Here is a 57,671-nt window from a genome sequence, read left to right on the forward strand (position 1 = left end):
CAGGCCAAGGTGATCAACTTCGGGGTGATCTACGGGCAGGGGGCCTTCAGCCTGGCGAAGGAACTGGGGGTGACCCCCAAGCTCGCCAAGGCCTTCATCGACCACTACTTCGAGCGCCACAGCGGGGCGCGCGCCTTCCTGGACGGCTGCGTGCGCGAGGCGGAGATCGCCGGGTTCGTGCGCACCATCCTGGGGCGCCGGCTCCCGATCCCCGATATCTCGAGCAAAAACGGGAATATCCGGGCCTTCGCCCAGCGCAACGCGGTGAACTACCCGATCCAGGGTTCGGCTGCCGACATCATCAAGGAGGCGATGATCAAGGTGACCCGGCGCATGCAGGCGGAAGGGGTCAAGAGCCGGCTCATCATGCAGGTGCACGACGAACTGGTCTTCGAGGTGCCCGCCGGGGAGCGTGACCTGATGGCCGAACTGGTGCGCTGCGAGATGGAGGGGGCGCTGCCGCTGCGCGTGCCGCTCAAGGTGGATCTCAACTTCGGAACCAACTGGAGCGAGGCGCACTGACCGTCGTTTAGTTAAGTCTTTGCCGTTACTCGCCGATACGTAGGGTAAGGCCGACCGGACCCTTTGGACCAGGGGCGTTTTCGGGAGGCCACCCCCGGCAGCCGGTCAGGCCGGGATCATGCCGGACGCCGGAAGCGGCGGGCGGCGGAGGGGACATGGCAGGGGACTTCACTGAATATGCCGACTGCTTCCCGGTCGGGGCGCGGGTCAGCATCGCCATCCCGATCGCGGGTGGGGGGCAGTTCCAGGACTGGGCGCTGGTGAACTCGCTGGAGCGCGACCTCCTGGAGGTGGCGCTCTCCCGCGACGCTCTCCCGGACGGGGCCAACCTCGCGCGTGGCAGCATGCTCCAGGTGCGCCGCCCGGAGAAGGACGGCATGGGGCGCTGCTGCCGTGGCATCGTGGTGGGCGACGGCACCCAAGGTGCCCTGGAGCTGCGCCTGGTGGACGGCGTGGTCCCCTTTGAGCCGCGTGAGTACTACCGGCAGGACGTCTACCTCCCGGTGGAGTACCGGCTCCCCCCCAGCCAGCACCTTGTCGAGGTGCGCGAGCGCTGGCGTACCAGGTTGAGGGAGCAGGAACTCGCCGCCCAGCAGCCCGAACTGGGCGAACCGGAGGAGGTCGCCCACCAGCGCGAGGAGCTGCGCCGGCGCCTGGCCCAGCGGGCCGAACTGCCGCCGGCGGCCGCCAACATGAGCGGCGGCGGGATACGCATCGACATCCCGGAGCGCTTCATCCCGGGGCAGCTCGTCGAGCTCACCTTCTACATCCCGGAACCGCACCGGGTCCTTGAACTGGTGGGGGAGGTAGTGTCGGTGCAGCCTTCACCGGTCTCCGACTCGCACCGGACCGCGCTGCGTTACCGTTTCATCGAGGAGGCAGACCGGGACCGCATCGTGGGGTACGTCTCGCGGGAACAGCTGGCCCAACTGGCACGGCTGGGGCGCGGCGAGGCGCGCGAGAGTCGGGAACTGACGGGAAAGAGGTTCCCACGCTGGCTGCGCCTGGCCCTGGGACTGTTGCTCCTGGTCGGCCTGGTGACCAACCTGGCGCTCTCCATCGTGGCCAAGCGGGAGCGGGGGGAGAAACACGAGATCGAGAGGATCTTCGAGGAAGGGATCGCACGCTACGTCAAGCAGCGGCGCTGACCATCACCATGGCGTCTTCGATCATGATTTCCAGCTCGGCCAAGGTGATCTCCTTGATACCCAGCCCCTGGGCCTCGAAGCTCGCCGCCAGCATCAGGTTCGGTTCGGCCGGGGCCCCGGCGAGCCCGAGTTTCCGGCAGGTGTCGTCCACCAGGCGCACGATGCTCAACAGCACGTTGGAGGTGTCGCGCTGCTCCTGGTGGTGATCGCGCACGATCACGCAGTAAAGCTCCGGCAGGTTCCACTTCAAGAGCATTTCATGCCCGGTCTGGGTATGCATCGCCACCATGATCTCGTTGATCAGGTCCCGGGACAGGGACTTGGTGCCGTGATCCCCCAAGAGTATCCCCTCCAGCACTTTCAGGATCAAAAGACTCCCGATGTCGTGCAACAGTCCGGCAATGAAGGCCTCCTGGGCTATCTGCTTGTAGCCGGTCCGCTCGCAGAGCCACCTGCTGCCGATGGCGCTCCCGATGGCGTGCTTCCAGAGTGTGAGCGCGTGTACCTTCAATTCCGGGATACTGAAGCTGTTGTAGCTGTTTTGCTGGCTGGCCAGCATGGCGACGTTGGCGATCTCCTTGGCCCCCAGCCGTACCACCGCCTCGGTGATGGTGGTCACCTTGGAGAGGCCGCTGAAAAAGGCCGAGTTGGCGAGCCTTAAGATCTGGCTGGTGAGCGCCTGGTCCTTGATGATGAGCGCCACCACCTGCTCGATGGTGAAGTCCTTGCCGGCCAAAAGGGCCTGCAGCTTGAGTGCGATGGGGTGGAACATGGGGAGGTTCAGGGTCTCGGAGGCGAGCTGCTCCTTGATGATCTCGACGAAGGGCCTGGTTGGCATGGCTTATTCCCCCAGTAGGTGCCGGATCTCCTGGATCGGGCGTGGTTTGCCGATGCGCGGCAACAGGCGCACGGTGTCCTGCAGCGAAACGAGCCCCTGGGCCGCTTTGCACAGGCCGGACTCCAAAAGGGTGACCATCCCGGTGGTCTCGGTGGAGATCTTCCTGATCTCGTAGGAGGTCTTCTTGCTCAGGATGGCGTCCTTCACCAGTTCGTTCAGGAGGAGCATCTCGAAGACCCCGATGCGCCCGCGGTACCCGGAGTAGCGGCACTTGGGGCAGCCGCGCCCCACCGAGAACTCCGCCCCCCGCAACTCGTGGTTCGAGTACCCGATGCGCCTGAGCTCAGTGGGGGTGGGGAGGTAGGGCTCCCGGCAGTCCGGGCAGATGCGGCGCAACAGGCGCTGGGCCACCACGCAGACCACGGTGGAGGCGATCAGAAAGGCCTCGATGTTCATGTTCATCAGGCGCAAGAGCCCCCCCACGCTGTCCTCGGTGTGGAAGGTGGTGAGCACCTTGTGGCCGGTGAGGGCGGCCTGGATGGCGGTTTCGGCCGAGAAGGAATCGCGGATCTCCCCAAGGACGATGATGTCCGGGTCCTGGCGCACGATGTGGCGCAGGGTCTCGTCGAAGGTGACCCCGATCTTCTGGTTGATGGAGCACTGGGCCACCCCCTCGATCACGTACTCCACCGGTTCCTCGACGGTGACGATGCAGCTCGAGGGGTCGTTGAGGTACCTGACGCAGCTGTACAGGGTGCTGGTCTTGCCGCTGCCGGTGGGGCCGGTGACGATGAGGACGCCGCTTGGGGTGTCCAGCGCGTCGTCGGTGAAGCGCTCCAGCATGCGCGCGGGCATCCCGATGTCCTTGAGGTCGAGGAGATCCCCCTTCTTGCTCAAGAGCCTCAGGACCGTCTTCTCGCCATAGATGGTCACGTAGAAGGAGACCCTCAGGTCGAGCACCTGGCCGCTTTTGGCGCTCTCGTAGCAGATCCTGCCGTCCTGGTGGCGCCGTCTCTCGGCGATGTCGGCCTCGGCCATGATCTTGATGCGGCTCGACACCGGCATGGCGAGTTCCTTGGGGAAGTCCTTGTAGAGGGTGAGCATGCCGTCGCGCCTGAAGCGGACCCGCAAGGCCGCGCGCATCGGCTCGATGTGGATGTCGCTCACCCCCTCCTTCAGGGCCTCCTCGAAGATCGAGTTGACGATGCCGGTCACGGTGTGCTCGTCGGTGGCGGTACCGTCCCCCTGCAGGACGCCGCGCTTTAAGGTGCTCACCGTCTCCCGGATCCCCTTCAAGGTGGTGATGGCGAAGGTCGTGGTGGCTCCGAAGAGCTTCTCGGCGGTGCGGCGTGCCTCGGCGTTGAGCGGGTCGGCGATCGCCACCAGAATCCGCCCCTTCTCCTCCCGGACCGGGATGAAGCTGTGCTGGGCGATCCAGTGCTGGGGCATCCGGGACAAGAGGGTGCGGTCCACCTGGTCCGGCTCGAGTTCCAGGTAGGGGTAGCCGAGCTGGAAGGCGATCACCTCGGCCAGGGTGTACTCCTCGATGAAACGCTGCTCCACCAACACCTCACCGAGCATCTTGGTGTGGCCGCCGTCGCGCTGGATCCCCAGTGCGGCCTGGAGTTCGGCGGGCTTTAAGTAGCCAAGCTCCACCAAGAGCGCCCCGAGCTTCACCGAGACGATGTTGTGGCGCAGGGTCTCGCGCAACTGGTCCCGGGTAAAGAAGTTGAGCTCCAGCATGACCGCGATCAGGGTGCGCGGGGTGAGTAGCTTGTCCTTGACGCGCTGGGCATAGCTCAACTGCTCCGGGGCGAGGTGGCCCGACTTGATGAGCATCGAGGCGATCTCGAGCCCGGAATCGATCGCCCCGTCCTTGCGCCCGGTGTCCGACGGGTTCCCTGCAGTTCCCATGACGACTCCCTTCACCGCTGGTGGGCTCTCCGGGTACCCTTGTTGGGCATCCGGAGCGGGGAGCTTCGTTGACAGCCCCCCTGAAACACTGGTAGTATACCATGCCCAATTGGAGCGCATTAATGCAATGCCGCGTAGCGGGTTCAGGCAACCAGGCATTGACAGCCGGCGCAAAGCGGGCATTATTGGAGCGCTCGGTGTTAATGTGAACCATTCGCCCCGCTCTCTTAACAAACAGCCGGGCTGGGGATCTGCGAGAAAAACCGAAGGAGGATGACATGCCGAAAACAGTGATGATTGCCCTTTTTATCGCCTGCGCGCTGGTGACCGGGTGCGTTTCCAGCGGCACCTACGAAGCGAAGAAACTCCAGGCCGAGGGACTCGAGAAGAGCCTGAGCGAGCAGCAGAACGCCTACCAGAAGCTCTCGGCGGAAAACGCCTCGTTGCAGGACCAGCTCAAAAAGTTGAAGGCCGACCTGGGAAGCACGGTGCAGGAGCGCGACCTGCTGGTGAAGGACAAGCAGGGGCTCGAGGAGAGCCTCAAGTCGACCGCGGACGCGAAGAACAAGAAGATCGGGGAGCTGAGCCAGCGCATGGGACAGCTTGAGGCCGAGAACGCCCGGCTCAAGGACGAGATCGCCCAGGTCCAGAAACAGAAGGAACTCGAGGTGCAGAAGACCTCGAAGACCTACGAGAGCCTGTTGGACACCATGAAGAGCGAGATCTCCAAGGGAGAGGTGACCATCTCCGAGCTCAAGGGGAAGCTCACCGTGAACCTCATTGACGCGGTGCTCTTCGACTCCGGCAAGGCCGAGGTGAAGCCCGAGGGGCTCGTGGTGTTGCAGAAGGTGATCGACATCCTGAAGAACGTGAAGGACAAGGCGATCCGTATTGAGGGGCACACCGACAACGTGCCGATCGTGGGGGCGCTCACCCGCCGCTACCCGACCAACTGGGAGCTCTCCTCGGCGCGCGCCTTGAACGTTGCCCGCTACCTGCAGCAGCAGGGGATCGACCCGACGCTCTTGGCCGCGGTGGCCTACGGCGAGTACAAGCCGGTGGCGCCCAATGACAGCGACGAGGGACGGGCCAAGAACCGCAGGATCGAGATCGTACTGGTGGCGAAGGACTAGGCACGGGGACCATGAAAAAAAAGGACAAACCGACACCCAAACCAAAGGAGTTCTCCGCCTCCCCCTTCAAGGCTCTCAAGGGGGTGACTCTGGAGACGCGCGAGCAGCCGCCCGCAGCGGCCTCCCATCAGAAGCCGACCCCGCCGAAGCCGCCTAAGCAGACGCTAGAGCAGCAGAAGCAGAAGAGCCGGGAGGAGCTCGAGGACGCGCTCCTCTTCCTGGACGCCTTCGCCGACATCCGGCCGATGAACCCGGTGAAGAGCCAGCCGCACCGCGAGAAGGCCAAGGCGGTCAAGGAGCAGAAAGACGACGAGGAGATGCGGGTCTTTTTGAAGGCGGTCGAGTCGCTCAAGCTGGACGTGCGCTTTTCGGACGAGAACCTGGAACCGCCTCCCCAGCAGCCGGTGGCGGTGAACCGGTTGAGGCAGGTGCGCCGCGGCGGGATCCGCATCGACTTCCAGCTCGACCTGCACGGGCTGACCCGCGACGAGGCGATCGAGAACCTGGAGCGTTTCGTGCGCGGTGCCTACAACCGCGGCCAGAAAGGGGTGTTGGTGATCACCGGCAAGGGGAACAACTCCCCGGGGGAGCCGGTGCTCAAGATTGCCGTGGGGAACTGGCTGCGCGAGGCGGGGAAGGCCATGGTCTCGGAGTTCGTCGCCGCACCCAGCGACCTGGGGGGCGCCGGCGCGTTCGTGGTATTTCTGAAGGAGAAGAAACCGGAAGAGCCCGCCTCGAAGGAGTAGCGGGTCCGTCCGCGGCCGCCGCGCCGGGCATACCTGGAGCCTCACCGGAGTAGCGATGGATACCTCGACACCGTTTCGCATCGGCATCGACTTGGGCGGCACCAAGACCGAGGCGGTGCTGTTAAGCCCGACCGGGAGCCCTCTCTGGCGTGAGCGCCGGGACACCCCGCTCACCGGCGGGTACCCGGCGGTTTTGGAGTCGCTTGTCGGTTTGGTCGCCGGGACCGCTGCCCGGGTGCCTGAGGGTGCCCCCTGGACGCTCGGCATCGGGATACCGGGATCGGTGGATGAGTCGACCGGCCTGGTCCGCAACGCGAACTCCACCTGCCTGATCGGCGAGCCCCTGCCGGCGGACCTGGAACGGCTGTTAGGGGGTCCGGTTGGGGTGCGCAACGATGCCGACTGCTTCACCCTCGCCGAGTGCCGGATGGGTGCGGGGGCCGGTTACCCGATGGTCTTCGGTGTCATCATGGGGACCGGCTGCGGCGGCGGGCTTGCCATCGACGGCGTAGTGGGTGAGGGGCCGCATAAGATCCGCGGCGAGTGGGGGCACTTTTCGGTGGACCCGCAGGGGGCTCCCTGTTACTGCGGCAACCGTGGCTGCGTCGAGACCAAGATCAGCGGCTCCGGTGTGGAGGCCGCCTTCCGCACCCGCTACGGCGAAAGTCTCACCATGGCCGAGATCGTGGCCGGCGCCCGCGCGGGCGAGGCGCGCTGCCAAAGGTGCTTCGATATCTTCCTGGACGACTTCGGGCGCTGCCTGGGTGGCCTCATCTCCATCCTCGACCCAGACGCCGTGGTCCTGGGGGGCGGCCTCTCCAACATCGCAGAACTCTACACCGAGGGGGTCGAGCGGGTGCGGCACTACGCCTTCCACAACGACCTTACCACCCCCATCCTCAAGAACCATCTGGGCGATTCCGCCGGCGTCTTTGGTGCCGCCTGGATCGGTAGGTAGCCGCTTCCTAAGTACCCCCCCGGGCGCAGCGGCTTTTCGGCAGGTCGTGTGGAGGGGGATGCCGGTGCACCGCGCGACCGCCTGCCAGCCATGTGCTACCTAAGACAGCGCGTCAAACAACAAAGGGGTTACAGCATAAGCTGTAACCCCTTGTTTTTCTGGAGCCGAAGAGCGGACTCGAACCGCCGACTTGCTGATTACGAATCAGCTACTCTACCAACTGAGTTACTCCGGCCTTTAAAAAACGCTTTCCAACGGTAGTCACTCTTTCTATCGTAAAAAATCTGATACGTCAATGCCATTTCTCGGCCGAAACCGCTTCAGCACAGACATCTCCTGGGCCTGTCACCGTGGCCTTGCCACCTCACTGAGTGGTCTCAGGTGCCCAGAGCTTTTCGGCAGCTGCCTTGGCAGAACATTCTCTTGACTTCGCTGCCCTGCTCTGGCTCGAGCGAAACGATTGCTGGTGCAGAATCATCGATTTATGTTAAAAGGTAGATCTATGGGAAAATTAACTATTGCCAGAGAGATACTCTTCGCGCTGCTTCTGACTGTGGCGCTGGTCGGCTGCCAGAAACAGGAGGCCGCAAAGCCAGCGGCGCCAGCCGGCACTGCCAGTCCGGGGGCCGGTCCTGTGCAAAGTGGCCCAGCGCTTGCCAAAACCGTCCAGGAGCGGATCCTCACCTACAACCGGCTCCTGATCGAGGGGTACCAGGCCGGCAACATGACTGCGCTGCAACAGGTGACCACCACCGCGCTCGCCGAGAAGGCCTACTACCACATGGCCGCCATCGCCGAGGGAAAAAAACGGATGGTGTCCCAGTTGAAAAAGATCGACTTCCGGGAGACCGACTGCGGCCAGCAGAACAAGTGCCGCGTGGTGACCCGCGAGGTCTGGGACTTCGGTTACGCCGACCTGAAGACCAACGAGGTCTCCAACCAGGTCAAGGACTACAGCTACGATGTCCAGTACCTGCTGGAGAACCGCCAGGGACAGTGGCTCATCACGGAAATCACCGCTTCGGGAGAGGAGCGCAAGGAGCTCCCCTCCTGGGACAAGATGTTCCACAAGGAAAAGTAGCGGCGGTCGAGCCCCGCTCCCGTCCCTGCTCCCCTTGAGGAACCGCCTTACCACAGGGTGCCGATGCCGCAACCAACCAAACTCAGCCTGACGGCTTGCCTGTCGCTGGTCGTCCTCTTCGTGCTTGCGCTGTACGGGCTCAACGCCTACGGGGTGTCCACGCGCCACGCCGGCCCGGCGGGGAGCATCGGCCGGGCGCGCGCGGTCACGCACCTGTTACAAAACCCCACCGACGCCTATGCGCTCTGGAAAGAGGCCGGCTACCGCGGCCGCACCGTGGTCTTCGTCTCGGGGAACTGGCCCTCCTTCGTCCCCGGCGAGCGGCTCCCCGAACAGATGTACCGCGCCTACCCCCTTGAACTTTTCAACACCGCCCAGGTCTTCGAGAAGGACAGCCTGGACCGGCTCAGCTTTCTCTACGTCGCCGCCCTAAACGGCATTGCCCGCAGCATCGTGGCCGTGCTCCCCGAGGAGGAATTCGCCCGCCAGCGCCAGGCCGCACTGAAGGCGAAGGACCACCGCATCCTCGACGGCGAGGTCTACTTCCCCCGCGAGGGATACCCCCGACGCTTCAGCACCGCCGCCAGATTGCGTGCCCCCGGTGAGCCGGTGCTCCTCTACGTGGGGGCGTCCTACTTTTCCGCCGCCACGGCGGATGAGCTTTACCGGCAGCTGAGCACGGCCGGCCTGCGCTCCGACTGCGTGGTTCTCTGTGCCGAGACCGAGAGCCAGGGCCTCGGGCCCCGCGCGGCCGCCGAGCTGAACCGCTTCGCCCGGCTGATCGGCGCCACACCCGGAGGGGGAGCCCCGGCAGTTGCCGGCACGGGCTCCCGGTCCACGCCATGACGAACCCGCTCGCCACCCGCCGCTTTGCACTCGGGCTCATCCTGATCACCGGACTCTCCGTCGTGCTCAACCTGGCGCTGATCGGCAGCCAGCCGGTCTCCGTCGACGACATGTCGGTGGCCCTGAGCGCCATCAATTACCTGGAGAACGGTCAGCTGGGCCCCACCATGTGGAACCACCCCTGCCTGCGCAACATCCTGGTCTACGGGACGCTCAGGCTCTTCGGCTCCGGCGTTGCGGGGGTCAAGGGGGTAAGCCTCGTCCTGGGGATCCTGTGCACCCCGCTGGTCGGCCTGGTGGCCCGGCGCATCTTCGGTAACGGCCGCATCGCCCTCCTCGCCGCCTTCCTCTGGACCCTTGACGCCCTGGTCATCGAGTTCACCCGCCAGGGGATCAACGACATCTACCTCGCCTTTTTCCCGCTGGCGGCGATCCTGCTGTGCTACCGTTTCCGGGATTCCGGCAACCACCTCTGGCTCCTGGGGAGCGGCGTCCTGTTCGGCCTGGGGCTTGCCTCCAAACTCAGTTCGCTGCTGCCCCTGGCGGCGACCCTGGCACTATTGGCCTGGCTGCAGGCGAGGGAGAGCCGGGGAGACCTGAGGCGCCTGCTGGCCGGTTGGTTCCAGCTTGCCGTCCTCCTGTTGCTCGTGCCGGTGCTGGTTTACCTGCTGACCTTCCTCCCCTGGTTTAGCCGCGGCTACTCGCTTGCCGAGTGGGGCGACCTGCAGCGCAGCATGCTCCTGGAAACCTCGCAGCACGTGGGCTACCGGCCCAAGCCCTGGCACGACACGGACAACCGGGCCTGGAAGTGGTTCGTCACCCCCTCGGTGTTCGTCGACCCCTTCGTAAACATCGACATCCTGGACCCGGCGGTCGAGCATCCAAGCATCGAGGAGGGGACCACGGTGGTCCTCGGTTACGCGAACCCGCTGGTCTGGCTCCTGGTACTGCCGGCGCTGTTCATCACGCTAAGGCGCGGGGTCCGGGAGCGCGACGAGGGGCGCCTGTACCTGGCCGGGCTGTTCCTGGTAGCCTACCTGCCGCTGGCTGCCACCTGGCGCCCCATCTGGATGAACACGGCACTTTCGGTACTCCCCTATGCGGTAATGCTGGTGGCCGGGCTCGTTTGGAGCGTCACGGAACGCCTCCCCCGCCCCAGACTCGCGCTGGGGGCCTACCTTGCCGCGGTCGCCCTGGTGGCGGCCCCGCTCTACCTGCTCGCCATCGGCAAGGGGATGCGCATCCCGGTCCTGAAAGAGCACTTCGTCGACAAGTACCTGGTGGAGATGAAAGAACGGGAAGCCGATGCGGCCGGTAAGGGGCTCTCGCCCGGCGCCGCCATGGGGTTGCCGCCCCGGCACTTCGGGAACTCGAAGCCATGAAAGCCCTCAACTTCCTCACCTCCCGAAAGACCGTCCTCACGCTCTTGGCCGCCGTCACCCTGGCGCTCTTGACGGCCGTGTTGGTCCCCCAGCGCGAGAACGCGGGGAGCAAGGTTCCGGCCTGGCTGGAAAGGCTCCCCGAACCGCTCAGGGAGGCCGCCGGCTTCATCGGCCTCGACAACGTGGTGGGGAGTTGGTGGTTCATGCTGCTCATCGCGGTGTTCGGCCTCTCGCTCTTGCTGTCCACCTATAACCAGTACACCGCCGTCGTTGCCCAACTGAAACGTTCCCCGAGTCCCGATGCGCTCCCCGACGGCGTGCGCGTGGCAGGAGACCTGGCCGGTTTCGCCCCGCGGCTTGACGCCGCCGGCTACCGCCTGTGCGGCAGCACCGGAAAGCTGCACCGGTTCGTCAAGCACCGGATGGGGTACTGGGGGAACTTCCTGTTGCACCTCGGGCTGGTCATCGCGGTCATCTTCTCGCTCATGTACGTGGTGACCCAGCACCGGGTTTTCCTCCGGCTGGTGAGCGGGGAGACCGTGGTGCCCGGCGCGGAGAACTCGGCCGAGATGCTGGGAGCGCTGCGCTTTCGCCGGCCGCTCCCCGCCGGGATCACCCTCGAAGAGGTGCAGCCCGCCTTCTACCCCAACGACAAGCTCGCCGCGCTCGGCTCGCGGCTCTCGTTCCAGAAGGAACCGGGCGGTGCCCCCCAGCGGGTGCAGGTGGCCCTGAGCGACAAGTCCTGGTACGACCCCTTCGTGGTGTACCAGGTGAACTCCTTCGGCAGGGCCTTTGTGCTCGAATTCGACTCCCCCTACCGACAGGGGCGAGCCCGGGAGCGCCTGACGATCCCGTACCCGCAGCGGCGCGACCTGGCGGGGTACGGCGAGGTGCCCCTCAAGGAGGAGGGGCTCGTCCTGAAGGGGAAGTTCTACGCCGACCCCGAGAAAAAGGGGATGCAGCTCACCCCGTCGCCGCTTTTCCTGCGCCTGTACCGCGACAAGGAGCTTCTGGGCGAGACCGCCCTGAAGCCGGGGGAGAGCGGCAGCCTGGGCCCCCTGGTGCTGCGCCTGGCGCGCGACGCCTGGTGGACCGATATCCTGTTGGACGGCAGCCGCGGTACCTTCGGTATCTTCGCCGGCTTTGCCGTCATCCTGTTCGGCGTGCTCTTCTCCTACTGCCTGGTACCCCGTGAGATCCTGGTTCGGGAGGGGGACGGGGAGCTCTACCTTAAGCACTCGGCACGCCGCTTCGCCCAGATCTACCGCGAGGAATTCGACGCGATAGTCGGCGCACCGCGAACTACCAGCGAGGGACAACCATGAAAGGATCGTTTGCACTGGTCACCGGCATCCACTGGGGTGCCGTCATCCTCTACGTCGTGGCCACCATTATGGTGGTGGTCGGGCAGTACTTCCAGAAGCCGCAGCTCGCCCGCCGGGGACTCTGGGTTGCCGTTCCGGGCCTGGTGCTGCACGGGGCGGGGCTTTTGATCTGGTGGCGCATGGTGGGGCACGGCCCCTACATCGACCGCTTCGAGGTGCTCTCCTCCAATGCCTGGATCCTTTTGGCCGCCTTTCTCCTCTTCAGCATCCCCTTTCCCCGCCTGGTGACGGCCGGGGTGGTGGTACTGCCGGCGAGTTTCATCCTGGTGGCCCTGGGGCTCTTCTTCAGCCCCGAGATGAAGACGCTCCCCCCCACCTTCCGGAGCGTCTGGCTCGTGTTGCACATCATCTTCTACAAGATCGCCTTCTCGGCCATCATCATCGCCTTTGCCTTTTCGCTCTTCTACCTCCTGATCCGGCGCGGCCGTCTCCAGAAGCTCTCCCGGAGCCTCCCTGACCTCCCGGGCATCGACAGCTACGCCTACCGCTTCGCAGGCCTTGGGTTCACCTTCTGGGCCATCGGGATGTTGGCGGGCTCCATCTGGGCCTACCAGTCCTGGGGGACCTTCTGGAACTGGGACCCGGTGCAGACCTGGAGCCTGGTGACCTGGGCGGTCTTCGGCATCTACCTGCACCTCAGGCGCTTTTTCTCCTGGCAGGGGGAGCGGGCCTCCTGGCTCTTCGTGGTCTGTTTCGCGCTGACCCTGGTCTCCTTGTTCCTGACGCCGCTTTTTGAGTCATCGATCCATGCGGAATACTTCAAGTAACCAGGTGGCGGGGGACGCGTCCCGCCGGGGCCGGCTTTTAAAGGGGCGGCCGTCATGAACCCTGCGAACCTCGTGCGGCTGGTGCGGGTCTTCTGGCGCATGCGCCGCGGGCTCCCCACCTTCGTGAGCTACAACTCGCTCAACGCCTGCAACCAGGCCTGCCCCATGTGCGCCGTCTGGCGCCGCGACGGCGAGATGCTCACCGTCGAGGAGCTTGCCCCGATCTTCGCCGACCTGAAGCGCTTCGGCCTCGAGGTTGCCGAGATCTCGGGGGGCGAGCCGTTTCTCAGGAAGGACATCTACCAGATCTTCGCCCTGCTGGACCGGCTCGGCTTTCTCTACACCACCGCGACCAACGGGACGCTCCTGACCCCCGAGGGGATCGAAAAACTCAGGGAGGCCCGGGGGCTTTTGCAGGTGGCCTTCAGCCTGGACTCGCTCGACCGGGAGCGCTACGCCTTCCTGCGGGGGCGCGACCTGCTCCCCAAGGCACTCGAAAACCTGGAGCTTTTACTTGCGGCCAGGATCCCCGCACCGGTCAAGATCAACCTGGTCATGAACCGGCTCAACTACAGGGAGACCTGGGATTTCCTCGCCTTCGCGCGGGAGCGCGGCATCCACCTGTCGGTCTTCCCGGTGAACCAGGGGGACGGTTTCTTCCACCGGCACTCGGACCCCGAGTTCCTGGCGACCCCCGAGGAGCGCCGGGAGATGGCCGGCATCTTTAAAGAACTGGCGCGCCTGCGCCGGGCCGGGGAGCCGCTTTGGGAGTACAGCGGCTTCTACGAGCGCGCCGCGGACTACGTGCTGGGAAAGCCGGTGGGACCCTGCGACGCCGGGCGACTCTACCTCGACCTGAACGCCGACGGCCAGGTGGCGGTCTGCCTGGACCGCGAGGGGGTCGGGGACCTGCGCCGGGAGGGGATCGCTACCCTCTGGCAGCGGCTCGAGGCCCAGAGAGAGGCGGTTCGGGTCTGCTCACTGGAGACCCCCTGCTTCTACACCTGCACCTACAACGTCTCCCTGACGGCGCGGAACCAGGCGGCGTTTCTCCTGGAGACGGCGCGGGTGCGCTGGCGCGGGCTGGTGCGCCGGATGCTCCCGGGCGCCCGGTGAGCCCGGCCCTGCTGCTGCCCTGGGCGGCTTGACCGGCAGCGTCGCGCAACGGGTGGCTGGCGTTGGCCCTCCGCAGGAGGCGCGGCTTGCCGCTTACCCCGTTTCCGAGAGTTTCACGAGGTGTCATGCACGCTGCAACAGACCCACATAGCCAGGCCGGAGAACGCGCGGAGGAGCCGGTCCTGGTGATTGGCGCCGGCCCCGCGGGGCTCACCGCGGCCTATGAGCTGGCCCGCCGCAGTGTGCCGGTGCTGGTCGTGGAGGCGGACGACCTGGTGGGGGGGCTTGCGCGCACCGTGGAGTACCGCGGGTTCCGCTTCGACATCGGCGGACACCGGTTCTTCACCAAGGTCCCCTCCGTGGCCGAACTCTGGCACCAGCTTTTGGGACCGGACCTGCTCTCCCGCCCCCGGCTGTCGCGCATCTACTACCAGGGCCGGTTCTTCGCCTATCCCCTGAAGCCCCTGGATACCCTGGGGAACCTGGGACTTCTGGAGAGCCTGCGCATCCTCGTGAGCTACCTGTGGCGCAAGCTCTTCCCGATCCGGCCCGAGGTGAGCTTCGAGGAGTGGGTGAGCAACCGTTTCGGCCGGCGCCTCTACGAGACCTTCTTCCGGGCCTACACCGAGAAGGTCTGGGGGATCTCCTGCCGGGAGCTGAGTGCCCAGTGGGCCGCCCAGCGCATCCGGGGGCTTTCGGTCCGGACCGCGCTCTTGAACATGTTCCCCGGCGTGGCCCCCGGCAGGGGGAGCGCCCTGAAGACGCTCACCGAGCGCTTCGACTACCCCCGGCTGGGACCCGGCATGATGTGGGAGGCGCTCGCCGAGGCCTGCCGGGCCCTGGGGGGGAAACTCCAGCTAGAGAGCCGGGTGACCCGGATCTTTCACGAGGGGGGGCGCGTCGAGGCGGTCGAGGTAGTTAAGGACGGGCGGCAGGTGCGGCTGTCGGCCTCCCGGGTCATCTCCACCATGCCGCTTCGGGACCTGGTGCAGGCGCTCTCCCCGCCACCCCCCTCCGAGGTGCGCGCCGCCGCTGCACGACTGCGCTACCGCGACTTCTTGGTGGTGGCCCTCATCGTGGAGAACCCGGAGATCTTCCCGGACAACTGGATCTACATCCACGACGACAGCGTCCGGGTCGGGCGGATCCAGAACTTCAAGAACTGGAGCCCGGACCTGGTCCCCGACCCGCAGCAGAGCTGCCTGGGGCTCGAGTACTTCTGCTTCGAGGACGACGACCTCTGGAGCCTGCCGGACGGGGTGCTTGTCGAACTGGCCCGGCGTGAAGTCGCAGCCATCGGGCTGGTCGACCCGGCTCTGGTGCGCGACGGCCGGGTGGTGCGCATGCCCAAGGCCTACCCGATGTACGACGCCGGGTCCCTGGAGGCGCTGGAGGTGCTGCAGGGGTACCTGGAGGGGTTCGAGAATCTGCAGCCGGTGGGGCGCAACGGGATGCACAAGTACAACAACATGGACCACTCGATGCTGGCCGCGCAACTGGCGGTACGCAACATCTTCGGGGAGCGGCACGACCTCTGGAGTGTGAACAGCGACAGCGAGTATCTGGAGGAGAGTCGGTGAAATGGCGTGAGTCGGTGAAATGACGGCCAAATTCGGCCATATCGCCGGGTGGTGGCAGCTCCCCCGCGTAGCCTTAACGTACCAGTCAGTACTTGGATGCCTTCCTGTCGGGACTGCTCCGGCAGACGAGGGACGCGCGGCTGCTACAGAGGAATCTCACCAGCTTAGGAGGAGGATCGTCAGCAAACGCGGTGTTTAGCACCAGCGAGGGCGGGAAAGAAAAAGTCACCTTCTGTAGGGTTTGGTTAATTCCTTGCAGTATACACACGGCCTGCAACGGGTCAAGCGGACCCAAAAGGGCCGATACTTCGGTAGCTTCACCTGGAACCGGGATTTTGAAGATTAAAAAAATATAATTTAAAAAACGTTGCAGCGATAAAACGTTTTTTGTATTTTCTTTAGCATCGCGCAACATTTTGAAAGCCGATACACGACAAGACTAAACCATCCGTGAGGGTGGGGCGGAAAGCCTAGGGTCTTTTAGCAAAGACAGCCGGGATGCCGAAATATCATCACTGATATAAAGCACCCGGCTTTTTCGTGTCCGCACGGGGACGAAAAGCCGACGCACCCCCACGGAGAGGTTCCTACCGAACCACCGGCCGGCAACGGACGGTACCTGATGCCTCCCCGAAGAGCTGAAACGATTTCGACGAACCTTGGCCCAGGTGAGCACCACCTGGAGCCGTATCACGATTCAGGAGGAAGTGCCCGAGCTTATGTAGCCAACGCCACGAGCAAGGACAACACGCCTTACTTGCCTGACGCACTCCGCACCGCGCCAGGTCCTGTGTAGCGATACACGATAAGACTAAACCATCCGTGAGGGTGGGACGGAAAGCCTAGGGTCTTCATAGCCAAGACAGCCGGGATGCCGAAATATCGGAATGACGATATGCGGCCCCGGCTTTTTTTTATTTCCCGCCGGTGGTTTTTTGCAGTCCTTTAAGGCAATTTCCTGAGCAGTTTCAACATCCTGAAGGTTGACATGTCACCCCTGGGTCAGGGCGAGGTTTCGAGAAAAAGAGCCCCTGAGCCCATCGGAAACCGAGCAACTCGCCACCTCCTGCACGTGGGGAGGGGCACAGCGACTAAGTGCTGAAGCACCTTGAGACGACGTACGCCGGTCCCTACTGGAGGGGCTTGGCGTCCCCCCTGGTACCTCTGAACGTTTCGACCGCCGGCGACGGCGGGGTCTCCTCTTTGTACATTGAAAACATGATTCGATTGCCTCGCAACGAAGCGAACTTTAGTGGAGTCACCCCCACAGTAAAAGTCAAAGGAGGAGTAGATGAACAACCGTAGAAGAGGAGCCTTCGGGGTAGTCAGGGCGGCAGCTGCGCTGCTGTCGCTGGGACTCACCCTGGTCTGGGCCGGCCTCGCCCAGGCGCAGCCGCAATACAGCCTGTCCTGTATTTCCTGCCACCAGATGCCGCCGCTCGATTCGGGGACCGCCAAGAAGAACCCCTATACCGGCGCGATCCCCGGCAACCACCAGGGTCATGCCAGCGCGAGCGTCAACAGCTGCGTGATCTGCCACGGCACCGGAGTCACGAGCTACGCTAACGGCCATCGCAACAAGGTGATCGAGCTCTCGGACTCGATCGGCTACAGTCGCAAGGCGGTCGGGGTCTTCCTGAACCAGACCTCGGTCCCTCCGGCTACCCTCGGGAGCTGCTCGGCGGTTGCCTGCCACTCGGACGGCAAAGGCAACCTGAAAGCAACCCCGGCCTGGGGCGCTGTGGCCTTCCAGTCCCCCGCCGACTGCGGCCAGTGCCACGGCAACGCACCCGCCACCGGCAACCACCCGGTCACCGGCTCCAAGCACGCCGCCTACTTCGGCACCAGCACGACCTCCTGCGCCAAGTGCCACGCCGATCACACCGTCGAGGTCAAGCCGTTCGCCCACGCCTCGAGCGCCGGTCGCCGTGCCATCCAGGTGCAGTTCGCCGGCGGTGGTAGCTTCGCGGGAACCAGCTGCTCCACCGTCTACTGCCACTCAAACGGCAAGGGGACCTTTACCACCGCGACCTGGGGCGCCACCCTGGACTGCGCGGGGTGCCACGGCACCGCCACCTCGACCGGGGCAACCGCCCTCTCTGCGAAACACGCCCTGCACGTGAACAACGCGGCGGTCCTGGGCTCCAACTACGGCTGCGTCGAGTGCCACTCGGCCACCGTGAGCTCCAACACCGCCATCGCCGATTTCACCAAGCACGCCAACGGCTCCCTTGACCTGGCCGGTGCCCGGGTAGGGACCGTCTCGGCCGGCTCCTGCGCCACCTCCTACTGCCACTCGGACGGCAAGGGGACCCAGAAGACCGTCACCTGGACCCAGACCCAGACACTTGACTGCAAAGGGTGCCACGGCTCCGACGCGACCCCGGCGTTCACCTCGGTGGCCGGCGAGCCTAACTACACCAACGCCGGCTCCGGCGTGGCACGCGCCAACAGCCACAAAAACCACGTGGCCGCAGCAAGCGACTGCCAGAACTGCCACGCCACCACCACCGTGGACGGCCTTTCCATCAAGTCCGGCTCCACCGTCCACACCAACAGCGCGATCGACGTGGTGGCGGGTAACGGCAAGAGCTTCACCGTCTCGGGCAAGACCTGCTCCAACGTAAGCTGCCACAGCGGCAACGGCATCATCGCCAACGTGGCCGCGGCCACCTGGGGCGCCTCTTTGGGCTGCGCCGGCTGCCACGGCGACGCCACGACGCTTGCCACCAATGCCCACGCGAAGCACGTCTCGGGCAAAGGGTACGCCTGCGCCACCTGCCACTCCTCCACCGTGACCGGCTCCACCACCATCGCGAACCCCGCCCTGCACGGCGATGGCATCGTCGAGGTGGCCGGCAGCTTCACCTACACCGCAGCCGCCAAGACCTGCGCCACCGCGGCCTGCCACGGCACCTCGACCCCGTCCTGGACCAACACCGCCTCCGGTGCCTGCGGCTCCTGCCACGCGGCGCTCTCCACCACCGGCGGCGTGATCGCCACCAACGGCCACGGTGCGCACTTCACCGCAGCCTACGGCCCGGCCATGTCGGCCAGCTCGGCCACCAGCTGCGCTGTCTGCCACATCTACACCACCGACACCGCCGCAACCCACGTGGACGGCACCGTCCAGCTCGCCGCCGGCTTCAACAAGGTCGGGACCTGCACCGGCTGTCACCAGCAGTCGACCACCTGGACCGGCGGCCGCGTCACCTGCGAAAGCTGCCACTCCACCGCCGGCGGAGCGCTCTCCGTCATCGGCGGCGTGACCGCACCGGACAAGACCCTCGCCGCAACCAAGGGGCACGGCCGCACCGGCATCGCGCAGGCCTGCACCGCTTGCCACGACAACACCGGAAGCCACATCTCCGGCGTCCTGGGCGACAACAACCGCCTGCTTGCCGGCCTCACCGGTGCCGCCAACCAGGAGTGCAACTACTGCCACAACAACGCGGCGAAGGTCACCCCGCAGCACCTGAACATGCAGGTCCACGTAGGCTCGGGCGCTACCTGCGCCGCCTGCCACGATGCCCACGGCACCGCCAACGCCAACATGGTGGCAACCAGCATGAACGCCACCGCGGTGAGCTTCTCGGGGACCGACTTCGTGAACACCCAGGGCACCGGCGTCTGCCAGGCCTGCCACACCGCAACCCTCTACTTCAAGAAGGGTGTCAACGAGACCAATCACCCGACGACCAACTGCCTCGACTGCCACGCGCACAACGCGGCAAGCGGCACGGCGTTCGAACCGAACCGCGCCTGCGACTCCTGCCACGGCTACCCGCCGGTCCCCAGGAAGACCCTCAGCGCCTTCACTTTCGGCGTCCAGGGTAGCTGGTCCAGCGCCCGCTTCGAGGATTACTCGGGCGGCGGCGGCGCCCACGTGGTCGCCGGCCACATCCCCAAAAGTGCCAAGGCCTCCGACGGCTGGGCGAACTGCATCCCCTGCCACGCGGGCGGTGCCACCAACCACGCCAAGGTCATCCCGGCCAGAAGCCACGTCGAGAATGTCTCGGTCAAGATCGATCCGAAGTACCGCTTCTCGAACGACGTCCTTGCTTCCTACACCTCGGCCAAGCTGGTCTCCGGCGGGGCCAACAAGACCGGCAGCTGCTTCAACGTAAGCTGCCACTTCGCACCGACTCCCAAGTGGAGCACCGAGCGATAGTTTTTATTAGCTTTACTTAGAAAGAAGTAATGGTATACACCTTACCGGTGGGGGCTCAGTCCCCCACCGGTACTGTTACAGCAAAAAACTATGACAGTGATTGCATCTTCCTATGACAGTGCCCTGCAAAGCCTTGAGAATATGCGCCCCGGTCCGTGACTGATGGGCTCCCGACTGTGAAAAAAATCCGCGCCCGGGTATCGGGCAGTTCCGGTTGAATCTAAAGTTTAGTGTTTCTAGTGTCAGATGTTATCAAGACAAGGAGTAGAATATGACGAGCTCCCATAAGGTGGTTTGGCCCAATCTGCGAGTGCTTGCATCCCTTTTCAGCTTCGGGGTGGCACTCATCTTCGGCACGTCGGCACAGGCCGCACCGCAGTATACCTACGACTGCACCTTCTGCCACACCATGCCGCCGCTCGACTCTTCCTCGGGGAAGCGCGACGCGGCCACCGGCGCAGTGAAGGGGAACCACCAGACCCACGCGGGTGCGACTGCCGCCACCTGCGTGAAGTGCCACGGTCCGGCACTTACCTCAACGGGACACCGGGACAAGCTGATCCAGGTGCAGGGTAACATCAACAGCTCGCCCTTGGGCGGGGCCTACAGCAGGACCTTTTTCAACCAGACCTCGGTGCCGCCCAACCCGCTGGGGACCTGCTCCAACGTGAACTGCCACTTCGAGCGCGTCACGCCGGCCTGGGGGAGTGCCGCCTACGGTGCCCCGGCCGACTGCGCGAGCTGCCACGGTGCGCCGCCTGCCGGCGGAAATACCGGTGCGGCCGGGAGCCACGTGCGCCACGACGCCTACTTCAGCGGTGCCGCCCAGTGCGTGAAGTGTCACCCGAACCGGCTTGGTGAGGCGAAGCCCTTCGCCCACGCCACCAGCGCCGTTGCCGCGAAGATCAAGGTGAGCCTCACCGATCCCGCCGGTCTTGCTTCCGGCAGCTACTCCGGTACCGGGGCGAACTTCCTCCCCAGCCAGAGCGCGGCCCAGGTGTTCGGTACCTGCTCCAACAACTACTGCCACTCCTCGGGTAACCTGAACGTCGCCGCGGCGAGCCTTCCTGCGAGCTACGCGGGATCGAGCTACGCCACCCCGACCTGGGGGAGCGGCGCCCTGGCCTGCAACGCCTGCCACGGCCGCTCCACCACCAACGGTGCCCCCGACTACACCAACGCCGGCACCCCGGGGAGCGCCACCTCGAACAGTCATCCCCGGCACGTCTCAGGGAGCAACATCACCTGCAACGAGTGCCATGAGCGCACCACCAAGAACAACACCACGATCCGCGCCACCACGATCGCGGTGCACGTGAACAAGACGGCAGACGTCTTCTTCAACCTCTCCGGCGCCAACAAGACCGCGACCTACAACGCCGCCGTCGGGAGCAAGAGCTGCTCCAACACCTACTGCCACGGCACCGCCGCGATCCAGTGGGGCGGGGCCTCCTTGACCTGCGCCTCCTGCCACGGCGCGAGCAACGCGGACCTCTCCGGCGGCACCACCGCCGGCCACGGCATCCACGTAGCGACCGCCACCGCCTTCACGACCATGACCGGCAACAGCCGTTCCACGGCGAGCACCTACATCTACGCCTGCAAGAGCTGCCACCCGACCGCCTCGCATGCCACCGGCGCGGCCAGCACCCTCTCCGCGGCCCAGGTCGGCGGTACGGCGATCACCTCGGTGCAGTACACGGCGGGGACCACCTCGGTCACCGACACCAAGGGGTTCAAGTACACCAACGGCTCCTGCTCCACCAACAACTGCCACTCGAACGGCCGCGGCGGCGCGCCGCTGACCACCGCTTCCTGGAGCGGCACGGCGACCACCACCTGCCTTGCCTGCCACGACACCAAGCTTACCGGCGCCACCGCGAGCACGCTCTCCCCGCGCCACGACCGGCACATGAACCCGACCACCAACACCACGCTCGGGCTCAACAACGGCTTTAACTGCGTGGACTGCCACGCGAAGACCGTCTCGGCCAATACCACCGTCTCCGACAAGACCAAGCACGTCAACGGCTTTGTCGACTACTCCGGCGTGAAGGCCGGCGGCAGCGCCCGCTACAACGCGACCACCAAGGTCTGCTCCAACGTCTACTGCCACTCCAACGGCAACCCGGGCGCGCTGGTCTTCGTCAACATGACCGGCTCCAAGGCCTGGGGCGGCACGGCGGCCCTGGGCTGCAACGGCTGCCACGGCCGCACGAGCACCCTCGGTGCGCCCGACTACGCAAACGGCGGCGCGGTACCCTCGACCACCGCCAACAGCCACGCGAAACACGTCGCCGGTGCCGCCGACACCACGGTCTGCGCCTCCTGCCACGTGAAGACCGTGAACGCCAGCGTGGGCGGCCGCTTCAAAGACTACACCGCGGCCACCTACCACCTGAACCGTACCCCCAACGTCTTCTTCGCGGCCGCCAAGGCGGGTGCGACCGCCGCCTGGGTGCAGTCCACCGGTACCTGCAACAACGTGAGCTGCCACGGCGGCAACGCGGTGGTCTGGGGTTCGACCCTCAACTGCCAGGACTGCCACGGTAACGGCGCGACGGCAAGCGTGGCCGATTTCGGCGCCACCTTCTGGAACAACGGCACCATCTCCAAGTTCCAGATGACCGGTACCGGCTCCTGGGCCGGCAACGGCCACGGTCTGGCCACCGGAACCTATGCCGGTTCCGCCAACCCGGCCGCCAACTTCGGCGCGGTCACCAACCAGTGCGAGTTCTGCCACGATTCCACCGTCGGCCACAGCGTCGCCACCAACCCGTTCCGCCTGAGGAACTACTCCACCGCGAGCTACGGCCGCAACGCGGTCTGCCTGGTCTGCCACTCGGCAACCGGCGCCGGCGTCACCCTGGGGACCACGCTGAAAAAACGCACCACCTCCAAGGCGGTCGAGGCCGACCACTACGGCGCGAAGCATGGCGCCTCCAACTCGGGCGGCCAGTTCTGCTGGGATTGCCACGAGCCGCACGGCACCGGGCTCAACACCGCGGCTACCGCGAACCAGTACATGATCCGCAACAACCCGGCCCGCGTCTCGAACCTCGCCACCGGCGCGCCGACGACCCAGACCGCCACCGGCGTGGTCTTCACCCTGTCGGCTACCCCGACCGGCACCGACTACGCGAAGAGCGCGACGCCGTTTAACGGCATCTGCAACGTCTGCCACACTTCGACCAGCCACTACACCCAGACTGCGGGCGATGCCCACAACTCCGGGTCGCGCTGCACCTCGTGCCACGGCCACACCGGATCCACCCACGGCTCCGACGCCTTCACCCCGGTAGGCGGCGGCATCTCCGCCGGCGGCAACGCCTGCTTCGGCTGCCACAGCGAGTACCAGGCTGCCATGAGCATCACCGGCGCAAGCCGCACCTCGAGCTACCATCACGTTCTGGGTACCGGCTCTACCGACATCGGTGACCAGGCACCCAACGCCGGCGCGTACCCGACCAGCACCACCAACGTGTACTGCGTGTCGTGCCATACCGACCACAACTACTTCAACAACGGCGGCACGGTGACCACCAAGGCCGCCAACCTGAGGACCGACATCGCCAACACCTCCGGGGCCACCCCGACCAACACGGACTTCCTGGCGACCGGCACCTACGGCATCTGCGTCTCCTGCCACACCGCGTCCCTCACCAGGGATACCACCAACCAGGCGGCGGGCGGCGTCGCCACCACCCCGGTCATCTCCGGGGCGAACTTCGCCGTGAGTATGCACAACTACACCACCATGTCGGCCTTCGGCACCCAGCAGTTTGCAGCCAACTGCGTGAAGTGCCACAACGACGAGCAGACCAAGACCAAGCAGACCTCGACCAACAAGTTCGGTCCGCACTTCAGCGCCTCGGTGAGCATCCTGGACGACCTGGGCACCGGCACCAACGCCCAGTACCGCGAGCAGTACATGTGCTTCCGCTGCCACAGCCAGACCACCGACACCGTCCTGGGCGGCACGCTGAAGAAAACCAACGGCAAGGACTGGTTCGGCTCCAACACCATGAGGACTGCCTCCGAGGATACCTTCAAGTCCTTCACCTCTGCCGGCCGCAGCCCGCGCCACAAGATCTCGAAGTACAGCGGCCTGCACAAGGCCAACGAGACCCTGGCCGATATCTCAACCAGCAGGCACGTGGAGTGCGCGGACTGCCACAGCCCGCACGCGGCCAAGTTCGGTAACCACTCCTCCAGCCAGCCGACCACTGCACGCGGTCTGAGGGCCAACACCATCGCCGGCTCCCTCACGGGCGCAACCGGCGTCACCGTCACCACCTGGGGTGCCGCTTCGCCGACCACCACCTGGGGTGCCAACGCCAGCACCTATGGCCAGACCACTACCACGGCACTCCCCGCGGCGACCCTGGAGTACCAGGTCTGCTTCAAGTGTCACACCAAGGCGATGGGCGCTACCGGCTGGTTCAAGAACATGACCAGTGCCGGCCAGATGGGTGGCAAGAACCTGACCTGGACCGACCTTGCCGTTGAGTTCAACCCGAACAACGCCTCGCGGCACCCGATCGGGACCGCACTCACTACGGCTAACCAGCTCACCGCGGCACGGCTCTCCGGTGGCTGGAAGCCGGGCGACATCATGACCTGCACCGACTGCCACAACACCGACTCCACGGCGTCCAAGGGTCCGCACGGCTCGTCCGTCAAGTGGATGCTCTCGGGGACCAACAAGGCTTGGCCGTACACTACCGCGGCCGGTAACGGCGGAACCACGGGCACCCCGTTCACCCCTGCCACCTACACCACCGGCCAGGGCACCAACAACGGTCTGTTCTGCATGAACTGCCACACCATCCGCCCGACCACCGGTGGCAACGCCTGGCACACCCAGAGCAACGTGACCGGCGGCCAGCACGGCAGCAACACGACCATCATGGCCTGTGTTTCCTGCCATATCAGGGTGCCACACGGTGGGAAGATCTCGCGCCTCTTGCAGACCTCCAAGGCTCCGCTGCGCTACAAGGCCAACGGTAACGGTTCCAGCTCCAACTTCGCCAACTGGGGTAGCTCGACGGTGAACATCAAGGGATCGACCTTCTCCAGCGCCAACTTCAAGTCGTCCTGCAGCGAGCACAGCGGCGGCGGCACCGGAGGCGAGGCCTGGTAGTAATCAGGTAGCACCGCAGCACAACGTGGCCGGGGAGCGATCCCCGGCCATTTCTCTTTGGCAGGAATATACTGGATCGACTCGGGCCCCGGAGCGTGACGCACTGTAGCAAGCGCAATCCCAACTAGCACAAATCGAGGCCGTCGATGTCAAAACGTCGTCAGATCTCAAACGCTTACACACTCTTGCAGGTTGATATTTTTACTGACAAAGTTACATTAACCACGTAAAATTACTGTCGCTGGAACTATTCCAGTCTCTGTCCTTTGAGCTGCATGGATGTGTCTAAAAGGAGCAGTCTTATGAGCATCAAACGGGTGGCCCTGATCACACCGCCGTACCACTCCGGAGTCGTGGAATCTGCCGGAACCTGGCTCAACGTCGGCTTCGTCTACATCGCTGGATCGCTACGCGCGGCCGGCTACGAGGTGGACTACTACGACGCGATGTCCCTGTGGCACAAGTGGCCCGACATCGAGGCGCGCATCCGTGCCTTCAATCCGGACGTCGTGGCCACAACCTCGTTTACCGCCTCCATCGCCCACGCGCTGGAGCTCACGGCGCTCGCCAAAAAGATCAATCCCTCCATCGTGACGGTACACGGTAACGTGCACGCCACCTTCTGCTACGACGAAATCCTGAAGGAAGAGCACGACACGGTCGACTTCGTGATACGCGGCGAAGGGGAAGTGACCCTGGTGAAACTTCTGGACTGCCTCAACGCCCAGGCGGACCCGGCCTTGATTCCCGGCCTTGCTTTCTGGCGCGACGGAGGGGTGGTGGTCACCCCCAAGGCCGCTTCCATCCAGAACCTCGACGCGCTCCCCATGGCCTGGGACCTGGTGGAGTGGCCCATCTACAGCTACCGCGCCAAGAACAACGCACGGCTCGCCATCGTCTCCTCCTCGCGCGGCTGCATGGAAAAGTGTTCTTTCTGTTCGCAGCAGCTCTTCTGGTCCCAGTCCTGGCGAGCCCGCAGCCCCGAGAACTTCATCGCCGAACTGGAGCTTCTGCGCGACAGCTACGGCGTCGAGGTTGCCATGCTCTCCGACGAGATCCCGACCCTGGACCGGGAGCGCTGGGTGCGCATCCTGGACCTGATGATCGAGCGCAAGGTCGGGGTGAAGCTTCTCATGGAGACCCGGGTCGACGACATCTTAAGGGACGCGGACATCATGCACCGCTACCGTGAGGCGGGGGTGGAGCACATCTACGTGGGGGTCGAGGCGGGGGACCAGGCGACGCTCGATCTCTTCAACAAGAACACCAAGGTGGAGCAGTCCAAGCAGGCGATCGACATCATAAACGCGGCCGACATCGTCTCGGAGACCTCCTTCGTGCTCGGCATGCCCGATGATACGCCGGAGTCCATCGCTGCGACCATCGAGCTCGCCAAGCACTACAACCCGGACATGGGGTTCTTCCTGGCCATCGCCCCCTGGCCCTACGCCGAGCTCTACCCCGAGCTCGAGCCGTACGTGGCGACCAAGGACTACCGCAAGTACAACCTGGTCGAACCGGTCATCAAGCCCAAGAACATGACGCTCGAGGAGTTGGAGCGCGAGTTGGGGAAGGCGAGCCAGAAGTTCTTCATGCACAAGTTCCAGAACCTGCACAAGCTCACCCCCTGGAAACAGGAGTTCATGCTTTCGGTGCTCGACCTCCTGATGAACCATAGCTACCTGGCCGGGCAGATGAAGAGTGCCATGAAGCAGGAAGGAAAGGAGATGCCGCCCGAGGTGCGGGAGCTTCTGAAAACCGTGAAGGGGATGCAGCCGCCGCACAAGCCCGCGGCGCAGGGTGGGCACCCGCACAACTTCGCACCGATCCCCTAGATCGAGACGACAGGAGCAACCTTGGAGAGCATCAAGAAAATAGCCATCGTCCTCAACGGCTTCATCCACGACTTCGCCACCGGGTACTGGCTGTCCGACCTGATCGCGATTTACCTTTTGCACGGCTACCGTGCCGGCTCGCCGGCCCTGGCGGTGACCATCGCGGGAATCGAGCGTTTCTTCTTCTGGAACAGCGTGGGGGCGGCGGTGACCATTTTCGCCACCGGAGGGATGCGCAGCTTCACCTACGTGGACAACTTCTACGGTCCTGAGGCCGAGAAGACGCGGCGCAAGATGCTAGTGATCAAGCACATCCTGCTTTTCGTCATCGTAGGAAGTGGCAGCTGGTGGGGGTATTTAACAGCTTTCAGCTGAAAATTTGCCACGGAGCCACCAAGGTCACGGAGAAAAACATGCCAGGCGCAGCGGGCGACGGAGTAGCCCCGAGGCGACGATTACGTCAAACATAAGCAGGTAGCCACGGAGACACGGAAAAAATCTGAGGAAGACTAAACTCATCTGTTCGGCCTTGAGCGTTAACGTTCAAGGCCGAACCAGTTTTAAGAGGGTGGGTGGTGTTCTCTCCGGTTTTTCGTCTGTGCCTCGGGTTTCCCGGACGTTTTCGGTAGCCTGACCCCTCTGTCGTACTACTGCCCGCTTTCCTCCGTGCCCTTCGTGGCTCCCTGGCTAATCCAGGTATTTCCGCCGCTGCGCAAAAAAAGCAAAGCCGCCGTCCCATGTTCGGGGCCGGCGGCTTTTTCGGTTCTGCGTGAGTTGAGTGCTGTTACGCGGCGGCGTTCGCCTTCTCGCGCTCGGTGGCGTCGTCCATCACCTTGTAAGCACAGAACTCGCCGCACATGGTGCAGGCGCCGTGATCGGCCACGCCGGACTCTTCGCGCAGGCGACGCGCCTTCTCGGGATCGATGGCGAGGGCGAACTGTCCCTCCCAGTCCAGCTTCTTGCGGCAGCGCGCCATCTGGTTGTCCTTCTCCATGGCACCCTTTACCCCTTTCACGATGTCGGCGGCATGGCCGGCGATGCGGCAGGCCATGACACCCTCGCGCACATCTTCCACGCTGGGGAGCCGCAGGTGCTCGCTCGGGGTTACGTAGCAGAGGAAGTCGGCACCGGCGGAGGCCGCGATGGTGCCGCCGATTGCCGAGGTGATGTGGTCGTAGCCCGGAGCGATGTCGGTGACCAGCGGCCCCAGGACGTAGAAGGGGGCGCCGTGGCACAGCCGCTTTTGCAACAGGATGTTGGCCTCGATCTGGTTCAAGGGCATGTGACCCGGACCCTCGATCATGACCTGCACGCCATAGTCCTGGGCGCGCTGGGTCAATTCACCTAACAGGATCAGCTCGTGGATCTGGGCGCGGTCGGTGGCATCGGCCAGGCACCCCGGCCGGAAACCGTCGCCAAGCGACAGGGTCATGTCGTAGGCCTTGGTGATCTCCAACAGGCGGTCGAAGTGCTCGAACAGCGGGTTCTCTGCGTTGTTGTGGGCCATCCACTCGATGGTGAAGGCGCCACCGCGCGAGACCACGTCCATGATGCGCCCTTCGCGACGCATCCGCTCGACGGTGGCGCGGGTCACGCCGCAGTGTACGGTGATGAAGTCAACGCCGTCTTCTGCGTGCTTGATGACCCCCTCGAAGATGTCGTCCACCGTCATGTCGACGATCGCCTTCTTCTTGGTGCGCACCGCGTCGAGGGCCGCCTGGTAGAGGGGAACCGTGCCGATGCAGGCCGGGGTCTCGGCGATGATGGCGCGTCGGATCTGGTCCACAGGGCCGCCGGTGGAGAGGTCCATGAGGGCGTCGGCGCCGGCCGCCACCGCGACCCGGGCCTTTTCCAGCTCCTTGTCGATGCTCAGGTCGTCGGCCGAGCTGCCGATGTTGGCGTTAATCTTGGTCCTCAAGCCTTTGCCCACGGCAAGCGGAGTGCCGTTGGCGTGCTTGATGTTGTGACAGATGATGATGTTGCCTGCGGCAAGGCCGGCGCGGATGAATTCCGGCTCCACCCCTTCGGCCTGGGCGGCCTGGCGCATTTTGTCGGTGATGATCCCTTTGCGGGCGCTTTCCAGCTGAGTCATGGCTACTCCTCGTTGAATGCCGAGCCCTCAGGTCTCGGACGGATCTTTGGCTGCCAGGTAGTGATTGACGGGACCATGCCCCCGCCCCATGGGGTGGGAGAGCTTGATGGCCCGGGTGATGAACTGTTTGGCGCGCGCCACGGCGACCGGCAGGGGCTCCCCCTGGGCGAGAAAGCTCGCGATGGCCGAGGCCAGGGCACAGCCGGTGCCGTGGGTGTGCCGGGTCAGGGTGCGCGGCGCGGAAAAGCGGGTGAAGCTGACGCCGTCGAAGAGGACGTCGGTTACCTCTCCCTCGTTTTGATGTCCCCCCTTGATGAGCACGTTGCGGGCGCCCATCAGGTGCAGGGTGCGGGCGGCGAGTTCTACCCCGGCGGCATCGGTGATGCTCAATCCCGTGAGCCGCTCGGCCTCGGGGATATTCGGGGTGACCAGGTAACAAAGCGGGATCAGGCGCCGCTTCAAGACCGCGAGCCCCTCGTCTTCCAAAAGGGTGGCCCCCCCCTTGGCGCTCATCACCGGGTCGAGGACGCTGATCCGGATCCGGTGCGCCAAAAGCTGGTCGGCCAGCACCTCGGCGTTTTGCGGGGCGAAGAGCATGCCGATCTTCACCACGTCCACCGGCAGGTCCGAGAGGACCGCTTCGAGCTGCTCCGTCAGGAATTTGGGCGAGACCGGCTCGATGGAGGTGACCCCGCGCGAGTTCTGGGCGGTCAGGGCGGCGATGGCGCTCGCGGCGTAGCTCCCGAGGACGGTGATGGTCTTCAGGTCTCCCTGGATGCCGGCGCCGCCGCCGGAGTCCGAGCCCGCCACGGTGAGTACCGAACCGCGCGGGAAGGGGGCGCGCCGATTGAAGAGCAGCGCGAGTTCGGTGGCAGCGATCCCCGGCGTGCGGCAGGAGAGTACTGCCGAGATGACGGCGATCGCGTCGGCTCCCTGGTCGATGACGGCGCCCGCGTTGTCCCGGTTGATGCCGCCGATCGCCACCACGGGAATCGCGAGCTCTTGTTTCAAGCGTGCGATCCCTTCCGGGCCGCGAATGGCGGGGACCTCTTTGCTGGAGGTCGGGTAGATGGCACCGTAGCCGACGTAGTCAGCACCGGCCTTTTGTGCGGCGAGGGCCTCCTCCAGCGAGTGGGTGGAGACGCCGATGATCTTGCCGGGTCCGAGTGCCGCACGGGCCTCAGCCGGGTCGCCGTCGTCCTGCCCGAGGTGGATGCCGTCGGCGTCCAGGGCATGGGCGAGTTCCAGGTCGTCGTTGACGATGAAGCAGACCTTGAAGCGGGCGCAGATCGCCTTGAGTTCCGCTCCCAGCATGAGGCGTTCGCGGTACTCGCGCACCTTGTCCCGGTACTGCAGGACGCTCACCCCCCCCGCGACCGCCTCGCGCACCCGTTCCAGGAGGCGCTCGCCCTGATCCGTGATCAGGTACAGGCCGCTTACCTGTTTCTCCTTGCCGCTATGGTCGACCACGAGTTTGAGCACGGAAATCCTTTAGGCGATGGGGGCCACGGAGCCACCAAGGGCACGGAGAAAAACGATGTATAAGAGCTCAAGGCCTCGCTGGTGCTGAACCGACAAGGAATTAAGCAAAAAAACTTTTCAAGCTGTTCGGCCCCAAGCGCTCACGCTGCAGGCCGGAACAAGACAGCGGGGGGTAGTCTTCGCAAGTCCGACACGTTTACCCTTGGTCACCTGCGGGCAGCTTCGAAAAACTCGCAGTTCTCCGTGTGCTTGGTGGCTCCGTGGCAAAAGTGCCTTTAAAATTAAAAAAGCCGTGACGGAAAAGGGTCACGGCTCCGGGGTCGGATGGGACGGAGTGCGCGCCGCTTCCCTACGCCGGATTTACCCGGATCAGGTTCAAAGGGTCTCAGGCGTCGCCTGTCTCAGTTCTCGCGAACTCCCCCAGCTGGCTGACGGATAACGTTAAAGTATACACGTCGTAAAGTCAACAGATTTCAGGTTTTTGCCTTTACAGCGGCACTCAGAAGTGATAGATATCCCCTTAATGATTAACGCCCCGGGGTGAGTTCCGCCCGGGGCGTTTCAACTCCCACTCTCAATGACATGTGGCAGGTACTATGGACAGTCGTCCCACGGTCGCTGAAATAGATCTGGCAGCGCTGCGACACAACTTCGCGGTCATCACCAAGAGTAAGCCCAAAGGGTGCGGCGTGCTCGCCGTGGTCAAGGCCGACGCCTACGGCCACGGCTTCATGGATATCGCCCAGGAGCTGGAATCGCTCGGCGTCACCGCCTTCGGCGTCGCCTTCCTGGCCGAGGGGATCCAGCTCAGGAAAAGCGGCATCGACCGCCCCATCCTGATCCTGGGGGGCATCTACCCCGGTCAGGAACGCAAGTGCGTCGGTTTCAACATCTCCACCGCGGTCTTTGCCCTGGAGCAGGTGCAGGCGCTCAACGACGCGGCGGGGAAGCTCTACCGCAAGGCGAAGATCCACGTGAAGATCGACACCGGCATGGGGCGCCTGGGTATCGTGCACAGCGAGGCGGAGTCGTTCTTCCGGGCCCTGAAGGGGTTCAAGAACATCGAGCTGGAGGGAATCTTCTCCCACTTCGCCTCGGCTGACGAACTCGACGAGGACGGCAAGCTCTACACCCGGCGCCAGGTGGAGTACTTCACGAAGGCCCTGGAACAGGCCAAGGCGGCCGGGTTCGCCCCGGGGTACGTGCACATCGCCAACAGCGCGGCGGCGCTCTCCCTCGAGCTCCCCTTCTGCAACCTGATCCGCCCCGGAATCACCATGTACGGGGTGCTCCCCTCGCCGGATTTCCACGGCATGGCCGAACTAAAGCCGGTGATGCGCCTGAAGAGCGTAGTGGCGATGCTCAAGTGGGTGGAGCCGGGGACCAGTATCAGTTACGGCAGGCGCTACACCGCGCCGGAGAAGCGGCTCATCGCCAGCGTACCCATCGGCTACGCCGACGGCTACAACCGCTCGCTTACCAACAAGGGCGAGGCATTGGTGCGGGGAAAACGGGCGCGGGTGGCGGGGACGGTCTGCATGGACTGGATCATGCTCGACGTGACCGACATCGCCGGGGTGACCGTGGGGGACGAAGTGACCCTCTTGGGGCCGGACCCCCGGGGCGGCTGCATCAGCGCCGAGGAACTCGCCGAGGCTGCCGGCACCATCCCCTACGAGATATTCTGCGGCATCAGCAAGAGGGTGCCGCGTATTTACCTGAGGTAACACGCAGATCGGGCAGACAGAGGTCCGATCAACCAGAGGACGCAAACGCATGACCGAAAAAATCAGGCTCACCCAAATGGTGCAGGCGGCCGGTTGAGCCGCCAAGCTGGGCCCGGCGGGCCTGGAAGAAGCCATTGCCGATTTGACTCGCTCGGATGACCCGAACCTGATCGTGGGGGTGGAGGGTGCCGAGGATGCGGGCGTGTACCGCATTGGGGAGAGCCTCGCCCTGGTGGAGACCACCGACATCATCACCCCCTTGGTGGACGACCCGTTCAACTTCGGCCGCATCGCCGCAGCGAACGCCCTGTCCGACGTCTATGCCATGGGTGGCAAGCCGGTCACCGCCATGAACCTCGCCTTCTTCCCGGCCTGCTCGCTCCCCAACTCGGTCTTGGCCGCCATCCTGGCCGGCGGTTCCGACGCACTCAAGGAGGCGGGGGCCTGCCTGGTGGGTGGCCACACGGTCGAGGACCAGGAGCTGAAGTACGGCCTTGCGGTTACCGGGCTTATCGACCCGGCGCGCCTGGTGCGCAACTCGACCGCCCGTCCCGGCGACCTTCTGGTGCTCACCAAGCCGCTGGGGACCGGCATCGTCTCCACCGCCATCAAGGCGGAGATGATCTCCGAGGCGCTGGAGGCTGAGGCGATCCGCTGGATGACCCAACTGAACGCCGCTGCCGCCGAGCGCATGCTGGCCGCCGGTGCCAGTGCCGCCACCGACGTCACCGGTTTCGGCTTCATCGGGCATGCCTGCGAGATGGCCGTGGGTGCCAACGTCACCTTCAGGATCGAGCTGGACCAGGTTCCCGTCTTCCCTGGCCTCGAGGAGCTGATCCTCGACGGGCTCATCCCGGCCGGCTGCTATAGAAACCGCGACCACTACTCCCACCTCATCTCCGGCGTGGTCGATGACCGGCTCTTGCCGCTTTTCGATCCCCAGACCTCCGGCGGCCTGCTCATCGCCCTGCCGCCCAACGGTGCCAAGGAGTTTTTAGCGTCGAGCGCGGACGCGGGTGCCTTCGCCGCCTGCATCGGCGTTGTGGAGCCTCATGACGGCAGCTTCCTTGACTTCTACTAGCCCCCTCGGGGTCGCCTTCGACCTCGGTACCACCACCATAGCCGCGTCCCTGGTCGATCTGGCCAGCGCTGCGCGCCTTGCCGCAACCTCTTCCCTGAACCCGCAGCGCCCCTGGGGCGCCGATGTCCTCTCCCGCCTCCAGGCGGCCGCCGACCCCACGGTGCTCGCCGCATTGCAGCATTCTCTCGCCACCGAGATGGAGCGCATGGCCGAAGAGTTGCTGGCGCGGGTCGACGCCCAGCCCCGGCAGCTTGCCTGCGTCGCCGTTGCGGGGAACCCCGCCATGGAGCAGATCGCCCTGGGGTTGCCGAGCGCCTCGCTTGCCTATCCCCCGTTTCGTCCCCAGTTCAGCGCCGCCCGGGAAACGACCACCGCAGAGCTCGGCTGGCAGCGCGACCTGCCGGCCTTTCTGTTTCCCCTTCCCAGCGGCTTCGTGGGGGGCGACCTGGTCGCCTTTCTCTACGGGTGCCGCCACAGCGCCCGTCCGGGCACCCTCTACCTCGATCTCGGTACCAATGCCGAGATGGCGCTCTTCGACGGTACGCGCTACCTGGCGACCTCCGCGGCGGCAGGTCCCGCTTTCGAAGGGGGAAACCTGAGCTGCGGCATGGCCGCGCTGCCCGGAGCCATCGCCGGGGTTTCCCTGGAAGGGGAGAGGTTGAAGCTTGCCACCATCGGCGGGGTAGCGGCGCGCGGCATCTGCGGGTCCGGGGTGCTGGAGGCGGTCGCGGCGCTGCTGGAAAACGGCGTTCTTGACCGCACCGGGCGGATTCGGCCTCCCGAGGAGATCGCCTCCAACCTTGCGAACCGCGTGCAGCAGATCGACGGGGGGACGGCTTTTGTGCTGCACCGCGACGCCAAGGCGACGGTCTACCTGACCCAGGAGGATGTCCGTGCCCTGCAGCTTGCCAAGGGGGCGCTCAAGGCGGGGATGGAGATCCTGCTGGCGCGAGCCGGGCTCAGATTCGAGGATCTTGCCGAGGTCGTGTTGACCGGTTCGTTCGGCGCCGTGCTGGCGCCTCAGGTCCTAAAAACCGTTGGAGTTTTCAACGAAAGCATGGTAATAATCTCAGGTTTTATCAGGGAAGGTGCGCTTTTAGGGGTCGAGCGTTTCCTGGTGGAGCCCGAGGGGCGCGGGGAGCTGGAAGCCTTTACCGAGAAGATCAAGGTGCTCCCGTTGTCGGGAACCGCCGCCTTCGAGAAACGCTTCCTCGCCAACCTCGATTTCGACTAGAGGCAGATTTCGCCACGGAGGCACGGAGGTCACGGAGAAAGGCACAAAGAATCTCTGGTGTCTCCTTACACCAAGAGGCAGGAGAACGCCGGGTAGCTGCAAAACCCAAAGACGTAGGGTTTTCCTCTGTGCCCCTCTGGTTTTTCCCTCAGCGTCCTCTGTGCTGAGTCGTAGCCCGTTGGCCGTCTGTTTTCGCTTTTTTCCGTGCGCTCCGTGTCTCGTGGCACCGGCGCTCTTCGATTTTGGTCTACATCATCAGGTATAAAAGGAGCTTTTCATGGCAAAGATTGGTCGTGCGCTCATCAGCGTATCGGAAAAGACCGGGGTGCTGGATTTCGCCCGGGCCCTCTCGGGGTATGGGGTCGAGATCCTCTCCACCGGCGGCACCGCGAAACTTTTGCGCGACGCCGGCGTCCCGGTGAAGGACGTCTCCGAGTTCACCGGGTTCCCCGAGATGCTGGACGGCCGGGTGAAAACGCTGCACCCCAAGGTGCACGGCGGCATCCTCGGCATGCGGGAGAACCCGGCACACGTCGCCAAGATGCAGGAGCACGGCATCGAGCCGATCGACATGGTCGTGGTGAACCTCTACCCGTTCGAGGCGACCGTTGCCAAGGAAGACTGCACCATGGAAGACGCCATCGAGAACATCGATATCGGCGGCCCGACCATGCTGCGCTCCGCCGCCAAGAATAACCGCGACGTCACCGTCATCGTGGACCACGTCGATTACCAGGCGGTGCTCGACGAGATGCAGGCCTCCGGTGGGGCGGTCTCCCGCGAGACCAACTTCCGACTGGCGGTCAAGGTCTACCAGCATACCGCGGCCTACGACGGTGCCATCTCCAACTGGCTCGGCGCGCGTCTCCAGGCGGAGGTAGCCCCCTACCCGCAGACCCTCACCCTGCAGTACCAGTTGGCCCAGGGGATGCGCTACGGCGAGAACCCCCATCAAAAGGGCGCCTTCTACGTCGAGAAGGGGGCCAAGGAGGCCTCCATCTCCACCGCGCGCCAGCTGCAGGGCAAAGAGCTCTCCTATAACAACATCGCCGACACCGATGCGGCGCTCGAGTGCGTGAAGCAGTTCAGCGAGGGACCGGCCTGCGTCATCGTGAAGCACGCCAACCCGTGCGGAGTGGCACTCGGCGAGAATATCCTCGAGGCCTACGAGGCGGCCTACAAGACCGATACCGAGTCCGCCTTCGGCGGCATCATCGCCTTCAATCGCGAGCTGGACGAGATCACCGCCCGCACCATCGTGGATCGCCAGTTTGTCGAGGTGATCATCGCTCCCAAGGTCTCCGAGGCTGCCGGCGAGGTGGTGGCTGCCAAGAAGAACGTACGCCTGCTGGAGTGCGGCTTCTGGCCCGAGACCCCGGCTTCCCGCCTCGATTTCAAGCGCGTCAACGGCGGCATCCTGGTGCAGGACGCGGACCTGGCGCTTTTCGAGCAGCTCAAGGTGGTGACCAAGAGAAGCCCCTCCGACAAGGAGATGGAAGACCTGCTCTTCGCCTGGCGCGTCGCCAAGTTCGTGAAGTCGAACGCCATCGTCTATGCCCGCGGCAACTCCACCGTCGGCGTGGGTGCGGGACAGATGAGCCGGGTCAACTCGGCACGCATCGCCGCCATCAAGGCCGAGCACGCCGGGATCCCGGTCCAGGGTGCCGTGATGGCGTCCGACGCCTTCTTCCCGTTCCGTGACGGTCTGGACAACGCGGCAGCAGCCGGCATCACCGCGGTGATCCAGCCCGGCGGCAGCATGCGTGACGCCGAAGTCATCGCCGCCGCCGACGAGCACAACATCGCCATGGTGCTCACCTCGATGAGGCACTTCAGGCACTAAGAACCAGGGACTGGGGGCCAGGGGGCAGGGACTAGCGAACAGGTGAGAAAACGGAAATTGAACCGTTTCTTCCAGTCCCTAGCCCCCCATCCCTAGCCCCTGCCTTTACAAGGAGAAGTCATGAACATTCTGGTAATTGGCAGCGGCGGCAGGGAGCATGCGTTGGTCTGGAAGATCGCCCAGTCCCCGCTGGTTAAAAAACTGTACTGCGCCCCGGGGAACCCGGGCACCGCGCAGCTCGCCGAGAACGTGAACATCGCGGTGGACGACCTGCCGGCGCTTCTGGCCTTTGCCAAGGAGAAGGGGATCGATCTCACGGTGGTCGGCCCGGAACTCCCGCTCTCGCTGGGGCTGGTCGACCTCTTCGAAGAGAACGGCCTGAAGGCCTTCGGCGCGCGCAAGAACGCGGCACTTATCGAGGCGAGCAAGGCCTTCTCGAAGGACCTGATGCACAAGTACCAGGTGCCGACCGCCGCCTACGGCGTCTTCACCGAGGTGGATAATGCGATCGCCTTCATCGACCAGACCGGGGTGCCCATCGTCATCAAGGCCGACGGCCTGGCGGCGGGTAAAGGGGTCATCATCGCCCAGAACCGCGAAGAAGCGGTGGCCGCAGTCACCGACATGCTCTCCGGCAACGCCTTCGGCTCGGCCGGTTCGCGCGTGGTCATCGAGGAGTTCCTGAAAGGGGAGGAGGCTTCCTTCCTGGCCTTCACCGACGGCAAGAACATCATCCCGCTGGCGAGTGCCCAGGACCACAAGGCGGTCTATGACGGCGACCAGGGGCCCAACACCGGCGGCATGGGTGCCTACTCTCCCGCTCCGGTGGTGACCCCCGCCATCCACGAGAAGGCGATGGCCGAGGTGATGCGGCGCACCGTCGACGGCATGGCGGCCGAGGGGCGCACCTACCGTGGTGTCCTCTACGCCGGCCTCATGATCGACGGGGAGAGCGTGAAGACCCTCGAGTTCAATGCCCGGTTCGGCGACCCCGAGTGCCAACCGCTTTTGATGCGCATGAAGTCCGACATCGTGCCGGTACTTCTCGCGGTCGCCAACGGAGACCTCTCCGGTATCGAGATCGAGTGGCATGACAAGGCGGCGGTCTGCGTGGTGATGGCGGCCGGCGGGTATCCCGGCGACTACAAAAAGGGTGACCGGATTGCCGGTTTGAGCGAGGCTGCCAAGGTCGAGGATCTGGTGGTGTTCCACGCCGGGACCAAGAGCGACCAGGGTGGCGTCCTTACCAACGGCGGCCGGGTCCTGGGCGTAACCGCGCTCGGCGACACCGTACCCGAGGCGATCGAGCGTGCCTACCAGGGTGTGGCGCAGATCTCCTGGCCCGAGGTGCACTACCGCAAAGACATCGGCGCCAAGGCGATCAACCGGTAGACCGAAACCGCCCTTTTTTGCCACGGGGCCGCTTTTGATTTTCAAGGAGTGATAACTATGAGCAATCCACTCGTTCTCATCGTCATGGGCAGCGATTCCGACCTCCCCACCATGGAGGAGACCGCCAAGATCCTCACCGACTTCGGCGTCCCCTTCGAGATGCGCATCTCCTCGGCGCACCGCTCCCCCAAGCGCACGGCGCAGCTCGCCGCCGAGGCATCCGGCCGCGGCGTCCAGTTGATCATCGCCGCAGCCGGCATGGCCGCACACTTAGCCGGGGTGATCGCTGCTGAAACGACCCTGCCGGTCATCGGCGTTCCCATGGGGGGCGGCGCACTCTCCGGCATCGACGCCCTCTACGCCATGGTCCAGATGCCCGGCGGCATTCCGGTCGCCACCATGGCCATCGGCAAGGCCGGTGCCAAGAACGCCGGACTCTTCGCGATCCAGATCCTCGCCCTGCAGCACCCGGACCTCGCCGCCAAGTTCGTCGCCTACCGCGACAAGATGGCCGCCGAGGTGGAACAAAAAGACGCGGCGCTCCAGGCGGCAAAGCCCCACTAAGCGTGCATTTGCGGCCTTTTTGCTTGACAACCCGCACCGGCTTGTATACTTTCCTGCATACCAATTACCTATGGAGGGAAAGCTGATGACCAAAATGATCGCTGCAGTAGCTTTGACGCTCGCATTTGCTGTATCCGCCTTCGCTGCGGATTCCGTGGTGTACCCCGCTAAAAACGGCAACGTGACCTTTAACCACAAGGCACACAGCACCAAAATGGAGTGCAAAGCCTGCCACGAAGGGGCTCCCGCTAAGATCGCCATCGACAAGGACGTGGCTCACAAGCTCTGCAAAGGCTGCCATGCAGACAAGAAAGCCGGCCCGACCAAGTGCGGTGAGTGCCACAAGAAGTAATCCCTGACAGGGGTAAGTAGGAGAAAAGGGATAGCAGCTCAGGCTGTTATCCCTTTTTTGCGTTCTAAGAGAACTCCCCAATTTTTTTTCTTTTGCGCTTATTCGCAATTTGACTATAATGGCAAGCTTGATTCAGCAGTAGCAGCACATAACCTCTTTGGGAGACTGCCTTGACAACAAATAAAAACAGTTTTGCGTATCAGGTGTGGGACTTCTTCTGCTCCTTGAAACTCAGCATCTTCCTCCTCATCGGCCTCGCACTCACCTCGATCATCGGCACCATCGTCATGCAGGGGCCCTCGCGTGAATACCTTGCCACCTTGAGCGAGACCAAGATCCGCATCTACTCGACCTTGGGCTTCTTCGACATGTACCACTCCTGGTGGTTCATCCTGCTCCTCTACATGCTCACCCTGAACCTGATCTGCTGCTCCATCAAGCGGCTCCCCCGCGTCTGGAAGACCGTGTTCGAACCGGTGCTGGTACTGGACGAGCGCTTCGAGAAGTCGCTTTCCGCGGTAAAGGAACTGAAAATCTCGGGAACCAAGGACCAGCTCAAGGACAAGATGGCCGAGTTCCTCAAGTCCGAGTTCGCCAGCGCGACCGTCACCGAAAAGGACGGCGAGTACCACCTGTACGCGGAGAAGTCCCGGCTCTCCCGGCTGGGGGTCTACGTGGTGCACTTCTCCATCATCATCGTCTTCATCGGCGCGCTGGTCGGCTCCTTCTTCGGCTACAAAGGGTACGTGAACATCCCCGAGGGTGGGAGCATCGGCGAGGTGCAGACCCGCAGCGGCAAGATGGTCAACCTGGGCTTCAACGTGCGCTGCGAGAAGTTCACGGTCACCTTCTACGACACCGGGGCCCCGAAGGAGTTCAAGAGCATCCTGACTGTCCTGGAGAACGGCCAGCCGGTGCCGGGGTACGTGAACATCCCCACCATCGTGAACGAGCCGCTTACCTACAAAGGGATCACCTTCTACCAGTCGAGCTACGGCCCGTCCGACGAGGGTGCCACCTACCACATCTCGGTGCGTGACCGCAAAGGTGGTGCACCCATCAAGCTGACCGCCCGCCAGGGCGAGCGCCTGGCACTCCCCGGCGGTGCCTTCCTCTCCATCATGGAAGCTACCGCTGACGTACGTCCCTTCATGAAAGATTTCGACGGCCCCGGCGCCCAGGTCGAGTTCACCCCGGCCGGCGGGAAGCCCCAGCCTTTCGTGATCCTCAGTGAAAAGTACGAGGCCTTCAACTCCCAGCACGGCGGGGACCTGATCATCACCATGGACGGCATGGACCAGAAGTTCTTCACCGGTCTGCAGGTCGCCAAGGACCCGGGTGTCTGGGTGGTCTGGCTCGGCTGCTTCCTGATGGTGGTGGGCATCATCATGGCCTTCTTCATGTCGCATAAACGCATCTGGGCGCGGGTCTCCGACGGCGCGGTGACTCTGGCCGGTTCCGCCAGCAAGAACCCCACTGGCTTCGAACTGACCTTCGACGAACTGGTCCAGAAGCTTAAATGATAAGTCTCCGGGGGGTTTGTCCCCCTTCAACTGTCAACTGACTACACCGGAGGGTACTAACGTATGTCCAGTTCCATGTTGTTCAACATCACCATGGTCACCTACATGGTTTCGACCTGCATATTCTTCGCCTTCCTGGCTTCCAAGACCAAGGCGGTCGGTCTGGCCGGCACCTACGCCGCGCTCTTTGGCTTCGTGGTACAGACCGCGGCCATCGCGATGCGCTGGAAGGAGTCCTACGACCAGGGGCACGGCCACGCGCCGCTTTCCAACCTGTACGAGTCGGTGGTCTTCTTCTCCTGGACCATCATCCTCATCTTCATGATCATCGACTTCAGGTACAAGTACCGCGCAGTGGGCGCCTTCGTGGTCCCCTTCGCGCTCTTCGGCATGGCCTGGGCGCAGCTCGGCCTGGATAGCGGCATCGAGCCGCTGGTGCCGGCCCTGCAGAGTAACTGGCTCATGTACCACGTGATCACCTGCTTCCTGGGTTACGCCGCCTTCGCGGTCGCCTGCGGCATCTCGATCATGTACCTGATCCGCGACAAAATGGAGGGTGGCAGTTCTGCTCAGGCGGGCGGCATCCTCTCCATGTTCCCGGCCATCAAGGTGCTGGACGACCTCAACTACAAGGCGATCATGATCGGCTTCCCGCTTCTGACCCTGGGGATCGTGACCGGCGCTGCCTGGGCCAACTACGCCTGGGGCACCTACTGGAGCTGGGACCCGAAAGAGACCTGGTCGCTCATCGTCTGGTTCGTCTACGCGGCCTTCCTGCACGCCCGCATCACCCGCGGCTGGGTTGGGCGTCGTGCCGCCATCCTCTCGGTGATCGGCTTTGCTGCGACTATCTTCTGCTATCTCGGGGTTAACCTGTTCCTGTCCGGTCTGCACAGCTACGGTAAGTAGTCTTGCCAGAGGGGCCGTTTGACACCATGCAAAAGTCCCGCACCGCACATTGGGTAGCAGCCTTACTTTTCCTCGCCGTAAGCTTCGTCCCGGCCTTGGCCGGGGCGGAGCCTTTCAAATGCAGCGCCTGCCATCGCGGTCTCGGTGAGGGGAAAGTGGCCCACCGGCCGGTAGCCGACGGCGAGTGCCTGAAGTGTCACAAGCAGTTTTCCGACGACCACCCGCTGGACAAGGGGAGCATGGGATTCATCGTCCAGAAGGACAAGCTCTGCCTGCAGTGTCACAGCACCCTCCTGAAAAGTGACAAGCCGATGCTGCACAAGCCGGTGGCCGAAGGGAAGTGCTACGATTGCCACCTGCCGCACGCCTCGGAGAACAAGGCCCTTTTGAAGGACGCCGTGCCGCAGCTCTGCTTCCGCTGCCATCCCAAGGAACAATTCACCGGTGCCAGCCACGGCCATCCTCCGGTTGCCAAGGGCGAATGCCTCTCCTGTCACGACGCCCACCAGTCCGGGGTGCGCTCGCTTTTGAAAAAACCGGGTTCCCAGCTCTGCTTCAGTTGCCACGATCCGAAGCTTGCCGTCGGGAAGTCGGTGCACAAACCGGTGGCCAGCGGCGACTGCGCCAGCTGTCATGCGGTGCACGGCTCGTCCTACCGGAAAATCCTGAAGGCCGACCTGCCGACTACCCTGTACCGTCCCTTTTCCGAAGACGCCTTCCCGCTCTGCTTTACCTGCCACAAGCCCGCACTGGTCTCGGAGAGCGTCACCGACAAGGCGACCAATTTCCGCAACGGAACCCGCAACCTGCATGCGGTCCACGTCAACAGTCCCGGCAAGGGGCGTTCCTGCCGGATGTGCCACAGCCCGCACGCCTCACAGCAGGACCGGTTGATTTACCCCAAGGCGCCCGGTTTCGGAACCTGGGAGATCCCGATCCGCTTCAACACGACGCCAAGCGGAGGCGGCTGTTCGGTGGGGTGCCATCGCACCTTTCGGTACGACCGCGTCAAGGCCGTGGAGAACTAGCGGAGGGCCGCCGACGGCGCATCCGTTCCATTCCCGATGAATTTTCCCAAGGTCTCCATCATCATACCCCGCAAGCCGGGAGGCGACGTCCGGGCCCTGGCCGGGCTCACGCGGGTAAGTTACCCCCCGGAGCGTTTCGAGGTCCTGGTGGCCTACGGCTGTCTGCCGAGCGCGCAGCGCAACCAGGCGGCCCAAAGGGCTGGTGGGGAGATCCTGTTTTTTCTCGATGACGATTCCCAGGTGGATCCCGGTTTCCTGGAACGGGCGGTGGCGCACTACGAGGATCCCCGGGTGGCCGGGGTGGGTGGGCCCTCGCTTACGCCGGCGACCGATACACCGCTGCAGAGAGCTATCGGGACCGCATTCGGCTCGGTGGTGGGGGCCGGCGGGGTGCGTAACCGCTACCGCAAGGCGGGCCAGGCGCGCCTGAGCAGCGACAGCGAGCTGATCCTGTGCAACCTGAGTTTCCGGCGCGAGGTCTACCTGGCGCAGGGCGGCTTGGACGAGCGGCTCTACCCTAACGAAGAGAACGAGTTGATGGACCGGCTGCAGCACGCCGGGCACCACCTCGTGCACGACCCGGAACTCGCCGTTCAGCGCAGCCAGCGGGCCACCTTCCGCGCCTACCTGAGGCAGATGTTCGGCTACGGGCGCGGGCGGGGCGAGCAGACCGTGGTCGCCGGGAAGCTGAAAGCCACCTCGTTGGCTCCGGTGTTTCTGCTGCTCTACCTGCTGCTCATCCCCTTCGGGACCCTTGAGTTTGCCTTTCCGTTTCTGTGCTACCTGGCGCTCATGGGGGCGGCGAGCTTGGCGGGGAGCTGGAGTGGGCGCGACTGGCGGCTTTTCCCGTGGCTTTTGCTGGTCTATCCCGCCCTGCACCTGGTGTACGGGGCAGGCATGCTGGCGGGGCTTACGCGCCCGCGTTTCAGGCGACAGGTCTGCGACGCAAGCGGCATCGAAGTCAGGTGCGTGAAGGGCTTTGAAGAAAAGCTTTAGGGCATTATTTCCGATTTTATTCGCTGCAGAATGGAGTGTCGTGTGGATCTCAGTATCGTAGTGCCCATTTACAACGAAGAGGACAACATCCCCGTCCTGTGCGCCCGGATTTCCGAGGCGCTTGCCGACACCCGGCTCGAGTATGAACTCATCCTGGTGGATGACGGCTCCTCCGACAATTCCTATGCCGGGCTGAAGCTCGCCGCCAGTAGCGATCCGCGCGTCAAGGTGGTGAAGCTGCGCCGCAACTTCGGACAGACCGCCGCCATGGCCGCCGGCTTCGACAACGCAAAAGGCCGCGTCGTGATCCCCATGGACGGCGACCTGCAGAACGACCCCCTGGACATCCCGCTCTTGCTCGCGCGCATCGACGAGGGGTACGACGTGGTCTCGGGCTGGCGCAAGGACCGCAAGGACACCTTCATCAATCGCCGGCTCCCCTCGATCCTGGCCAACGGCTTCATCTCGCGCATGACGGGGGTGCACCTGCACGACTACGGCTGCACCCTGAAGGCCTACCGCCGCGAGGTGCTCGAGGACGTGAACCTCTACGGTGAGATGCACCGCTTCGTGCCTGCGCTGGCCCACCAGGTCGGCGCCCGGGTCACCGAGATGCCGGTGCGGCACCACGAGAGGCTGCACGGCGTCAGCAAGTACGGCATCTCGCGCACCATGAAGGTGATCCTCGACCTGATGACGGTCAAGTTCCTGCTCTCCTACTCCACCAAGCCGATCCAGCTCTTCGGCCGCTGGGGGATCTACACCCTTTTTGCCGGTTTCCTGACCGGCGGGGCGACCCTCTACATGAAGTTCTTCGAGCAGATGAACATGAACCGCAACCCGCTCTTGATCCTCACCGCCTTTCTGCTCTTCATGGGGATCCAGTTCATCGTGCTGGGGCTTTTGGCGGAGCTCTCCGCCCGTACCTACTACGAGGCCCAGGGCAAGCCTATCTACAACATCAAGGAAAAGATAAACCTTGGCTGAGCCGCTGAGAGTCCTGGTGCTGGCGCCCACCCCCTTCTTCGCCGACCGGGGCTGCCACGTGCGCATCTTCGAGGAGGCGCGCGCCGTCATCCCCTTCGGTGTCGAGTTGTGCCTGGTGACCTACCCCATCGGACGTGACCTCCCCGGATTCCCCATCTTCCGGATCCCTCGGATTCCCTGGTACGGCAAGCTCGAGGCCGGCCCTTCCTGGCACAAGCCCTATCTCGACCTCCTGCTCCTTTACAAGGCCTGGCGGGTTGCCCGCCGCTTCAAGCCGCAGCTCATCCACGCCCACCTGCACGAAGGTGCCTTCATCGGCGCCTTGTTGAAACCGCTTTTGGGTGTCCCGATGGTGTTCGACTGCCAGGGGAGCCTGACCGGCGAGATCACCGACCACGGCTTCGTGAGGGAAGGGTCGCTTTTACAGAACTGCTTCGCGCTCTTGGAGCGCTGGATCAACCGCCGCTCCGACTTCATCGTCGCGAGCGCCGGCCCGACAGTCGACGTGCTGGTAAAGGAGGGGGTGCCAACCGGGAAAGTGCAGGCACTCATCGACGGCGTGGATACCGAGGTGTTCGCCCCGGCACCCCGCGAGGCGGTGGCTGCGCTGAAAGAGCGCCTGGGGTTGCCGTCCCGGCGGCCGGTGGTCGGCTTTCTGGGGCTTTTGAACAGCTACCAGGGTGTCGACCTGCTCCTGGAGGCCGCGGCACTTTTGAAACAGCAGGGAGCGAACCTGCACTTCCTCATCATGGGTTTTCCCGAGGGGAACTATCCCCAGAAGGCCGAGGCGTTGGGAGTTGCCGACCAGGTGACCTTCACCGGGAAGATCCCTTACGACCAGGCGCCCCTCTATCTGAGCGTGGCCGATGTCGCGGTTTCCCCGAAGATCTCGCTTACCGAGGCCAATGGCAAGCTGTTCAACTACCTGGCCTGCGGGCTTCCCTGCGTGGTGTTCGACACGCCGGTGAACCGGGAGATCCTGGGAGATACGGCGCTGTACGCAAAATTCGGGGATGTCGCCGAGCTTGCCTATGCCATCGGAAGGCTCGCCGGCGATCGTGAGCTGCGCGAGGAGTTGGCTACGGAGGGACGGGAGAGGGCCGTGGAGGCGCATTCCTGGCAGGCACGTGGCAAGACCCTGGTCGACATCTACCGGAAACTGCTTGAGGTGGGGTAGCCAGGGAGCCACGGAGAACCCCGGAGAAAACCAAGAGAGCAGAGTGTCAGCCTGACATCAGCCAGTTTGAGAACAAATCTCTTCTTTCATTTTTTCAGCAGCGCTGACTTGAAGTTAATCAGCACCCCCCACACGAATCGCTCAAGTGCCAGCAACAGAGCCTCGAAGATCGGGGCGTAACGCCTTTCTCCGTGTACTCCGTGTCTCCGTGGCAAAACCAGGTTTTGTATTGTCAAAAGTTCGCATTTCCTGTATGTTCGCCGGATGAACAAAGAAGAAGAAAAGGTCCTCGATACCTATCGTTCCTTCCTGCTCCTCTCTGAGATCTCGGGTTCGGATCAGCTCTCGCAGCGCGAGCTCTCCCGGCGCCTGGGGATCGCCCTCGGCCTGGTCAACTCGTACCTCAAGAACCTGGTCGCCAAGGGTTTTGTCCGTGTCACCAGCTTCCCCAAAAACCGCTACGCCTACCTCCTCACTCCGTCCGGCTTCGCCGAGAAGAGCCGCCTCGCCTACCAGCACTTAAGCTACTTCACCGGGCTCTACACCGTGGCGCGCCAGGATTACCTGAAGCTCTTCCGCAAACTCGCGTCGGACGGGATCAAGGGGGTTGCCTTCTGCGGCATCGACGAGGTGGCGGAGATCGCCTACCTTTCGCTCACGGAAGTGGGGCTGGAACTGGAGCTCGCGATGGATACCGGCAACTCGGGACGCAAGTTCATGGGGCGCCAGGTGGTGACGCCGGCCATAGGTCTGCTCTCCGGCAACCACCGGATCGTGATCACCTCGCTCAAGCGGGGAGATGCACTGAAGGAGGAATTGCTAAGACTCGGTGCGGACCCGGAGACGATCTTCTGGACCACGGGGCCCGGCAAAACAAGGGGAGCGGCTAAACAGTAGAAATCTTCTGTCTGAGTCGACAACGGTTGGTCCGGAAAACACCCTTGCAATCGGGGTGTTGAGCAAGAAGATCGACGACGTCGAGGAACGACTTGGCAAAGAATTGATTCCGTAGCTGCGGATCTGTCGGCACACCGTGCTGATACCGAGATACATCCCGGGGTCTACCGCATAAAGGAAACTGAAGAGAAGTACCCGAAGTAGGCTTACATCCCAGACTCCAAGCTGCGAGGTTTCGATGGAAACGGATCGTGTCGAAGTTCTGCTGGAAAACCTGAAAGGGAGGCTGGAAACGCTCCTGGAGGATTACGCTGCACTCAATGAAAGAATCGATTCTCGCTTCGTCGCGGTGCCTGTGAAACAGAGCCGCGATGAGCAGATTTAGTGGTATCGGAGGAGACTAGATGAAGGTTGTCATTCTGGCAGGCGGTTTCGGAACCAGGATCAGCGAGGAGTCCCACCTCAAGCCCAAGCCGATGATCGAGGTGGGCGGCCGGCCGATCCTGTGGCACATCATGAAGATCTATTCCCACTACGGGTTCAACGACTTCGTAATCTGCCTGGGCTACAAGGGGTACGCCATCAAGGAGTACTTCGCCCACTACTTCCTGCACGAGTCGGACGTGACGTTCGACTTCCGCAACGCGAACCAGCGCATCATCCACCAGCACACCGCGGAGCCCTGGCAGGTAACGCTCGTGGATACCGGTGCCGAGACCATGACCGGCGGCCGGGTGAAACGGGTGGCGGAGTACCTGGACGGTGAGCCGTTCATGCTTACCTACGGCGACGGCGTCGGGAACATCAATATCCCGGAACTGGTCGCATTTCACAAGTCGCACGGCAAGCTGGCCACCCTGACCACCACCCAGCCCTCGGGGAAGTTCGGCGCCCTCGGCATCCAGGAGGGGGACCAGGTGACGAGTTTTCTGGAGAAACCGCGCGGCGACGGGGCCTGGATCAACGCCGGCTTCTTCGTGCTGCAACCCGAGGTGCTCGACCTGATCTCCGACGACGCGACCGTCTTTGAAAAACAACCGCTGGAGTCGCTCGCCACGAGCGGTGAGCTCATGGCATTCAAGCACCACGATTTCTGGCAACCGATGGACACCCTGAGGGACAAGAACAACCTGGAGGAGCTCTGGAAGAACGGCAAGGCTCCTTGGAAGATGTGGTAACCGATGGATCACGCAGCTGAATCGATGCGTGCCTTCTGGCACGGAAAAAGAGTTTTCCTCACCGGGCACACCGGCTTCAAAGGGGCCTGGCTCTCGCTGTGGCTGCACACGCTGGGAGCGCAGGTAACCGGCTACGCGCTGGAGCCCCCCACCAACCCGAGCCTCTTCGAGCTGGCCGGCGTGGACCGACTGGTTCACTCGGTGATTGCCGACGTGCGCGACCTGGAACGCCTGAAAAACGAACTGGCCGAGGCCCGGCCCGAGATCGTGATCCACATGGCGGCCCAGCCCCTGGTGCGCGACTCGTACAAGATCCCCGTCGACACCTATGCGATCAACGTGATGGGGACGGTGCATCTCCTGGAAGCGGTGCGCGCCTGCCCGTCGGTACGGGCCGTGGTGAACGTGACGACCGACAAGGTCTACGAAAACCGCGAGTGGGCCTGGGGGTATCGCGAGAACGAACCGATGGGGGGGTACGATCCCTACTCGAACTCCAAGGGGTGCTCCGAGCTGGTGACCGCAAGCTACCGCTCCTCGTACTTCAACCCCGCCCGCTACCAGGAACACCGGGTGGCGGTCGCGACGGCACGCGCCGGCAACGTGATCGGCGGCGGCGACTGGGCGGGCGACCGGCTGATCCCCGACTGCATCAGGGCGATCCTGGCCGGCGAGGCGGTGCAGATTCGCAACCCGCACGCCATCCGTCCCTGGCAGCACGTGCTCGAGCCGTTGTCGGGGTACCTTACCCTGGCACAACGCCTCTACGAGGAGGGGGTGCGTTTCGCCACCGGGTACAATTTCGGCCCCGCTGAGGAGGACGCCCGTCCGGTTGGCTGGATCGTCGAGAAACTCTGTGCCGGCTGGGGCTGGGGAGCCGGCTACCGGATCGATGACGGCGAGCACCCGCACGAGGCGCACTACTTAAAGCTCGACTGCTCCAAGGCGCGCCTGGAACTGGGCTGGACCCCGCGCTGGCCGCTGGCCCGCACCCTGGAGAGCATCGTCGCCTGGACCAAGGCCTACCGCGACGGCGCTGACCTGCGTGAGGTCTGCCTCAACCAGATAGCCGAGTACGAGGCCAGCTGAAGGGTAAAGACTCAGGGGCTAGGGACTGGGGACTAGGGACTAGGGCTGGCAATCTCATTGGTTTGATCAGTTCCATTGTCCCACTCGACGCCCCCCCTGGGTCCGCGCCACTGCCCTAGAAAAATACGGAGGACCCAACGTGCACGACCCGAAAGAACAAGAAAAACAGCTCCGCGAGGCCGCCATCAAGGCCGCCGTGGATTACTACAACTTCAGGCACAAACCCGAACACCCCTTTACTCCCGGCAAGCGCATCTCCTACGGCGGCCGCGTTTTCGACGAGCGCGAGGTTGCCAACCTGATCGACTCCTCGCTCGACTTCTGGCTCACCACCGGACGCTACGCAGAGAAGTTCGAGAAGGAGTTCGCCGAGTTCCTCGGCGTGCAGCACGCCTCACTGGTCAACTCCGGTTCCTCGGCGAACCTGCTGGCCTTCATGGCGCTCACCTCGCCGAAGCTGGGCGAACGGCGCATCAGGCGCGGCGACGAGGTGATCACGGTCGCCGCCGGCTTCCCGACCACCGTCGCCCCCATCATCCAGTACGGCGCCATACCGGTGTTCGTGGACGTGGCGCTGCCCACCTACAACGTGGACGTCACCCTCCTGGAAGCGGCGCGCTCGGCAAAGACCAAGGCGGTCATGCTGGCGCACACCCTGGGTAACCCCTTCGACCTCGCCGCCGTCCAAGCCTTCTGCGATAAACACGGCCTCTGGCTCATCGAGGACAACTGCGACGCGCTCGGTTCGCGCTACTTCCACCAGGGGGCCTGGCACTACACCGGTACCCTGGGCGACCTCGGGACCTCGAGCTTCTACCCGCCGCACCACATGACCATGGGGGAGGGGGGCGCGGTCTACACCAACGACACCACCTTGAAGCGCCTGGTGGAATCGTTCCGTGACTGGGGGCGCGACTGCTGGTGCCCCTCGGGGCGCGACAACACCTGCGGCAACCGCTTCACCCAGCGCTTCGGGGAGCTCCCTTACGGCTACGACCACAAGTACGTCTACTCGCACTTCGGCTACAACCTGAAGGTGACCGACATGCAGGCGGCCATCGGCTGCGCGCAGCTCGAGAAGCTCTCCGGTTTCGTGGCGGCGCGCCGGGCCAACTGGCAGTTCCTGCGCGACGGGCTGAACGACCTTGCCGACCGCTTCGTGCTCCCCGAGCCGACCGAAAACAGCGAGCCCAGCTGGTTCGGCTTCCTGTTGACCGTGCGTAAGGATGCGGGCTTTAGCCGCGAGGACGTGGTGAACCACCTGGAAAGGAAGGGAATCCAGACCCGCATGCTCTTCGCCGGCAACCTGATCAAGCACCCCTGCTTCGACGAGATGCGTGCATCGGGCGAAGGGTTCCGCGTGGTGGGCGAGCTCAAGGAGACCGAGCGGATCATGAACGACACCTTCTGGATCGGCGTCTACCCGGGGATGAAACCCGAGATGCTCGAGTACATGGTGGCAACCATCCACGACTTCGTGGGGTAAGCTGCCAGGAGCCTCGCAGAGGGGAGGCTCGGAAAACATTCAACACTTCGATAAGGAGTTTCCAGCATGAGGATGCGAGTAGCGGACTATATCGTGGATCGGCTGTACCAGGCGGGCGCCGAACACGCGTTCCTGATTACGGGCGGGATGATCATGACCCTCACCGACGCCCTGCTTGTCCACGGCAAACAGCAGTACGTCTGCTGCCACCACGAGCAGGCTGCCGCCATGGCCGCCGACGCCTACGGCCGCTACACCAACAAGCTGGGCGTTGCCTATGTCACCGCTGGCCCGGCCGCCCTCAATACCCTGACGGGGGTGGTGGGGGCCTACGTCGACCGCTCGCCGTGCATCGTGGTGGCGGGTCAGTCCAAGGTTTCCCAGGCCACGGTCACCGAGCCGCGCCAGTTTGCCCTGCAGGGTTTCAACACGCTGCCCATCTTCGAGCAGGTCACCAAGTACGCGGTGATGCTGGACCGGGTGGACAAGGTGAAGTACGAGGTCGAGAAGTGCATCCACATTGCCATGTCGCACCCTGTGGGCCCGGTCTGGATCGAGTGCCCCATCGACATCCAGGCTGCCTCCTTCGATCCGGACGACTACCCGGGCTTTACCCCCGAACCTTCCGTGCCTGACGACGCAGTGCTGGACGCCCTGGTCGACCAGGTGGCCGAGGCGTTGCGCTCGAGCCGCCGCCCCTTCCTGCTCCTGGGGGCCGGGGTCCGCCTGGCCGGTGCGGTGGATGCCGCCCGTGATTTCGCGACCGCCACCAACATTCCGGTGCTGACGAGCCGCCTGGGGATGGACCTCCTGGAGTACGACCATCCGCTCTACGTCGGCCATCCCGGTACCTACGGCGACCGCCCGGCAAACTTCACGGTCCAGAACGCGGACCTGATGATCAACATCGGATGTCGTCTGGGCGTGGGGCTCGTCGGCTACGACTACCAGGACTTCGCACCGCACGCGAAAAAGGTGATCGTGGACGTGGACCCCGAAGAGCTGCGTAAGCCCTCCATCGTCCCGGATATCCCCGTGCTGGCCGACGCCGCCTGTTTTCTGGAGCGGTTGACCCGCAAGCTTGCGGGCTTCAAGCACCAAAATCAGGCCTGGGTGGACCAGACCCAGAGCTGGAAGCGCAATTACCCGGTGGACCTCCCCGAGTACCTCAAGGAGAAGGAGGGGATCAACTCCTACCACTTCATGACGGCCTTCTCGGAGAAGATGGAGGAGGGGGACCTGTTCCTCCTGGATACCGGCTCCTGTTTCCACGTGCACGCCCAGGCCTTCCGGATGAAGCGGGGGCAGCGCCACATCATCACCGGCGGCCTCTCCACCATGGGCTACATGCCCGGCGCCATCGGTGTCGCTGCGGCCAGCGCAGGCCGCGACGTCTACTGCGTAACCGGCGACGGGTCGCTGCAGATGAACCTGCAGGAACTGCAGACCATCGTGCACAACAAGTTTCCGGTGAAGCTCATGGTGCTCAACAACAACGGGTACCTCTTGATCCGCCACTCCCAGGGGAACTTCATGGAGGGGCGTCTGATCGGCGAGAGCCCGGCCACCGGGGTGAGTTTCCCCGACCTCAAGAAGATCGCCAAGGCCTACGGCATCAGCTATGTCAAGATCTCGCGCCTGAGCGAGCTCTCGGCCAAGCTGGACCAGGTGAAAGAACTCACCGGCCCGGTCATCTGCGAAATCATCACCCCCTCGAAACAGCTCTTGGTCCCGAGGGTGGCCTCCAAGAAGCTTGACGACGGCACCATGGTCTCCATGCCCTACGACGACATGTTCCCCTTCCTGCCCCGGGACGAGTACCAGAAGAACCGCGTTTTTGACAAGCTGTAACCTCGGTGTTTCAGGCACCGGAAGGAGCACTATGGAAAAGGTCAAAGTAGCCATACTGGGTAGTGGAAACATCGGTACCGATCTGCTCATCAAGATCTTGAGGTCCGAGTACCTCGAGTGCAGCCTGTTCATCGGTCGCAACCTCTCCTCGCGCGGCATGTCCAAGGCGGTCAGCCTCGGGGTCAAGGTCTCGGACCAGGGGATCGACGCCATCGTCAAGGACCCGAAGTGCTGTGAAATAGTTTTCGACTGCACCTCTGCGATGAGCCACGAAAAGCACGCCCCGATCTTCAAGGAGTTGGGGATTGTCGCCATCGACCTCACCCCCGCAAAGCTCGGCCCCTTCTGCATCCCGGCCATCAACCTCGAGGACACCATCGGGGAAATGAACGTGAACATGATCACCTGCGGCGGCCAGGCTTCCATACCGCTTGCCTGGGTGATCGGCCAGACCCAGAAAAACGTCGAGTACGTCGAGGTGGTTTCCACCATCTCCTCCAAGAGCGCCGGCCCCGCCACGCGCCTCAACCTGGACGAGTACATCGAGACCACCGAGAAGGGGGTCCAGATGTACTCCGGCTGCCCGAAAACCAAGGCGATCCTGAACCTGAACCCGGCGGAGCCCTGCATCGACATGCAGACCACCGTCTACGCCAAGGTTCCCAAGCCGGACATGAAGGCCCTCCACAAGGGGGTGGAGGAGATGATCGCCAAGATCCGGCGCTACGTGCCGAGCTACGACCTGGTGGTCCCGCCGACCTACGAGAATGACCGCATCATCATGACCATTCGCGTCAGGGGGCTGGGGGATTTCCTCCCCACCTACGCGGGGAACCTGGACATCATCAACTGCGCGGCCATAGCCGTCGCGGAGGAGTTTGCCAAGTCGCTGGCGGCCCAAAGGGGGTAATCCATGAAGAACGTGATCATCAGTGACGCAACGCTGCGTGACGGCTCCCATGCCATCGCGCACCAGCTCACCAAGGAGAACATCGCGGAGTACGCCAAGGCGGCGGATAAGGCGGGCATTCCCATCGTCGAGGTGGGACATGGCAACGGGCTGGGCGCCTCCTCGGTGCAGGTGGGCTTAAGCCTGTTGTCGGACGTCGAGATGCTGGAGACCGCCCGGGAGAACCTGACGCGTTCCAAGCTCGGCATCCACGTGATCCCCGGCTTCGCCACGGTCCGCAAGGATCTGGAGGTTGCCTTCAAACTGGGGGTGGACGTGGTGCGCGTCGCTTCGCACTGCACCGAGGCCGACGTCACCGAACGCCACATCTCGGCGACCCGCGAGCATGGCAAGGAAGCCTACGGCGTCCTCATGATGAGCCACATGGCGTCCAAGGAAGTGCTCCTCGACGAGGGGCTCAAGATGCAGTCCTACGGTGCCGAGGCGCTCATCATCATGGACTCGGCGGGTGCTTACCTGCCGGACGACGTGGAGGACCGCATCAGCCACCTGGTGGCGAACCTGAACATCCCGGTCGGCTTCCACGCCCACAACAACCTGGGGATGGGAATCGCCAACTCGCTGACCGCCCTGAAGGCCGGGGCTCAGCTTTTGGACGGAGCGGCTCGCGGCTTCGGTGCCGGCGCCGGCAACGCGCAGCTCGAGGTGCTGGTAGCCGTGCTGGAGAAGATGGGGTACCACACCGGCATCGAGCTCTACCCGCTTCTGGACGCTGCAGACCTGGTCGAGAAGAAGATCATGAAGGTGGTCCCCAGTATCTCCAGCTCGAGCCTGGTGAGCGGTCTCGCCGGTGTGTTCTCGGCATTCTCGAAGCACGTGGCGGCGGCTGCGAAGGAGTACGGGGTGGACCCGCGCGACATCTTCTTCGAACTGGGGAGGCGGCGCGTGGTTGGCGGGCAGGAAGACAAGATCGTCGAGGTTGCCATGGAACTGCGCGACGGCAAGGTGAGAGGTGCACATGCAGAATAAAATCGCGATGCTCAGATCTGATTGTGCCGAGGTGCTGGCTTCCCAGGTGGAGCGGCTCGCCCCGCTGAAAAACCAGCTGGTCTACGTGACGGGGGGGACCGGGTTCGTCGGGACCTGGCTGGCCGAAATGGTCTCGTACCTCAACGACGACCACGGCTTCGGCACCAGGCTCATCCTCGCAGCACGCGACCTGGATGCCTTCCGGGCCAAGGCGCCGCACCTGGCGGCACGCGCCGATCTGGAGCTGGTCAGCCAGGACGTGCGCTACCTGCGCGAGCTTCCCGAAGGGGTTAACTATCTTGTGCATGCCGCGGCCACCCCGGACAACCGGCAGCACGCCTCCGATCCGATCGGTTCCATGGAAACCATCACCCGCGGTACGGCAAACCTCCTGGACGCCGCCATGAAGCTCCCGGATCTGAAGAAGATCCTGAACCTCAGCTCCGGGCAGATCTACGGGCGCCAGCGCATCGACGAGGCGCGCATACCGGAGACCCGCCCGGGGACCCTGAGCTGCGATAGCATCATGTCCGTCTATCCCGAGGCGAAGCGCTACGCCGAGACCCTGTGCTGCGCCTACTGGAGCCTCTACAAGATCCCGGTGGTGACTGCGCGTCCCTTCGCCTTCATGGGGCCGTACCAGGGACTGGACAAGCCGTGGGCCATCAACAACTTCTTCCGCGACGCCCTGAAGGATGCGACCATCCGCATCATCGGCAACGGACTGCCGGAACGCAGCTACCTCTACCCGAGCGACATGGCGGCCTGGCTTCTGGCCATCCTGGTCGACGGTACTCCCGGCCACGCCTACAATGTCGGCAGCCCGACCGGCGTAACCCTCGGCGACCTCGCGGAGAAGATCAAGCGCTACGCCCAGTCTTCCTCCATCATCGAAATCAGGCGGATGAACGATGACCGTTCGCGGTTCATCCCGGACGATACCCAGTGCCGCAAGACGCTGGGGCTTCAGGTGACGGTGGGGATTGACGAGGCCCTGCAGCGTTCGGTGCGCTGGCTCAAGACCATCGCCTAGCGTGCGGATGCTCTCCCTGCGGCTGTCGGGGTGAGGTCGATCGAGCGGTAGTACCACGACATGGAACGAAGCATGACAAAGCCTAACCACAGGATCGCCATCCTCGGGGCCACCAGCCACATCGCCAAAGGTCTTATCGTTGGCCTGGCTGCTGCCGGGCACCGGCTCACCCTTTTTGCCCGCTCCCCCGAGCGGGTACGGGGCTTCCTGGTTCTCGCCGGTATCACACAGCAGGTGCCGGTGCTGCCCATCGAAGGCTTTTGCGAGGGTTCCTACGACGTTGTCATCAACTGTGTCGGTATCGGCGATCCGGGAAAGCTGCGCGAGAAGATGTCCAGCATCTTCCGGGTTACCGAGCATTTCGACAACCTGGTGCTCGACTACCAGGGACGCCATCCTGCCACCCTCTACCTGAACCTGAGTAGCGGAGCAGCCTACGGCCAGGATTTCTACGAGCCGGTGCGCGAGGATTCCCGCGCCTGCTTCGACATCAACCATCTTGGCATGGGCGACTACTACGGAATGGCCAAAGCCTGCTCGGAGGCCAAGCATCGGGCACTTTCCGGACGGCCCATCGTCGATTTGCGGGTCTTTGGCTACTTCAGCCGGTTCATCGACCTGGAGACCAAGTACCTGATGTGCGAGGTGGTAACCTGCCTGAAGCGCGGCGAGGTGTTCGTGACGGGGAGCGGCAACATCATGCGGGATTATGTGCATCCCGACGATCTGGTTGCCCTGGTTGAGTGCTGCCTGGAACATCCGGAGTTGAACGAGGCGTTCGATGTTTACAGCCTGAAGCCCGTGGCAAAGTTCGAGATCCTGGACAGCTTCACCACGCGCTTCGGCCTCAAGGTTCGCATCGAGGGAGATGTCGCCCACGTAGCACCGACCGGAAACAAGGATAATTACTACTCCGTTAACCGCCGGGCGGCACGAATAGGCTACCAGCCGAAATACAGCTCCATCGATTCCTTGCTGGTAGAAACGGAAGTGTTGCTGAAATAACGATATTTTTGTCGAGATGTTGCTTATCACGTCTGCGATAACGAAGATGGGCTCGGCAATTAACGACATCGCTGAAGAAATAACGATATTTTTGTAGCGATGTTACTTATCGCGTCTGCGATAACGAAAATGGTCTCGGCGATTAACGACATGGCGGAAGAAATAACGATATTTTTGTCGGGATGTTACTTATCGCGTCTGCGATAACGAAAATGGTCTCGGCGATTAACGACATGGCGGAAGAAATAACGATATTTTTGTCGGGATGTTGCTTGTCGCGTCAGCGATAACGAAGATGGTCTCGGCGATTAACGACATCGCGGAAGCAATAACGATATTTTTGTCGGGATGTTGCTTATCGCGTCTGCGATAACGAAAATGGTCTCGGCGATTAACGACATCGCGGAAGCAATAACGATATTTTTGTCGGGATGTTGCTTATCGCGTCTGCGATAACGAAAATGGTCTCGGCAATTAACGACATCGTGAAAGAAATAACGATATCTTTTCACGGAAACTCGCGTATTCCGCAGTCTCTGCACAGTCAGTTCCCTCAAGAGAGAGATGTCAGGCTCATGAAAAGGTCAACGGTTTAAGAAGGAGAAGTTGAGTGAGCGTTTTGAAGTCTTTTGCCAAGATGATCCCCTATCCCTGGCGCAAAGGGATCTTGGACCTGGTTCGACCCGAGCGTCCCGGTATCGGACCGGTACTCCGCGGCATGGATCGAAACTTACGTACGGTGTTCGACATCGGTGCGAATGTGGGCGATATTTCATCGCTTATGCTGTACTACTTCCCTCAGGCTACGGTCTACTCCTTCGAGCCCTGCACCTCTACCTACGACACCTTGGTCCGAAATATTGCAAGGACGGGCCTGGCCGAACGCTCGCGGACCTTCAAGCTCGGGTTCTTCGATGAAGAAAAGCAGGCCGACCTGCATATCACCTCCTTTCACGGCGCCAACTCGATGCTGGAAATCACCGAAGAGTACCGTGCCCTGCACCCGCACATAAGCAAAATCGACACGGAACAGATCTCCCTGGTCCGCTTGGACGATTTCGTCAACGCCAACGGAATCGAGCATATCGACCTGATAAAGATAGATGTGGAGGGGGTGGAGCAGCAGATCCTCAAAGGAGGAGCCGCTACCCTCTCTTCCAAAGTTGACACGGTGATCATGGAAATGTCGTTCCTGCGGAATCCGCGCAATTCTGGAGAATATCTCCGACTGTTCCAGATCATGCACGATTACGGCTTCGCTCCGGCAAGAATTTACGATCTCGAGCATGCTTCTGTGCAGGCTGATTGGCCGCTGGGGCAGTTTGACTGCGTCTTTAAAAAGTTCTGATACCTCCTTTCACGGCAGTAGCGGAGAACAACCCTTTCCACCATGGACTATGACAGCCGATAGGATCTACTTTAAAGGCTTAAACGGGATCAGGGCCATAGCTGCCTTGACGGTCGTGGTGATCCATACCGGCCAGTACCTTTACCTGTTCGACCTGCCACCCTCTCCACGTTACCAGTGGCATTGGCAGAGTTATGCCGTCACGCTCTTCTTCGTTTTGAGCGGGTTCCTGATAACCTACCTCCTGCTTGAAGAGAAAAAACGTACTGCCACGGTTTCCCTGAAGGGGTTCTACCTGAGGCGTATCCTAAGGATATGGCCCCTTTACTACCTTGTTGTCATAGGCGTAGTCGTTGCCGCTGAATTCTTGCCGGCGCTGGCATTTCCGGCCATCTCCCCGAAGCAGCTTGCGCTCTATGCGTTTCTTCTGGCCAACGTGGCCTCTGTTTCGGGTACGGTTGCAACCCCTCTGACTCCTCTTTGGTCCATCGGTGTAGAGGAACAGTTTTACGCCATCTGGCCGGTCATCATCAAAAAGAGTGGGAATGCCCTTCGTGCACTGCTGGGGGTTATCTTCCTGTACCTCGCGGTCAGAGCTGTCTGTACGGTGGCTGGTAGTCAAGCTCTCAACGCCTTGGTTGCCGAGACCAGGATCGACTGCATGGCCATTGGCGGAGTAGGCGCCTTGCTGCTTCGTGAGAAGTCGAAGCTTCTTCCCTACCTCTACTCATATCCCGCGCAAGTTGCTTGTTGGGGGATTTTTCTCTATTCGAGTATCTGGAAGCCGATACACATCATGTCGTCGATCGACCATGAACTCTATTCCGTCATCTTTGCAATTATCATCCTGAACGTCAGTACCAACCCCAGAACACTGGTAAATCTGGAGAATC

Annotated in this window: 45 protein-coding genes, 1 tRNA gene and 3 riboswitches (2 of these 49 running past the window's edge); of the genes, 41 read left to right on the forward strand and 5 right to left on the reverse strand. The window is 63.4% G+C overall.

All coding sequences use genetic code 11. The features are described 5' to 3' along the window. Positions 1-522 carry the 3' end of a DNA polymerase I gene (polA, locus tag H7688_RS18425; protein WP_183362680.1) on the forward strand. It extends 2,157 nt beyond the left edge of the window, so only the last 522 of its 2,679 coding nucleotides appear in the window; the start codon falls outside the window, past its left edge; it ends in the stop codon at positions 520-522. Between the two features lie 155 nt (positions 523-677). Continuing rightward, positions 678-1,670, forward strand: a complete 993-nt coding sequence (locus H7688_RS18430; protein ID WP_183362681.1) for a PilZ-like domain-containing protein — start codon at positions 678-680, stop codon at positions 1,668-1,670. On the opposite strand, the gene H7688_RS18435 is transcribed toward H7688_RS18430, so the two are convergent. After that, positions 1,654-2,508 carry an HDOD domain-containing protein gene (locus H7688_RS18435; RefSeq protein WP_183362682.1) on the reverse strand — a complete coding sequence of 285 codons (855 nt, stop codon included), beginning with the start codon at positions 2,506-2,508 and terminating at the stop codon, positions 1,654-1,656. The two genes, H7688_RS18430 and H7688_RS18435, sit on opposite strands and share 17 nt — an antisense overlap. A 3-nt stretch (positions 2,509-2,511) precedes the next feature. Next, positions 2,512-4,422, reverse strand: coding sequence for a GspE/PulE family protein (locus H7688_RS18440; RefSeq protein ID WP_183362683.1), 1,911 nt, complete (start codon positions 4,420-4,422; stop codon positions 2,512-2,514). 278 nt (positions 4,423-4,700) lie between these two features. Here H7688_RS18440 and H7688_RS18445 point away from each other — a divergent pair, with 278 nt between their 5' ends. From H7688_RS18445 to H7688_RS18455, 3 genes are read left to right on the forward strand one after another with little or no spacing between them, the layout of a single operon-like run. Beyond that, positions 4,701-5,555 carry an OmpA/MotB family protein gene (locus H7688_RS18445; protein ID WP_183362684.1) on the forward strand — a complete coding sequence of 285 codons (855 nt, stop codon included), beginning with the start codon at positions 4,701-4,703 and terminating at the stop codon, positions 5,553-5,555. An 11-nt stretch (positions 5,556-5,566) separates the two neighbouring features. Beyond that, entirely contained in the window at positions 5,567-6,301 is a 735-nt protein-coding gene (locus H7688_RS18450) for a Smr/MutS family protein (RefSeq protein WP_183362685.1), read from the forward strand. Positions 6,302-6,356: 55 nt separating this feature from the next. Continuing rightward, on the forward strand, positions 6,357-7,259 hold the full coding sequence (locus tag H7688_RS18455; protein WP_183362686.1) for an ROK family protein: 903 nt from the start codon (positions 6,357-6,359) through the stop codon (positions 7,257-7,259). A 159-nt stretch (positions 7,260-7,418) separates the two neighbouring features. Here H7688_RS18455 and H7688_RS18460 read toward each other — a convergent pair. Next, a tRNA-Thr gene (locus H7688_RS18460) sits at positions 7,419-7,494 on the reverse strand. A 267-nt stretch (positions 7,495-7,761) separates the two neighbouring features. Between H7688_RS18460 and H7688_RS18465 the strand changes: the two genes are divergently transcribed. From H7688_RS18465 to H7688_RS18515, 11 genes are all read left to right on the forward strand, one after another. Continuing rightward, the gene (locus tag H7688_RS18465) at positions 7,762-8,340 is read left to right on the forward strand and encodes a hypothetical protein (RefSeq protein WP_183362687.1); all 579 of its coding nucleotides are present in this window, start codon (positions 7,762-7,764) and stop codon (positions 8,338-8,340) included. A gap of 63 nt (positions 8,341-8,403) precedes the next feature. Continuing rightward, positions 8,404-9,186 carry a hypothetical protein gene (locus tag H7688_RS18470; RefSeq protein WP_183362688.1) on the forward strand — a complete coding sequence of 261 codons (783 nt, stop codon included), beginning with the start codon at positions 8,404-8,406 and terminating at the stop codon, positions 9,184-9,186. After that, the gene (locus H7688_RS18475; RefSeq protein ID WP_183362689.1) at positions 9,183-10,568 is read left to right on the forward strand and encodes a glycosyltransferase family 39 protein; all 1,386 of its coding nucleotides are present in this window, start codon (positions 9,183-9,185) and stop codon (positions 10,566-10,568) included. Before H7688_RS18470 ends, H7688_RS18475 begins: the two co-directional genes overlap by 4 nt. Continuing rightward, the gene (locus H7688_RS18480; protein WP_183362690.1) at positions 10,565-11,893 is read left to right on the forward strand and encodes a cytochrome c biogenesis ResB family protein; all 1,329 of its coding nucleotides are present in this window, start codon (positions 10,565-10,567) and stop codon (positions 11,891-11,893) included. Before H7688_RS18475 ends, H7688_RS18480 begins: the two co-directional genes overlap by 4 nt. Next, positions 11,890-12,720: a cytochrome c biogenesis protein gene (locus H7688_RS18485; RefSeq protein WP_183362691.1), complete on the forward strand. Its 831-nt coding sequence runs from the start codon at positions 11,890-11,892 to the stop codon at positions 12,718-12,720. The genes H7688_RS18480 and H7688_RS18485 overlap by 4 nt, the downstream gene beginning before the upstream one ends. A gap of 54 nt (positions 12,721-12,774) precedes the next feature. Then, on the forward strand, positions 12,775-13,836 hold the full coding sequence (locus H7688_RS18490; protein ID WP_183362692.1) for a radical SAM protein: 1,062 nt from the start codon (positions 12,775-12,777) through the stop codon (positions 13,834-13,836). 125 nt (positions 13,837-13,961) lie between these two features. Next, complete coding sequence (locus H7688_RS18495; RefSeq protein ID WP_183362693.1) at positions 13,962-15,416, forward strand: NAD(P)/FAD-dependent oxidoreductase; 1,455 nt, start codon at positions 13,962-13,964, stop codon at positions 15,414-15,416. Positions 15,417-15,844: 428 nt separating this feature from the next. After that, a riboswitch (cyclic di-GMP riboswitch) is annotated at positions 15,845-15,922 on the forward strand. 294 nt (positions 15,923-16,216) lie between these two features. Then, positions 16,217-16,295, forward strand: a riboswitch (cyclic di-GMP riboswitch). Between the two features lie 412 nt (positions 16,296-16,707). Further along, on the forward strand, positions 16,708-19,587 hold the full coding sequence (locus H7688_RS18500) for a CxxxxCH/CxxCH domain c-type cytochrome (RefSeq protein WP_183362694.1): 2,880 nt from the start codon (positions 16,708-16,710) through the stop codon (positions 19,585-19,587). Between the two features lie 310 nt (positions 19,588-19,897). Beyond that, the gene (locus tag H7688_RS18505) at positions 19,898-24,730 is read left to right on the forward strand and encodes a CxxxxCH/CxxCH domain c-type cytochrome (RefSeq protein WP_183362695.1); all 4,833 of its coding nucleotides are present in this window, start codon (positions 19,898-19,900) and stop codon (positions 24,728-24,730) included. A gap of 302 nt (positions 24,731-25,032) precedes the next feature. Further along, on the forward strand, positions 25,033-26,565 hold the full coding sequence (locus H7688_RS18510) for a B12-binding domain-containing radical SAM protein (RefSeq protein WP_183362696.1): 1,533 nt from the start codon (positions 25,033-25,035) through the stop codon (positions 26,563-26,565). Between the two features lie 21 nt (positions 26,566-26,586). After that, positions 26,587-26,940 (forward strand): hypothetical protein, encoded by a 354-nt coding sequence (locus tag H7688_RS18515; RefSeq protein ID WP_183362697.1) that lies wholly within the window; start codon positions 26,587-26,589, stop codon positions 26,938-26,940. A gap of 409 nt (positions 26,941-27,349) precedes the next feature. Here the strand turns inward: H7688_RS18515 and thiC are convergent, their stop codons facing one another. Next, positions 27,350-28,657 carry a phosphomethylpyrimidine synthase ThiC gene (gene thiC, locus H7688_RS18520; protein ID WP_183362698.1) on the reverse strand — a complete coding sequence of 436 codons (1,308 nt, stop codon included), beginning with the start codon at positions 28,655-28,657 and terminating at the stop codon, positions 27,350-27,352. Between the two features lie 27 nt (positions 28,658-28,684). After that, positions 28,685-30,139 carry a bifunctional hydroxymethylpyrimidine kinase/phosphomethylpyrimidine kinase gene (thiD, locus tag H7688_RS18525; RefSeq protein WP_183362699.1) on the reverse strand — a complete coding sequence of 485 codons (1,455 nt, stop codon included), beginning with the start codon at positions 30,137-30,139 and terminating at the stop codon, positions 28,685-28,687. A gap of 329 nt (positions 30,140-30,468) precedes the next feature. Then, positions 30,469-30,571, reverse strand: a riboswitch (TPP riboswitch). A gap of 164 nt (positions 30,572-30,735) precedes the next feature. On the opposite strand from thiD, the gene alr reads away from it, so the two are divergent. The 25 genes from alr to H7688_RS18650 form a co-directional block, all read left to right on the forward strand. Continuing rightward, the gene (alr, locus tag H7688_RS18530) at positions 30,736-31,866 is read left to right on the forward strand and encodes an alanine racemase (protein ID WP_183362700.1); all 1,131 of its coding nucleotides are present in this window, start codon (positions 30,736-30,738) and stop codon (positions 31,864-31,866) included. Between the two features lie 49 nt (positions 31,867-31,915). Beyond that, positions 31,916-32,947, forward strand: coding sequence for a selenide, water dikinase SelD (gene selD, locus H7688_RS18535; protein ID WP_183362701.1), 1,032 nt, complete (start codon positions 31,916-31,918; stop codon positions 32,945-32,947). Next, positions 32,934-34,181, forward strand: a complete 1,248-nt coding sequence (locus H7688_RS18540) for an ASKHA domain-containing protein (RefSeq protein ID WP_183362702.1) — start codon at positions 32,934-32,936, stop codon at positions 34,179-34,181. Before selD ends, H7688_RS18540 begins: the two co-directional genes overlap by 14 nt. Before the next feature lie 277 nt (positions 34,182-34,458). Beyond that, on the forward strand, positions 34,459-36,024 hold the full coding sequence (gene purH, locus H7688_RS18545; RefSeq protein ID WP_183362703.1) for a bifunctional phosphoribosylaminoimidazolecarboxamide formyltransferase/IMP cyclohydrolase: 1,566 nt from the start codon (positions 34,459-34,461) through the stop codon (positions 36,022-36,024). A 120-nt stretch (positions 36,025-36,144) separates the two neighbouring features. Next, on the forward strand, positions 36,145-37,416 hold the full coding sequence (purD, locus tag H7688_RS18550) for a phosphoribosylamine--glycine ligase (RefSeq protein ID WP_183362704.1): 1,272 nt from the start codon (positions 36,145-36,147) through the stop codon (positions 37,414-37,416). Between the two features lie 57 nt (positions 37,417-37,473). After that, on the forward strand, positions 37,474-37,980 hold the full coding sequence (gene purE / locus H7688_RS18555; protein WP_183362705.1) for a 5-(carboxyamino)imidazole ribonucleotide mutase: 507 nt from the start codon (positions 37,474-37,476) through the stop codon (positions 37,978-37,980). 85 nt (positions 37,981-38,065) lie between these two features. Continuing rightward, complete coding sequence (locus H7688_RS18560; RefSeq protein WP_183362706.1) at positions 38,066-38,332, forward strand: cytochrome c3 family protein; 267 nt, start codon at positions 38,066-38,068, stop codon at positions 38,330-38,332. Positions 38,333-38,502: 170 nt separating this feature from the next. Further along, entirely contained in the window at positions 38,503-39,855 is a 1,353-nt protein-coding gene (resB, locus tag H7688_RS18565; protein WP_183362707.1) for a cytochrome c biogenesis protein ResB, read from the forward strand. 63 nt (positions 39,856-39,918) lie between these two features. Beyond that, the gene (gene ccsB / locus H7688_RS18570; protein WP_183362708.1) at positions 39,919-40,764 is read left to right on the forward strand and encodes a c-type cytochrome biogenesis protein CcsB; all 846 of its coding nucleotides are present in this window, start codon (positions 39,919-39,921) and stop codon (positions 40,762-40,764) included. 26 nt (positions 40,765-40,790) lie between these two features. After that, positions 40,791-41,792 (forward strand): cytochrome c3 family protein, encoded by a 1,002-nt coding sequence (locus H7688_RS18575; protein WP_183362709.1) that lies wholly within the window; start codon positions 40,791-40,793, stop codon positions 41,790-41,792. Positions 41,793-41,828: 36 nt separating this feature from the next. Continuing rightward, positions 41,829-42,788, forward strand: a complete 960-nt coding sequence (locus H7688_RS18580) for a glycosyltransferase family 2 protein (protein WP_183362710.1) — start codon at positions 41,829-41,831, stop codon at positions 42,786-42,788. A 42-nt stretch (positions 42,789-42,830) separates the two neighbouring features. Then, a complete protein-coding gene (locus H7688_RS18585) occupies positions 42,831-43,775 on the forward strand; it encodes a glycosyltransferase family 2 protein (RefSeq protein WP_183362711.1) in 945 nt (314 codons plus the stop codon). Then, positions 43,768-44,952, forward strand: a complete 1,185-nt coding sequence (locus H7688_RS18590) for a glycosyltransferase family 4 protein (RefSeq protein WP_183362712.1) — start codon at positions 43,768-43,770, stop codon at positions 44,950-44,952. Before H7688_RS18585 ends, H7688_RS18590 begins: the two co-directional genes overlap by 8 nt. 264 nt (positions 44,953-45,216) lie before the next feature. Next, positions 45,217-45,849 (forward strand): winged helix-turn-helix transcriptional regulator, encoded by a 633-nt coding sequence (locus H7688_RS18595; protein WP_183362713.1) that lies wholly within the window; start codon positions 45,217-45,219, stop codon positions 45,847-45,849. Between the two features lie 238 nt (positions 45,850-46,087). Further along, positions 46,088-46,234, forward strand: coding sequence for a hypothetical protein (locus H7688_RS18600; RefSeq protein ID WP_183362714.1), 147 nt, complete (start codon positions 46,088-46,090; stop codon positions 46,232-46,234). Between the two features lie 19 nt (positions 46,235-46,253). Continuing rightward, positions 46,254-47,027 carry a glucose-1-phosphate cytidylyltransferase gene (gene rfbF, locus H7688_RS18605; protein ID WP_183362715.1) on the forward strand — a complete coding sequence of 258 codons (774 nt, stop codon included), beginning with the start codon at positions 46,254-46,256 and terminating at the stop codon, positions 47,025-47,027. Positions 47,028-47,030: 3 nt separating this feature from the next. After that, positions 47,031-48,116 (forward strand): CDP-glucose 4,6-dehydratase, encoded by a 1,086-nt coding sequence (gene rfbG / locus H7688_RS18610; protein ID WP_246329881.1) that lies wholly within the window; start codon positions 47,031-47,033, stop codon positions 48,114-48,116. Between the two features lie 139 nt (positions 48,117-48,255). Then, the gene (gene rfbH / locus H7688_RS18615; RefSeq protein WP_183362716.1) at positions 48,256-49,602 is read left to right on the forward strand and encodes a lipopolysaccharide biosynthesis protein RfbH; all 1,347 of its coding nucleotides are present in this window, start codon (positions 48,256-48,258) and stop codon (positions 49,600-49,602) included. Between the two features lie 66 nt (positions 49,603-49,668). Further along, entirely contained in the window at positions 49,669-51,453 is a 1,785-nt protein-coding gene (locus H7688_RS18620) for a thiamine pyrophosphate-binding protein (protein WP_183362717.1), read from the forward strand. A gap of 31 nt (positions 51,454-51,484) precedes the next feature. After that, the gene (locus tag H7688_RS18625; protein WP_183362718.1) at positions 51,485-52,363 is read left to right on the forward strand and encodes an acetaldehyde dehydrogenase (acetylating); all 879 of its coding nucleotides are present in this window, start codon (positions 51,485-51,487) and stop codon (positions 52,361-52,363) included. Between the two features lie 3 nt (positions 52,364-52,366). After that, a complete protein-coding gene (gene dmpG / locus H7688_RS18630) occupies positions 52,367-53,392 on the forward strand; it encodes a 4-hydroxy-2-oxovalerate aldolase (protein WP_183362719.1) in 1,026 nt (341 codons plus the stop codon). A gap of 7 nt (positions 53,393-53,399) precedes the next feature. Beyond that, positions 53,400-54,425 (forward strand): NAD-dependent epimerase/dehydratase family protein, encoded by a 1,026-nt coding sequence (locus H7688_RS18635; protein WP_183362720.1) that lies wholly within the window; start codon positions 53,400-53,402, stop codon positions 54,423-54,425. Between the two features lie 72 nt (positions 54,426-54,497). Further along, a complete protein-coding gene (locus tag H7688_RS18640) occupies positions 54,498-55,430 on the forward strand; it encodes an NAD-dependent epimerase/dehydratase family protein (protein ID WP_183362721.1) in 933 nt (310 codons plus the stop codon). Between the two features lie 610 nt (positions 55,431-56,040). After that, entirely contained in the window at positions 56,041-56,778 is a 738-nt protein-coding gene (locus tag H7688_RS18645) for an FkbM family methyltransferase (RefSeq protein WP_183362722.1), read from the forward strand. 49 nt (positions 56,779-56,827) lie between these two features. Further along, on the forward strand, positions 56,828-57,671 hold the 5' portion of the coding sequence (locus tag H7688_RS18650) for an acyltransferase family protein (RefSeq protein ID WP_183362723.1). It continues 314 nt past the right edge of the window; the window shows 844 of its 1,158 coding nt (coding positions 1-844); its start codon is at positions 56,828-56,830; its stop codon lies beyond the right edge, outside the window.

The organism is Geomonas limicola (genome assembly GCF_014193675.1).
GTDB classification, from domain to species: domain Bacteria; phylum Desulfobacterota; class Desulfuromonadia; order Geobacterales; family Geobacteraceae; genus Geomonas; species Geomonas limicola.

Excerpts from the sequence above, each read along its gene's own strand:
- H7688_RS18475 (WP_183362689.1), top strand. The coding sequence starts at position 9,183 with ATGACGAACCCGCTCGCCACCCGCCGCTTTGCACTCGGGCTCATCCTG.
- H7688_RS18470 (WP_183362688.1), top strand. The coding sequence starts at position 8,404 with ATGCCGCAACCAACCAAACTCAGCCTGACGGCTTGCCTGTCGCTGGTC.
- thiC (WP_183362698.1), bottom strand. The coding sequence starts at position 28,657 with ATGACTCAGCTGGAAAGCGCCCGCAAAGGGATCATCACCGACAAAATG.
- H7688_RS18510 (WP_183362696.1), top strand. The coding sequence starts at position 25,033 with ATGAGCATCAAACGGGTGGCCCTGATCACACCGCCGTACCACTCCGGA.
- H7688_RS18440 (WP_183362683.1), bottom strand. The coding sequence starts at position 4,422 with ATGGGAACTGCAGGGAACCCGTCGGACACCGGGCGCAAGGACGGGGCG.
- alr (WP_183362700.1), top strand. The coding sequence starts at position 30,736 with ATGGACAGTCGTCCCACGGTCGCTGAAATAGATCTGGCAGCGCTGCGA.
- H7688_RS18575 (WP_183362709.1), top strand. The coding sequence starts at position 40,791 with ATGCAAAAGTCCCGCACCGCACATTGGGTAGCAGCCTTACTTTTCCTC.
- H7688_RS18595 (WP_183362713.1), top strand. The coding sequence starts at position 45,217 with ATGAACAAAGAAGAAGAAAAGGTCCTCGATACCTATCGTTCCTTCCTG.
- H7688_RS18455 (WP_183362686.1), top strand. The coding sequence starts at position 6,357 with ATGGATACCTCGACACCGTTTCGCATCGGCATCGACTTGGGCGGCACC.
- H7688_RS18450 (WP_183362685.1), top strand. The coding sequence starts at position 5,567 with ATGAAAAAAAAGGACAAACCGACACCCAAACCAAAGGAGTTCTCCGCC.
- H7688_RS18635 (WP_183362720.1), top strand. The coding sequence starts at position 53,400 with ATGCTCAGATCTGATTGTGCCGAGGTGCTGGCTTCCCAGGTGGAGCGG.
- purD (WP_183362704.1), top strand. The coding sequence starts at position 36,145 with ATGAACATTCTGGTAATTGGCAGCGGCGGCAGGGAGCATGCGTTGGTC.
- H7688_RS18430 (WP_183362681.1), top strand. The coding sequence starts at position 678 with ATGGCAGGGGACTTCACTGAATATGCCGACTGCTTCCCGGTCGGGGCG.
- rfbF (WP_183362715.1), top strand. The coding sequence starts at position 46,254 with ATGAAGGTTGTCATTCTGGCAGGCGGTTTCGGAACCAGGATCAGCGAG.
- H7688_RS18490 (WP_183362692.1), top strand. The coding sequence starts at position 12,775 with ATGAACCCTGCGAACCTCGTGCGGCTGGTGCGGGTCTTCTGGCGCATG.
- ccsB (WP_183362708.1), top strand. The coding sequence starts at position 39,919 with ATGTCCAGTTCCATGTTGTTCAACATCACCATGGTCACCTACATGGTT.
- H7688_RS18495 (WP_183362693.1), top strand. The coding sequence starts at position 13,962 with ATGCACGCTGCAACAGACCCACATAGCCAGGCCGGAGAACGCGCGGAG.
- H7688_RS18620 (WP_183362717.1), top strand. The coding sequence starts at position 49,669 with ATGAGGATGCGAGTAGCGGACTATATCGTGGATCGGCTGTACCAGGCG.
- H7688_RS18500 (WP_183362694.1), top strand. The coding sequence starts at position 16,708 with ATGAACAACCGTAGAAGAGGAGCCTTCGGGGTAGTCAGGGCGGCAGCT.
- H7688_RS18445 (WP_183362684.1), top strand. The coding sequence starts at position 4,701 with ATGCCGAAAACAGTGATGATTGCCCTTTTTATCGCCTGCGCGCTGGTG.
- H7688_RS18625 (WP_183362718.1), top strand. The coding sequence starts at position 51,485 with ATGGAAAAGGTCAAAGTAGCCATACTGGGTAGTGGAAACATCGGTACC.
- H7688_RS18640 (WP_183362721.1), top strand. The coding sequence starts at position 54,498 with ATGACAAAGCCTAACCACAGGATCGCCATCCTCGGGGCCACCAGCCAC.
- H7688_RS18560 (WP_183362706.1), top strand. The coding sequence starts at position 38,066 with ATGACCAAAATGATCGCTGCAGTAGCTTTGACGCTCGCATTTGCTGTA.
- H7688_RS18580 (WP_183362710.1), top strand. The coding sequence starts at position 41,829 with ATGAATTTTCCCAAGGTCTCCATCATCATACCCCGCAAGCCGGGAGGC.
- H7688_RS18480 (WP_183362690.1), top strand. The coding sequence starts at position 10,565 with ATGAAAGCCCTCAACTTCCTCACCTCCCGAAAGACCGTCCTCACGCTC.
- H7688_RS18465 (WP_183362687.1), top strand. The coding sequence starts at position 7,762 with ATGGGAAAATTAACTATTGCCAGAGAGATACTCTTCGCGCTGCTTCTG.
- purH (WP_183362703.1), top strand. The coding sequence starts at position 34,459 with ATGGCAAAGATTGGTCGTGCGCTCATCAGCGTATCGGAAAAGACCGGG.
- H7688_RS18600 (WP_183362714.1), top strand. The coding sequence starts at position 46,088 with ATGGAAACGGATCGTGTCGAAGTTCTGCTGGAAAACCTGAAAGGGAGG.
- H7688_RS18485 (WP_183362691.1), top strand. The coding sequence starts at position 11,890 with ATGAAAGGATCGTTTGCACTGGTCACCGGCATCCACTGGGGTGCCGTC.
- rfbG (WP_246329881.1), top strand. The coding sequence starts at position 47,031 with ATGGATCACGCAGCTGAATCGATGCGTGCCTTCTGGCACGGAAAAAGA.
- purE (WP_183362705.1), top strand. The coding sequence starts at position 37,474 with ATGAGCAATCCACTCGTTCTCATCGTCATGGGCAGCGATTCCGACCTC.
- H7688_RS18435 (WP_183362682.1), bottom strand. The coding sequence starts at position 2,508 with ATGCCAACCAGGCCCTTCGTCGAGATCATCAAGGAGCAGCTCGCCTCC.
- dmpG (WP_183362719.1), top strand. The coding sequence starts at position 52,367 with ATGAAGAACGTGATCATCAGTGACGCAACGCTGCGTGACGGCTCCCAT.